Consider the following 56,215-nt stretch of genomic DNA (forward strand, 5'->3'; position numbering starts at 1 on the left):
TCTTCCGAAATATCGACAGCCGAGTCGTCCTGCACGAATCGCAGCTCTTCGATCTTGGCCTCGAGTTCGGCGATCGGCTGTTCGAAATCCAGAAACGTGGTCTTCATGTGTTCGAATCCTTGGGTCTTGCGGCAGCGCGTATTCTACCCGCGCGGGCGACGTGCAAAACCGGCTCTCAACTATTGATGTTTAAAACCCGATAGCCGTCAATCGACGTCGGCGTCCGGTGCGTCGAGGCTGCGCCACATGTACCAGGTCGCGACGGTACGCCACGGCTCCCAGTTGGCGGCCACTTCACGCGCCTCGCTGCGCGTAACGGGCTCCCCGCTGAAGTAATTGACGCTGATCGCGCGGATCAGGCCCGGATCGTCGAGCGGCAGCACGTCCGGCCGCGACAGGTTGAAGATCAGGAACATCTCGGCCGTCCAGCGGACGATGCCGCGGATCTGCGTGAGTTCCGCGATCACGTCCTCGTCGTCCATCGACGTCCATTTGTCGACGTGCAGCGCGCCCGACACGAAGTGTTGCGCGAGATCGAGAATATATTCCGTCTTGCGCTTCGACAGCCCGCACGCGATCAGCTTGTCCGCGCCGAGCCGGATGACCGGCTGCGGTGCGAGTTTCGGACACGCATCCTCGATGCGCGCCCACAGCGCCTGCGCGGACGGAACCGAGATCTGCTGGCCGACGACCGAACGCGCGAGCGTGACGAACGGGTCGCCGCGCTTCACGAGATGCGCGGGGCCGAACTTCGGGATCAGCTTCTTCAGGATGCGGTCGCGCTTGACGAGATCGGCGCTCGCTTTATCCCAGTACGCGGGACGCACGACGCCATCGGCGCCGTCGACTGCCGCATCGGCTGCCCGCACCTTGCGGGCCGCGTCGGCGGCCGCCATCGCGACCTCCGGCTGCGCCGCGTCCACGCCCTTCGCGCGCGCGGGCTTTGCATGACCGTTGAGCGCGCCGTTCGGCACGGCGCGCGTCGCGTCCGCCTTCGCCGCTGGCGCGCGCTTGGCTGCCGGACGCGCGGCGAGCGGAGTCGCACGCCTGACCGGCGCTTTTCTGGCCGTTGCCATCCTGCCTCCTACCTGACGGATCGGTCAGTGGAACGCATCGCGCTCATACGCGACGCCATTCGGTCGATCCGCCCGGTTTGTCTTCAAGTGCGATACCGGCGTCGAGCAGTTCCGCCCGAATCCGGTCCGCTTCGGCATAGTCCTTCGCTTGCTTCGCCGCGACACGCGCGGCGATCTTCGCTTCGATTTCGTCGGCTGCGAGCCCGCCCGCCTGCGCGGCACCGGTGCCCTGCTGCAGGAACGCGCGCGGTTCGCGGCCGAGCAGGCCCAGGAGGCCCGCCAGTTGTTTCAGTTGCCGCGCGAGCGATGCATCGCGCGTGCGATTGACTTCACCCGCCAGTTCGAACAGCGTCGCCACCGCGACCGGCGTGTTGATGTCGTCGTTCATCGCGGCCGCGAAACGCTGCGCGTGCGGCTCGTTCCAGTCGAGCGCGAGCGTGTCGGGCTCGACATCCTTCAGCGCCGTGTACAGGCGCGTGAGCGACGCGCGCGCGTCGTCGAGATGCACGTCGCTGTAGTTGAGCGGCGACCGGTAGTGCGTGCGCACGATGAAGAAGCGCATGACCTCGGCGTCGTACCGCTCGAGCACTTCGCGGATCGTGAAGAAGTTGCCGAGCGATTTCGACATCTTCTCGTTGTCGACCTGCACGAAGCCGTTGTGCATCCAGTAGTTGACGAACGTCTGGCCGGTCGCGCCTTCGCTCTGCGCGATCTCGTTCTCGTGGTGCGGGAATTGCAGATCCTGCCCGCCGCCGTGGATGTCGAAATGCTCGCCGAGCAGCGTGCAGCCCATCGCCGAGCACTCGATGTGCCAGCCCGGCCGGCCCATCCCGTACTTCGATGCCCACGACGCACCGTCGGGCTCGTCCTCCTTCGCGCGCTTCCACAGCACGAAGTCGAGCGGATCCTGCTTCGCATCGTTTGCGGCAACGCGCTCGCCCGCGCGCAGGTCGTCGAGCGACCTGCCCGACAGCTTCCCGTAGTTCGCGAACTTGCGCACCGAATAGTTGACGTCGCCGTCGCTCGCCTGGTACGCGTAGCCGTTCGCCTCGAGCTTCTCGATCATCCCGAGCATCTGCGGAATGAACTGCGTCGCGCGCGGCTCGATGTCCGGACGCTGGATGCCGAGCGCCGCCTCATCCTCGTGCATCGCGCCGATGAACCGGTCGGTCAGCGACTTGATCGTCTCGCCGTTCTCGACCGCGCGGCGGATGATCTTGTCCTCGATGTCGGTGATGTTGCGCACGTACGTGACCCGATAGCCGATCGCACGCAGCCAGCGCTGGACGAGGTCGAACACGACCAGCATGCGCGCGTGGCCCACGTGACAATAGTCGTAGACGGTAATCCCGCATACGTACATCCGCACTTCGCCTGACTGGCGCGGCACGAAAACTTGCTTGTCACGCGCGAGCGTGTTGTAGATGCGCAGTGATTCCATAGAGATGAACCGTGAGCCGAAGGAAACCGCCCTGGCGAAGCTCGCCCAGCATGCGAAACGCACGGACCACCTGCTGCGGCTCGCCGCCGCGCGTCCTCGTTATCACATGGGGCGGTCAGGCTGCAAGCACAGCGGTGACGGCCACGAGAGGCAAAGAAAGACTGTCTGCCGCTCGCCGGAACGCGCAGACGTTTTGTTAGAATGGCTCGGAGTATAACATTCCGATTTACGCCTATGAAACCTCATCGCGGCCGCGCGCCGAGCGCTGCGACCCTCGTTGCGACCGCCGTCATGGGCGTCGCACTGACGCTGTTCGCAGCCCCCGCGGCGCATGCGCAGAAGGCCCCGGCCACCGCCGACGGCACGCCCGAAATCGACGCGTCGATCTCCGGCAAGCAATGGAAACAGGCGCTCGCGCAACTCGACGCGCGCATCGCGGCGAATCCGCACGACGTGCAGGCGCAGTTCAAGCGCGGCACCGTGCTCGCCCGCCTGAACCGCGACGACGACGCGATCCAGCAGTTCATCGCGATCACGCAGGCCTACCCCGAACTGCCCGAACCGTACAACAACCTCGCGGCGCTCTACGCGAAGCACGGCCGCTACGACGAAGCGCGCAGCGCGCTCGTCACCGCGACGCAATCGAACCCGAGCTACTCGCTCGCATACGAGAACCTCGGCGACCTCTATCTGCGCCTCGCGGCCGAATCGTACAAGCGCGCGCAAGCGCTCGGCCGCACGAGCGGCGCGACCGCACAGCGCCTCGCCGACCTGCAGAAGATCGTGTCGCCGCCGAAGCCGGCCGCCAACGCGCGCGGCGTCACGCCGGCCACGCGCGCATACACCGATCGCGCCGCCGCAAACGTGAGCACCACCACGCTGCCGATATCGCCGACGTTCCAGTTCAACGGTCCGTCCGGTGCGCTGGCAGCGCCGTACGTCGCGCCGTCGCAGTAAGCGGCGCAACCTTCCCTCCCTCCCAACCTGAGGATCGCAATGAAACGTCTGTTGCTGGCGCTTGGCGGCGCCGCCCTTCTCGCGACCGCGCCCGCGTTCGCGCAATCGGCCACCGCGCACCCCGTCGTGCAGCTGAAGACCTCCCAGGGCGACATCCGTGTCGAGCTCTACCCGGAGAAGGCGCCGAAGACGGTCGCCAACTTCCTCGACTACGTGAAGGCCGGCCAGTACAACGGCACGATCTTCCATCGCGTGATCAAGGGCTTCATGATCCAGGGCGGCGGCTACAAGACCAACTTCGAGGAGAAGCCGACCCGCGCGCCGATCCCGCTGGAAAGCCGCAATGGTCTGAAGAACCTGACGGGCACGATCGCGATGGCGCGTACCAGCGATCCGAACTCGGCCACCGCGCAGTTCTTCATCAACACGGTCGACAACAGCGGCCTCGACTACCCGAACCCGGACGGCAACGGCTATGCGGTGTTCGGCAAGGTCGTGTCGGGCCTCGACGTCGTGAAGAAGATCGAAGGCGTGGCGACGACCTCGCGCGGCCCGATGCAGGACGTGCCGGCCCAGCCGGTCCTGATCGAATCGGCCAGCATCGTTTCGAAATAAGCACCTGCCGGCACGTCCGGCGCCACACGCGGCCGCGTCGCACGACCGGCCGCGTGCCATTTAAACCGCCTCACCGAAGGAATTCATCATGGTTGAACTGCACACGAACCACGGCGTGATCAAGCTCGAGCTGGACGCCGCGAAGGCACCGAAGACGGTCGAGAACTTCCTCAACTACGTGAAGAAGGGCCACTATGACGGCACGGTGTTCCACCGTGTGATCAACGGCTTCATGATTCAAGGCGGCGGCTTCGAGCCGGGCCTGAAGCAGAAGCCGACCGACGCGCCGATCGACAACGAAGCGAACAACGGCCTGAAGAACGACAACTACACGATCGCGATGGCGCGCACGAACGATCCGCACTCGGCGACCGCCCAGTTCTTCATCAACGTGAACGACAACGATTTCCTGAACCACTCGTCGCCGACGCCGCAGGGCTGGGGTTACGCTGTGTTCGGCAAGGTTGTCGAAGGCCAGGATGTGGTCGACAAGATCAAGGGCGTCAAGACGGGCAACGCGGGCTTCCACCAGGACGTCCCGACCGACGACGTCGTGATCGAAAAGGCCGTGGTGGTCTGACCCACAGCCGTTACGGAGGCACTTCGATGTTGCAGGAGAGTCCGCCGCGAAGCGTCTCCGCGGGCGTGCCGGGCGAGCGCGAATACGCGCAAGCCGCACGCCCGTTCCTGTTTCTCTCCGATCTGCACCTGAGCGAGGCGATTCCGAAGACGGTCGCCGCGTTCGAGCATTTCGTGAAATACACGGCCGACAGCGCCGACTCGGTGTTCATCCTCGGCGACCTGTTCGAATACTGGATCGGCGACGACGTGCTCGACCACGATCCGTTCGCGGCACGCATGGCCGCGCTGATGCATACGTTCTCGGAGCGCGGGATCGCGCTTTACGTGATGCACGGCAATCGCGATTTCCTGCTCGGCCGGCGCTTCATGAAGGCGGCCGGCGCGATGCTGCTGCGCGACCCGGCGCTGATCACGTCGTTCGGCCAGCGCATCGTGCTCACCCACGGCGACGCGCAATGCACGGCCGATCGCGGCTATCAGATATTTCGGCGGTTTGCCCGCAATGGCCTCGCGCAGGCGCTGTTTCTCGCGTGGCCGTTCCGCTGGCGCCGCGCGCTCGCGCAACGGATGCGCTCGAACAGCGAAGCGGGCCGGATGCGCCCCGCTTCGGCGATCTACGATGTCACGCGTGAAGGCATCGCCGCGCTGTTCCGGAAGAGCCGTGCGAGCGTGATCATTCACGGCCACACGCATCGCCCCGCGCGCCACCTCGAACCGGGCGGGATTCGCTGGGTACTGCCCGACTGGGATCTCGACCACGGCATGCCGCGCGGCGGCTATCTGCGCGTCGACGCCGAAGGCATCCACGCGATGCCGCTCGACTGACGCGAGCGACACGACCGCAGCTGCCGGCGGCCGCCGGCACGCGCCGCGTTACGCCTGGCGCTCGACCGCCTTGCCTTCCAGCACCGCCGACAGCCTGCGCAGATCGAGACGCGCCGCGTCCGCGCCCTGCAGCGTTTCCAGATGCGTGCCGAGCTGCTCGAGCGCCGCGACGATCTCGTCGACGCGCCGGCTTTCCTTCGCCGCGTGGTCGATCAGGCCGTGAATCGCGAGCGACATCGGGTCGTCCGCGTTCGGCGTGATCCCGTACGCGCAGAACGCGGCGCGCTCGGGCTGCGGCTTCGGTTGCGCCGGCATCACGATGCGCGCCGGATTGCCGACCGCGGTGCCGCCTGCCGGCACCGGCTTCACGACGACCGCGTTCGAACCGATCTTCGCGCCCGCGCCGACCGTGAAACCGCCGAGCACCTTCGCGCCCGCACCGACGATCACGCCGGCCTCGAGCGTCGGATGGCGCTTCGCGCCGCGCGTGAGCGACGTGCCGCCGAGCGTCACGCCCTGATAGATCGTGCAGTCGTCGCCGACGATCGCGGTTTCGCCGATCACGACACCCATCCCGTGATCGATGAACACGCGCCGGCCGATCGTCGCACCCGGGTGGATCTCGATACCCGTCAGGAAGCGCCCGGCCTGCGACGCGAAGCGTGCGAGCCAGTAGCGCTTCGCGCGCCAGCACGCATGCGCGAAGCGATGCAGCACGAGCGCGTGCAGCCCCGGATAACAGGTCAGCACTTCCCAGGCACTGCGAGCGGCGGGATCCCGCTCGCGAATCGTCGCAACGTCTTCGCGCAGTCTGGTGAACATGATCGGGTCTGGGCTGGGGAAAAGGCCGGCACGCCCGCCGGCAACGGCCGGTCGTTATCGCGCCGGGTAATTTGCTTATGATGTCCGGCGATTGTAGGGCCACTCGCCCGCGGCCGCACAGCGTCGCGCGTTCACCCCGTCGGCGGCGCGGGTATTCGCGCGGGACGCCCGTCGTGGCCGGGTAACGCGGTCATGCGCGTCATGCGGTCATCCGATGGCCGGGCACGGACCGGGCACCACCGTCGCGGCGACCGATGCGACACGCCGGCTGCAGGCCGGAGCGCATCCGTCGAACACCTGAGCGCCCGGCCGCGGCGTACTTCGGCCGCTTACGCGTCGCCTTCGGGCGTGCCGGACTTCAGCAGGATGTGCTTCGCGATGCCGCGCAGGATGTTGACCTCCTCGCGCTCGAGGCCGGTGCGCGCGAACAGGCGCCGCAGCCGCGGCATCAGCTTCTTCGGGTTGCGCGGGTCGAGAAAATCGAGCGCGACCAGCGCATTCTCGAGGTGCGCGTACATCCGCTCGATCTCGTCGCTCTGCGCGAGCGTGCCGACCTCGGGCTGCGCGTCGCGCGGCGACTCGCTCCCCTGCTCCAGGAACGCGACACGCAGTTCATACGCGAGCACCTGCACGGCCTGCGCGAGGTTCAGCGAACTGTAGGCCGGATTCGCCGGGATATGCGCGAGCGCGCTGCACTGCTCGACGTGCTCGTTCGCGAGGCCCGTGCGTTCGTTGCCGAACACGAGCGCGATGTCGCCGGTGCCGACCTGCGTGTGCGCCTGTTCGGCGGCCGCGCGCGGCGCAAGGCGCGGCGGTCCGTATTCGCGCGTGCGCGCGGTCAGCGCGATCGACCAGTGGACGCCGGACAGCGCGTCGCCGAGCGTGGGCACGACGTGCGCGGACGCGAGGACGTCGTCCGCACCGCTCGCCATCGCGATCGCCTCGGGGTCGCTCTGCACGTGCGGCACGCGCGGCGCGACCAGGACGAGCCTGGAGAAACCCATCGTTTTCAGCGCGCGGGCGGCCGCCCCGACATTGCCGGGATGGCTCGGCTCGACGAGCACGAAACGGGTGGAAGTGAAGCCGCCGGACAGCGGCGGGGACGAAGCCGCGCCCGATTCGGACGGCACGGCGGGGTTCTGCGGGGTTTCCACTACATACGACTCGGTTCGTCAGAATGGCAGTATGGTATCGCCATCGCCCCGGCAAACCCACTCGTCCGGACGGCCAGTGGGGGTTTCCCCGCATCCCGGTCACCTGAAACTCCCGAAAATCGGGTAAAATCATGCGTTTACGCGCCGCACCCCGTGCGACGCGGGTCGTACCCTGCTCTTTGTCAATTCGCGTCTCATCTCGCCCGGCACGTTTTGCGCCGTTCCGGGCGGTGTGTTCCACTTCGTGGCGGCCCGTGCCGCCGGCTACAGGATCCAGGCTCATGCATCCCATGCTCAACATCGCTGTCAAGGCTGCGCGCCGCGCCGGACAGATCATCAACCGTGCCTCCCTCGACCTCGACCTGATCGAGATCCGCAAGAAGCAGCAGAACGACTTCGTCACCGAAGTGGACAAGGCCGCCGAAGAGGCGATCATCGAGACGCTGAAGACCGCCTACCCCGACCACGCGATCCTCGCGGAAGAATCGGGCGAATCGGAGAACGAATCCGAATTCAAGTGGATCATCGATCCGCTCGACGGCACGACCAACTTCATCCACGGCTTCCCTTACTACTGCGTATCGATTGCGCTCGAGCACAAGGGCGTCGTCACGCAGGCCGTCGTCTACGATCCGAACAAGAACGACCTGTTCACGGCCACCCGCGGCCGCGGCGCGTACCTGAACGACCGCCGCATCCGCGTCGGCCGCCGCGACCGCCTGGCGGACGCGCTGGTCGGCACGGGCTTCCCGTTCCGCGAGAAGGACGGCCTCGACGCCTACGCGCGCCTGTTCACCGAAATGACGCAGGCCTGCACGGGGCTGCGCCGCCCGGGCGCGGCCGCACTCGATCTCGCGAACGTCGCGGCCGGCCGTCTCGACGCGTTCTTCGAGCAAGGCATCAACGTGTGGGACATGGCGGCGGGCAGCCTGCTGATCACCGAAGCCGGCGGCCTCGTCGGCAACTACACGGGCGACGCCGATTTCCTGCATCGTCATGAGATCGTCGCGGCGAATCCGAAGATCTACGCGCAGATGATCCCGATCCTGAACCGCTACAGCTACATGCATCCGGCAGCGGAGTAAATCCGCGCCGCGCCCGCGCCCGTCTCAACACCGCCACGACTTCGTGGCGACCGTATCCGAATATTCATGTTACGGCTAAGCGAACTTAAACTCCCGCTCGACCACCCCGAGAGCGCCCTCGAAGCCGCGATTCGCGCGCGCCTCGCGGAGCTTGGCGTGGCGGCAGACGGGCTCCTCCGTTACACGGTGTTCCGCCGTGCGCACGATGCGCGCAAGCGCTCCGACATCAAGCTCACGTACATCGTCGATGTCGAGGTCAAGGACGAAGCGGCCGTGCTTCCGCGACTCGCCGGCACGCCGCATTGCGGCGTGACGCCCGACATGGCGTACCACTTCGTCACGAAGGCGCCCGAGCACGGCAACTTCCTGCGCCCGGTCGTCATCGGCATGGGGCCGTGCGGCCTGTTTGCGGGGTTGATCCTCGCGCAGATGGGTTTCCGCCCCATCATCCTCGAACGCGGCAAGGCCGTGCGCGAGCGCACCAAGGACACTTTCGGCCTGTGGCGCAAGAGCGTCCTCAATCCCGAGTCCAACGTGCAGTTCGGCGAAGGCGGGGCCGGGACGTTTTCCGACGGCAAGCTGTACAGCCAGATCAAGGATCCCCATCACTACGGCCGCAAGGTGCTCGACGAATTCGTCAAGGCCGGCGCGCCGGAGGACATCCTCTATCTGAGCCGGCCGCACATCGGCACGTTCCGCCTCGTCAGCATGGTGGAAAAGATGCGCGCGACCATCCACGAACTGGGCGGTGAAGTGCGCTTCGAAACCCGGGTCGAGGACATCGAGATCGATCAGGGCAAGGTGCGCTCGCTGACGCTGTCGAACGGCGAAACGCTCCGGTGCGATCACGTGGTGCTGGCCGTGGGCCACAGCGCACGCGACACGTTCCAGATGCTGCACGATCGCGGTGTGTATGTCGAAGCGAAGCCGTTCTCGCTGGGTTTCCGGATCGAACATCCGCAGGGGCTGATCGATCGCAGCCGCTTCGGCAAGTTCGCGGGCCACAAGCAGCTCGGCGCGGCCGACTACAAGGTGGTTCATCACTGCAGCAACGGACGCGCGGTCTACAGCTTCTGCATGTGCCCCGGCGGCACGGTGGTCGCGGCGACCTCCGAGCCGGGCCGCGTGGTCACCAACGGCATGAGCCAGTATTCGCGCGCCGAGCGCAACGCGAACGCGGGCATCGTCGTCGGCATCACGCCGGAGGACTATCCGGGCGGCCCGCTCGCGGGCATCGCGTTCCAGCGCAAGTGGGAAGAACGCGCGTTCGAACTCGGCGGCGGCGATTACAGCGCGCCGGGCCAGCTGGTCGGCGATTTCATCGCAGGACGGCCGTCGACGTCGCTCGGTTCCGTGGTGCCGTCGTACAAGCCGGGCGTGCGCCCGACCGACCTCAGCACCGCGCTGCCTGACTACGTGATCGAAGCCATTCGTGAAGCGCTGCCGCAGATCGACAAGAAGATCGCCGGCTTCGCGATGCACGACGCGGTGCTCACCGGCGTGGAAACGCGCACGTCGTCGCCGATCCGGATCCGGCGCAAGGACAATTACCAGAGCGTGAACGTCGAAGGGTTGTATCCGGCCGGTGAAGGCGCCGGGTATGCCGGCGGCATCTATTCAGCAGCCATCGACGGTATCGAGGTCGCGCAGGCGGTGGCGCTCGATCTGATGTCGGCGCACGCGTCCTGATATTGCCCGTCAGGCCCGGCGCACGAAGGTCCGTGCGCCGGGTGATCCAGCAGTATCTGCGCCCTGCCTGACAAGGTTCGCCACGCGAAGCTAGCCCCTCTTTGCGATGCGCCGCGGCCATTAGTGGTCAATGTGCCGAACACGGCCGGTGCCAGGCCAAATTTCGCTTTGGTATACTCCGCGGCCGAATTCTCCACGTTTCCACGAATCCATGACCGCCGCACAGTCGGACAACGCGTCATCTGATTTCATGCCGGCCGACCTCAGGCAAAGCGTGGTCACGCAGACGCTGCCGCACGCCCAGGTCGGCATCAGCCGACTGCAGACATCTCGTAGAAATATTGGCCGAACCGCGCCATACGAACTTGAAGACGCCGATCTCATCGTGTTGCAATTGCGCGCGTTCGGCGAACAGGAATTGTGGCTTGACGGACGTATTGCTCGTTTCGTCCCCTATGACGCAGGGACCGTCACGATTCACGACCTCGATCGCAGCTGGGTTTCCGACCTGAAGGGGGCGTTCGACTGCATCCATTTTCACCTCCCGCGCCGAACGCTGGAGGAGACAGTCGATGAAATCGGTGGCAGGCAGCGGCCCCAGCTTTACTTGCCGCCGCATTTGAGTGCGACGGATCCGGTCATCCATCGCCTGGGCCAAGCCCTGCTCCCCGCCCTGGCGCGGCCCGAGCACGCATCCCAGCTGTTTATCGACCACGTCGCGCTCGCCTTCCAGACGCATGTCGCGCGTCTGTACGGCGGCATCGGCGAGCGGCGGGAGAAGTCGACCGGCAAACTCACGGGGTGGCAGGAGCGCGTGGCGAAAGGCTTTCTGCTCGAACACCTTACCGGCAACATCTCGATCGCCGATGTGGCGAAAGCGTGCGGCCTGTCTCGTGGCCACTTCGTCAAGGCCTTTCATCGGACCACCGGGTTACCGCCCCATCGCTGGCTGATCAATCAGCGCATCGAACGCGCAATGATGTACATGCGCACATCGTCGGTGCCGCTGCAAATGATCTCGGATGCATGCGGCTTCGCCGACCAGAGCCACTTCACGAGAACATTCACGCGCGTGACCGGTGTTACGCCGCGTCGTTGGCGCATGGACAACGTTTGAGGAGCGTGGCCGACGCGGCTCTTGCGAGTCACATGAGCATCCGACCGACGGCCGCACCTGCAAAGTGACGGCAGTCAGCTGCACCGCACGAGATCGAATGACCGATATCGGCCATCAATCCGGTCGGTGCATGGGCGATCGGCGTCCCGCTTTCGCAAGCCGGTATCTCGTTGTCGTTCCGCTTACGGTCAACGAAATCCGTATTGAGATGATCCTCAATCTCGATACCGACGCCGAGAAGCGGAAATTGCCTGTGCAGAACTGCCACCCCTGACCGCCGGCAACTGGCCAAACGGCGAACTTCGCGCGTGCACATGGAAGCGACTGGTAAACTCGGGCAACCAAAGCAACAACTTCCTGCCTGACCTATGACCACGCTGTCGCCCGAAGCCTTCGCCGGCCATACTCCGATGATGCAGCAGTACCTGCGCATCAAGGCCGATCACCCCGACACGCTCGTCTTCTACCGGATGGGCGACTTCTACGAGCTGTTCTTCGAGGATGCGGAGAAAGCCGCACGCCTGCTCGACCTGACCCTCACGCAACGCGGCGCCTCGGCCGGGACGCCGATCAAGATGGCCGGCGTCCCGCATCATGCGGTCGAACAGTATCTGGCGAAGCTCGTGAAGATGGGCGAATCGGTCGCGATCTGCGAGCAGATCGGCGACCCCGCCACGTCGAAGGGGCCGGTCGAGCGCAAGGTCGTGCGCGTCGTCACGCCCGGCACGCTGACCGACGCGGCACTGCTGTCCGACAAGAACGACGTCTACCTGCTCGCGATGTGCACGGGCCACAACAAGCGCGGCGTCGCGGTCAACATCGGCCTCGCGTGGCTGAACCTCGCGAGCGGCGCACTGCGGCTCGCCGAGATCGAACCCGACCAGCTCGGCGCCGCGCTCGAACGCATCCGGCCAGCCGAAATCCTGACGGCGGACGGCGCGACCGACGCCGTGCCCGCGGGCGCCGGCGCGATCAAACGCGTGCCGGCATGGCACTTCGATATCGCATCGGGCACGCAGCGCCTGTGCGACCAGCTCGACGTCGCGGGCCTCGACGGCTTCGGCGCGCATTCGCTGACGAGCGCATGCGGAGCCGCCGGCGCACTGCTGCTGTACGCGGCCGCCACACAGGGTCAGCAATTGCGTCACGTGCGCAGCCTGAAGGTCGAGAACGAAACCGAATACATCGGGCTCGATCCGGCGACGCGCCGCAACCTCGAGTTGACCGAAACGCTGCGCGGCACCGAATCGCCGACGCTGTACTCGCTGCTGGACACCTGCTGCACGACGATGGGCAGCCGCCTGCTGCGTCACTGGCTGCATCATCCGCCGCGCGCGTCGGTCGCCGCGCAATCGCGCCAGCAAGCGATCGGCGCACTGCTCGACGCACCGGCGAACGCGAGCCTCGACGCACTGCGCAGCGCGCTGCGCCAGATCGCCGACGTCGAACGGATCACCGGGCGGCTCGCGCTGCTGTCCGCGCGGCCGCGCGACCTGTCGAGCCTGCGCGACACGTTCGCCGCGCTGCCCGCGCTGCGCGAGCGCATCAGCGCGATCGTCGCGAACGCGGATGCGCTTGCCCGCGTCGACGCGGCGCTCGCGCCGCCCGCCGAATGCCTCGACCTGCTGACCAGCGCGATCGCCCCCGAGCCGGCCGCGATGGTGCGCGACGGCGGCGTGATCGCGCGCGGCTACGACGCGGAGCTCGACGAACTGCGCGACATCTCCGAGAACTGCGGGCAGTTCCTGATCGATCTCGAGGCGCGCGAGCGCACCCGCACGGGCATCGCGAACCTTCGCGTCGAATACAACAAGGTGCACGGCTTCTACATCGAGGTCACGCGCGGCCAGACTGACAAGGTGCCCGACGACTATCGCCGCCGCCAGACGCTGAAGAACGCCGAGCGCTACATCACACCCGAACTGAAGACCTTCGAGGACAAGGCGCTGTCCGCGCAGGAACGCGCGCTGGCCCGCGAGCGCGCGCTGTACGACGGCGTGCTGCAGGCGCTGCTGCCGTTCATTCCCGAGTGCCAGCGCGTCGCGTCGGCGCTCGCGGAGCTCGACGTGCTCGCCGCGTTCGCCGAGCGCGCCCGCACGCTCGACTGGGTCGCGCCTGCCTTCACCGACGAAATCGGCATCGAGATCGAACAGGGTCGCCACCCGGTCGTGGAAGCGCAGGTCGAGCAGTTCATCGCGAACGACTGCCGGTTCGGCGCCGAGCGCAAGCTGCTGCTGATCACCGGCCCGAACATGGGCGGTAAGTCGACCTTCATGCGGCAGACGGCGCTGATTGCGCTGATGGCGTACGTCGGCAGCTACGTGCCCGCGAAATCGGCCTGCTTCGGCCCGATCGACCGGATCTTCACACGGATCGGCGCGGCCGACGACCTCGCCGGCGGGCGCTCCACCTTCATGGTCGAGATGACCGAAGCCGCCGCGATCCTGAACGACGCGACACCGCAAAGCCTCGTGCTGATGGACGAAATCGGCCGCGGCACGTCGACGTTCGACGGCCTCGCACTCGCATGGGCCATCGCGCGTCACCTGCTCGCGCAAAACGGCTGCTACACGCTGTTCGCGACGCACTACTTCGAACTGACGCAGCTGCCGGCCGAATTCCCGCAAGCGGCCAACGTCCATCTGTCGGCCGTCGAGCACGGCCACGGCATCGTGTTCCTGCACGCGGTCAACGAAGGCCCGGCGAACCAGAGCTACGGGCTGCAGGTCGCGCAACTCGCGGGCGTACCGGCGCCGGTGATCCGCGCCGCGCGCAAGCATCTCGCGTATCTCGAACAGCAGTCGGCCGCCCAGCACACGCCGCAGCTCGACCTGTTCAGCGCGCCGCCCGCCGCGGCCGACGAACTCGCGTGCGCAGATGCGCCGGCGCCGGCCAACGTCCCGCATCCGGCACTCGAAAAGCTGCGCGACATCGATCCCGACGACCTCAAGCCGCGCGAGGCGCTCGACCTGCTGTACGAACTGCGCACGCTCGTCCGCTCGCACGATGTCGACGGGCACGCGTAAACGCCTCCCGTCGGGCCGGCCGGCCCGCGCCGCCGCAGCCGCACTGGTCGCGGCGACGCTCGCGCTCGTGCAGGTGAGCACGCTCGCGGCACCGCCCAAGCGTGCCGCCGCCCCCTACTCGTTCGCGATCGTGTCGGGCGTCATCAACGCGCCGGCCGACGAGCCGGCCGCGCAGCGGCTGTTCGAATCGATCGCGCGCGAGCGCAATCTGGCCTTCGTCGTCTATGCGGGCGACCTCAAGGGTGCGAAGGAAGCGTGCCGCGACTCGCTGTACACGCAGCGCGGCGCGATCCTGGACGCATCGCGCGTGCCGCTCGTGTTCATTCCCGGCCACGACGACTGGGCAACGTGCAACACGGCGGCCGGCGGCAGCTACGATCCGGTCGAACGCCTGGACTTCCTGCGCCAGACGCTGCTGGCGGACGCCGCGCTGCCCGACGCCGGCGCGCTGCAGATCACCCGCGAAAGTGAAGTCGCGCGGTTCCGGCCGTATCGCGAAAACGCGCGCTGGATGCACGACGACGTCGTCTACGTCGCGCTGAACGCACCGGCGCCGAACAATCACTATCTGACGGCCGGCGGCCGCAACGGCGAATTCGAGGACCGCATCGTCGCGAACGGCTTCTGGATCGACCACGCCGCCGAATACGCGAAGCGGCGCGAAGCGCGCGCCATGGTGGTGATGTTCGAAGGCGATCCGCAGTTCGATCGCTACGAGCGGACCGAACGCTTTGCGTGGTTGCGTTTCAACCGGCCGCGCGTGCGCGACGGCTTCCGTGAACTGAAACGAACGCTGGTGAAGGCGGCGGCGACATTCCGCGGCCCGATTCTGGTGATGCACGCGAGCAGCGAGCCGCTTGCGAATGGTTTCCTGATCGATCGCCCGCTGCATGCGGACGACGGTGTGCTGGTGGGAAATGTGACGCGTGTCGCGATCGGACCGCGTCAGCCGGCGAATCAGTGGGTGAAGGTCAACGTGTCGCCAGCACGGCAGACGATCTTCAACGTGAGCCTGCAGGACGTGCCGAAGAATCTGCCAACCCCGCCCGCGCTGCCGGTCGTGCCGCGCGACGAGGTCCCGCTGCCGCAGATGCCGGAGATCCCGGCCTTGCCGGCCCTGCCCGACTCGTCGTCGGTCGCGCCGCCGCTGCAGGGCGACGGCACGACGCCGGGCGGCGCCTCGTGGCCCGCGCCGCCCCCTGCCTCGGGGCCGGCGCCCGGCCTGCCCGCCAGTTCAGTGCAGGGTGCGCCCTGACGGTGCGTCGCCGTCCTCGTCTTCGTCCTCGTCGACGATTTCGAGGCCTTCCGCGCCGTGCGCGTGCTCATGCTCGATCTCGTCCTCGGTCGCTTCGCGAACGTCCTTGACCGTGAGCGCGAAACGCAGCGCCATGCCCGCGAGCGGGTGGTTGCCGTCGAGCACGACCTTGTCTTCGGCGATGTCGGTGACCGTGTAGATCAGCGAATCCACTTCCTCGTCGCCGTCTTCCGGCGTGCCTTCGAACTGCATGCCCACTTCGATCGGCTCGGGAAAACGATCGCGCGGCTCGATCTTCACGAGTTCGGGATCGTAGTCGCCGAACGCGTCCTGCGGCTCGAGCTGAACCTGCGCCTGGTAACCGGGCTCCTGGCCGTCGAGCTGTTCCTCGATCTTGGGGAACGTGCCATCATAGCCGCCGTGCAGATAAACCATCGGCTCGTCGCTTTCCTCGATCAGATTGCCTTGCGCATCCGACAGCTTGTAAGCGACCGACACGACGGTGTTTTTTGCGATTTTCATCCAATTCTCCCAAATACAAGTCTCATTATACGATGCGCAACCGGTCTCAAGCCGAACCGCGGGATGCCGCTGACGCCCCGCTCGGCGCGCCGCCTTCCGATCTTCCCACGCCGCTGCTCGGCGGCCTCTCGCCGGCGCAATTCATGCGCCGCTACTGGCAGAAAAAGCCGCTGCTGATCCGCCAGGCGATCCCCGGCGTGAAGCCGCCGGTCACGCGCGACGCATTGTTCGAGCTGGCAGCCGACTATGACGCCGAATCGCGGCTGATCACCCATTTTCGTAACAAGTGGCAACTTGCGCACGGCCCGTTCGAGCCGGGCGCGCTGCCGGCCATCTCGCGCAAATCCTGGTCCCTGCTCGTGCAGGGGCTCGACCTGCACGTCGACGCGGCGCGCGCGCTGCTCGACCGCTTCCGCTTCATCCCGGACGCGCGTCTCGACGACCTGATGATTTCGTACGCGACGGACGGCGGCGGCGTCGGCCCGCACTTCGACTCGTACGACGTATTCCTGCTGCAGGTCGAAGGCCGGCGCCGCTGGCGCATCGGTGCGCAGAAGGACCTGTCGTTGCAGCCGGACGTGCCGCTGAAGATCCTCGAGCATTTCGAGCCGAGCGACGAATGGGTGCTCGAGCCGGGCGACATGCTGTACCTGCCGCCGCACATCGCGCACGACGGCGTAGCGGAGGGCGAATGCATGACCTGCTCGATCGGCTTTCGGGCGCCGTCCGCGGGGGAGCTGGGCGCGCAATTCCTGTACTACCTCGCGGAACGCGGCGGCCTGCGCGACGAGCGCGGCGACGCGCTCTACCGCGACCCCAAGCAGCCGGCCGTCGACACCCCCGCGCAACTGCCGCCGGCGATGGTCGAGCGCGTCGCCGAGATCGTCGAGGCGATCCGCTGGCGCAAGCGCGACGTCGCCGAATTCCTCGGCTGCTACCTGAGCGAGCCCAAATCGAACGTCGTATTCGAGCCGCCGGCGCGGCCGCTGTCCGAGGCCGCGTTCGTCGCGCAGGCATCGCGCCGGGGCGTGCATCTCGACAGACGCGCCGCATTGATGTATAACGCGCGATCGTACTTCATTAATGGCGAGGAACAACCGCTCGAGCAAGCCGGCGAATGGCTGCCCGAACTGGCCAATCTCCGCCACATGGAGGCGAAACGGTTTGTAACACTATCCCGGGCTCCCTCGATGACAGCCTTGCTGCACGAATGGTATTGTGCGGGCTGGCTGCGGGTCGGATACCGGATTTAGTGGGCCGCCCCGTATGCCCGTGCAGATCAAATTCTGTATGGGAAAGACAACGTATTGACCCCGCATTTGTCGACGGTCGATAGGAAAGTGCATATAATTTCCGCCCAAGCCGTAGGGAAGATTCACGCTCTAGAAGTGCGTCTCCACCAGCGGCCCAGGTCGGTGTTGGAGCACATTACCGGTATTGTTTCGCGCTGTTGCTTACCTTTAACCATAAAAGGACGTGATCATGAAGAAATCCCTCCTCGTAGCTTCCCTGTTGGCTGCTGTTGCACTGGCTGCTTGCAACAAGAGCGCTGATCAAGCTGCTTCGTCGGCTGCTAGCGACGCATCGGCTGCTGCTTCGTCGGCTGCTTCGGCAGTTGCTGGTGCTGCGAGCGACGCTTCGGCTGCTGCTTCGTCGGCAACGGCTGCTGCGAGCGACGCAGCTGCTGCTGTGGCGTCGGCTGCTTCGGCAGCGACGGCTGCTCCGGCTTCGGGCGCAAGCCAGTAAGCCTCAGCATCAGCTGAAAAAAAACCGGCCCTTCGGGCCGGTTTTTTTACGTCTGTCGGTTCCGCGCATCGCACCCGGCAGGCAAGCAGGCCAAGCCGTCGCCCGCCCCTTCCCGCGTCGCTCTGCGCCCGCTCAACCGAGCGTCAGCCAGTCGAAGCCCGCGTCCTGCGTGGCCACGACCACGTCCTCCCCGTCCGTTCCCAGCACGCCGGCAAACGCCTGGCGGGCCAGCTCGGGCCGGTTGTTCTGCTGGCTCAGGTGCGCCGCGACCAGATGCTGGAGGCGACTGCGTTCGAGCGATGCGAGGATGCCGGCGGCGGCATCGTTGCTCAGGTGACCATGATTGCCGCCGATCCGCGCCTTCAGCGACTGCGGATAGCGGCTCCCGGCGAGCATCGCGGTATCGTGGTTGGATTCGAGCACCAGCGCGTCACAGCCGCTCAGGACGGTCGTGATATGCGGCGTGGCCATGCCGACGTCGGTCAGCACGCCGAGCCGGCGACAGCCATCCATGAAAACGAACTGGAGCGGTTCCCGCGCGTCGTGGGGCACCGTATAGGGCATCACGGCCAGATCGCGTATCGCGGCCGTCTCGTCGCCCCACAACACGTGGAGATCGACATCGGCCTCGTCCGCGCCCACTGCGCGCGCCGTGCCCCAGCTCATGTAGAGCGGCAGCGACCCGCGCCGCGCGAGCGTCAGCGCGCTGCCGACGTGGTCGCTGTGTTCGTGGGTGATGAGGATCGCATCGAGATCGTCGATGCCGAGATTCAGGCGGCCGAGGCGGCGCTCGACCTCCTTCGCAGAAAAACCGCAGTCGAGCAGCACGCGGGTGGTCGTCGTGCCACTCGACACCTCGACGACCAGCGCGTTGCCTTCGCTGCCGCTACCAAGGCTGGCGAAGCGCACGCGGTCAGTTCAGCTGGGCCTGCAGCAGCGAAATGAGCCGCTGCGCGTCCGACGAGTTGTCGACCTGGCCGTTCGCGTCGACCACCGCGACCTGCGTGCCGCCATTGCCCTGCGCGCGCACGTTGACCAGGTATTCCTTGCCCGGCTTGGCCGCCGACGGGCCGCCGTAGAACAGCTTGCCGAACAGCCCGTCGCGCTTCAGCTCTTCCATCGTGTTCGCGTAGCGGACGGTGTACAGGCCCTTCTCGCGGTCGCGATTGTCGACCGCGAAGTTGGTACGGTCGAGCGCGAGACCGACGCGCAGCCACGCGCGGTCGAACGATTCCGCCAGCTGCAGCGTCGCGGCGCCGCCGCTCGTGTCAGCGACCTTCGCCGGCGCCGTCGCGGGACGTGCATCGGTCAGCAGCTGCTTCGCCTGCGCGTCGCTCAGGCCGAACTTCTGCATCAGCTTCGACAGGAACACGGCCTCGAGCACCGGGTTGCGCGGACGCTCTTCCCAGCGCGACGACGTGCCGCCCTGCGGACCGACCATCATTTCTTCCATCGCGCTGTGCGTGATCGAGATGTCGGTGTTGCCGTCCGGCGTGCGGTTCACGAGCGTGCGGAAACGGTCGCGCGTGCCCGACGAGTATGCGAAGTCGATGACCTTGCCGATCGTGCGGCGGAACCAGTCGTCAGGAATGTTCGCGCGGTTCTCGGCCCAGTCGGTGGCCATGATGCCGGTCGACGGTGCGTCGGTCTTCAGCGAGAAGCCGTTTTCCTGCCAGAACTCCTTCAGGATCGGCCACAGCTGCTCGGGCGTGCGCCCGTCCACGACGAGCCAGCGGCGATCGCCGTCGCGCTCGATATGCATGCCGAGCGGATCCTGCGCGCTCGGGACGCCGTCGGTCGCGTTGCCGGAGGCCGTCGTCGCCCGCGGCGGCAGCGTGCCGAGACCGGCGTTGCTCGGCGGCGCGACGAACTGCTGGGTCGTCGGCACCGGCTTCAGGTCGCTCGGCACCGCGAGCGGCGGCGCCGAACCCGTGTTCTTGTAGTTGACCCGGTCAGGAGCCAGATAATCGTTCAGCGTATCGCAGCCGGCGAGCGCGCCCAGCGCCAGCGCCACCACCGAAACCTGGATGGCGCGAGAGGAAAAGGCGAAACGTTTCATGAAATCCTTCGTCTTGCTAGAACGCTCGTCAGGAGCGGCGCCGGACGGAGCCGGCCGGTGCGGGTTGATGAGGGGTCGAGCCGGCGGCCGCAGGACGCGGCCGCCTGAGCCTCAGGCGAGGACGCCGGCCTCGACGAGGGCCGAACGTACGACATCGTGGCAGCGCTCGTCGAGCGGCGTAAGCGGCAGGCGGATGCCGCCCTGCATCTTGCCCATCGCCTGCAGCGCCCACTTCACCGGAATCGGGTTTGCCTCGATGAACAGGTTCTTGTGCAGCGACAGCAGCTTCATGTGCAGCTCGCGCGCCGTTGCGACGTCGCCGGCCAGCGCCGCACGGCACAGGTCGCTCATCGCGCGCGGCGCGACGTTCGCCGTCACCGAGATATTGCCGTGGCCGCCGAGCAGCATCAGCGCGATCGCGGTCGGATCGTCGCCGCTGTAAATCGCGAAATGCTTCGGCGCGGCCTTGATCAGGTGCGCGGCGCGATCGATGTTGCCGGTCGCTTCCTTCACGCCGATGATGCCCGGCACCTGCGCGAGGCGCAGCGTCGTCTCGTGCGCCATGTCCGCGACGGTGCGGCCCGGCACGTTGTACAGGATCACCGGCAGGTCGACCGCTTCGGCGATCGCCTTGAAGTGCCGGTACATCCCTTCCTGCGTGGGCTTGTTGTAGTACGGCACGACCTGCAGCGTCGCGTCGGCGCCGACGGCCTTCGCGTGCTTCGTCAGTTCGATCGCCTCGGCGGTCGAATTGCCGCCTGCGCCCGCGATGATCGGGATGCGCTTCGCCGCATGCTCGACCGCCGTGCGGATCATCAGGATGTGCTCTTCGACGTTGAGCGTTGCCGACTCGCCGCTCGTGCCGACCACGACGAGTGCGTCGGTGCCTTCCGCGATGTGCCAGTCGATCAGTTTGCGAAACGCCGGCAGGTCGAGACTGCCGTCTTCGAGCATCGGAGTGACGATCGCGGGGATGCTGCCGCGGATTTGAATGCCGTCTTGGGTGCCGTTAGCCATGAAACGCGATTGATTGATGTACCGGTAAACGTTGAGATTGTAGCGGATTAGCCGGGCAGTTCGTAACGTGGAATTCCCGCCCCCGCCGTCGGGGTCGCGCCCTCGCGTACCGCGCAGATGCGCTGCACGAACGCCTCGCGCGGCGCGGCGACGAATCCGTCCTCGTACGCGACCACCCGCAGGCGGCCGCGCACCGCGTCCAGCAGCTCGCCCGGGGCGAGCAGGAACGCTGGATTGGACGGTTTGCCGACCGTTTCGTTTCCTTGCGCGAAGGTTTCGTAGATCAGCACGCCGCCCGGCGCCACCGCATCAAGCAGATGGGGCCAGAGCGGACGATGCAAATAATGGGTGACGATCACCGCCGCGAACGACGCGCCGGCCGGCAGCGGCCAGGGCGCGCCCTCGAGATCGGCGTCGCGCGCGTCGACGCCGGGAATCGCGCGCAATGCGGCCAGCGCGGCCGGATCGCGGTCGAGCGCGACGACCGGATGCCCGTGCGACGCAAACCAGCGCGCATGGCGGCCGCCGCCCGCGGCGACATCGAGCACCGCGCCGCCCGCCGGGACGAGCCGCGACCACCGGCTGACCCAGCGCGACGGCTCGGTCTGGGCGACGTGGCCGCCCGCGGCGGCAATGACGGGTTCGCGCATGCCGTCAGGTCAGGTGTACGACAGGCCCATCGCCTCGCGCACGTCGCGCATCGTCTCGACCGCGTGCTTGCGCGCCTTGTCGCAGCCGTCCGCGACGATCGCGCGCAGCAGCGACGGATCGTCCATGTACTTCTGTGCGCGCTCGAGCATCGGCTGCTGTTCGCGCAGGATCCCTTCGACGACCGGCTGCTTGCAGTCGAGGCAGCCGATACCCGCCGAGCGGCAGCCGCTCTGCACCCACTGGTGCGTCGCTTCGTCCGTATAGACCTGATGCAGCTGCCACACCGGGCACTTGTCGGGATCGCCCGGATCGGTGCGGCGCACGCGCGCCGGATCGGTCGGCATCGTGCGGACCTTCTTCGTGATCGTCTCCGCGTCCTCGCGCAGGCCGATCGTGTTGCCGTACGACTTCGACATCTTCTGGCCGTCGAGGCCCGGCATCCGCGACGCTTCGGTCAAAAGCGCCTGCGGCTCGACCAGGATGATCTTGCGCGCGCCTTCGAGATAGCCGAACAGGCGCTCGCGGTCGCTCATCGACAGGCTTTGCGACTCCTGCAGCATCGCGCGCGCCTGTTCGAGCGCCTCGTCGTCGCCCTCCTGCTGGTACGCGTTGCGCAGTTCGTGATAGAGCTTCGCGCGCTTGCCGCCGAGCTTCTTCGCGGCCTCGAGCGCCTTCTCCTCGAAGCCCGGCTCGCGGCCGTACAGGTAGTTGAAGCGGCGCGCGATCTCGCGCGTCATCTCGACGTGCGGCACCTGGTCTTCACCGACCGGCACGAGCGAGCCGCGATACAGCAGGATATCGGCCGCCATCAGCACCGGGTAGCCGAGGAAGCCGTAGGTCGACAGGTCCTTGTCCTTCAGCTTCTCCATCTGCTCCTTGTAGGTCGGCACGCGTTCGAGCCAGCCGAGCGGCGTGCTCATGCCGAGCAGCAGCGCGAGCTCCGCATGCTCGGGCACCTTGCTCTGGATGAACAGCGTCGCCTGCGCCGGATCGATGCCGGACGCGAGCCAGTCGATCAGCACGTCCCACACGTTCTTCTCGATGACCTCGGGCGTTTCGTAGTGCGTCGTCAGCGCATGCCAGTCGACCACGCAGAAGAAGCACGGGTACTCGGACTGCAGCTTCACCCAGTTTTTCAGCACGCCGTGATAGTGGCCGAGGTGCAGCGACCCGGTGGGTCGCATGCCGGAGAAAATACGATCTGGGAACATGATTGTCGTTAGAAAAGCGAGGCGAAGGGAGACAGGATGGCGCTCAGCACGCCGGCCGCGGCGTTCACGAGCGGGCGCAGCCAGAAATTCGTCAGCACGCCCGTCGTGACCAGCACGAGGACGATGATGAAACCGTACGGCTCGATGCGCGACAGCGCGATCGATTGCTTCGGCGGCAGCAGTGCCGCGAGGATACGGCCGCCGTCGAGCGGCGGCAGCGGAAACAGGTTCAGCACGCCGAGCACCAGGTTCGCGCTGACGCCCGCATAGGCCATCCGCGTGAAGAACGGCTCGTCGATGCCGGCCGCGGGCAGCACGATGGTCAGCACGCCCCAGACCAGCGCCTGCACGAAGTTGCAGGCCGGACCGGCGAGCGCCACCCACAGGCTGCCCCAGCGCGGATCGCGCAGGTTGCCGAACGATACCGGCACCGGCTTCGCATAGCCGAACAGGAAAGCGCCGCCGGTCAGGAAATACATCACGAGCGGAATCGCGATCGTGCCGAGCGGATCGATGTGGCGCATCGGGTTGAACGACACGCGCCCCATCATGTAGGCGGTGTTGTCGCCGAGCAGGCGCGCGGCATAGCCGTGCGCAGCCTCGTGCAGCGTGATCGCGAAGATCACGGGCAGCGCGTAGACGGCGATGGTCTGAATCAGGGAAGCGTCCATATCGCGTTATTGTAACAAGCGCACTCGCGCAAAAATGAATGGCGCTTACGCGGCCGACAGCCCGAACGGTTCGAGCGCGCCGCGCCCCGCGCGCACGAGCTGCGGCGCGTCGCCCGTCAGGTCGATCACCGTCGACGGCTCGCGCGGACACGCGCCGCCGTCGATCACGAGATCGACCTGCTTCTCGAGCCGCGCGCGGATGTCGTCGGGATCGTTCAGCGGCTCGTCGTCCGGCGGCAGGATCAGCGTCGTGCCGAGCAGCGGCTGGCCCAGCGACTCGAGCAGCGCGAGCGTGATCGCGTGATCGGGCACGCGCAGCCCGATCGTCTTGCGCGACGGATGCGACAGCCGGCGCGGCACTTCCTTGGTTGCCTGCAGGATGAACACGTACGGGCCCGGCGTCACCGACTTGATCTGCCGGTACTGACGGTTGTCCACCATCGCGAAGTTGGCCAGTTCCGACAGGTCGCGCACGAGCAGCGACAGGTGCTGCTTCTCGTCGAGGCCGCGGATGCGGCGCACGCGCTCGACCGCGTCCTTGTCGTCGAGGTGGCACGCGAGCGCGTAGCTCGAATCGGTCGGCATTGCGATCACGCCGCCCTTGCTGACGATGTCCGCGGCCTGCTTGATCAGGCGCGGCTGCGGATTATCCGGATGAATCCTGAAGAACTGGGACATGGGGACACGTAAAGAGGGAGAAGTCGGATGCGCGCCTCGCCGGCAGCGCGAACGGCGAACGGCAAGCGGCCGCGACGCGTCAGAGCCAGCGCTCCCAGACCGGTTTCAGGTCGGGCGGCAACGGCGGCAGGCTGCCGAGTTCGACGCGGCCCTCGCCCGGCGCATGGAAATCCGAACCGCGCGACACCTCGAAGCCGAAGCGGCGCGCGACGTCCGCGTATTCGCGGTATTGGTCGGGCGTGTGGCTGCCCGTGATGACCTCGATCGCCCGGCCGCCGAGATCGATGAATTCGCCGAAGAATGCGTCGAATTCGACCGGCGTATAGCGGTAGCGGCCCGGGTGTGCGACCACGGCCTCCCCGCCCGCCGCGCGAATCCATGCGACGGCGTCGGACAGCGTCGCCCAGCGGTGCGGAACGAACCCCGGCTTGCCGTCGCCGAGCAGGCGGTCGAACACGTCGGACGTCGATGCGGCATGGCCGTTCTCGACCAGGAAACGCGCGAAGTGGGTGCGCGAGATCAGGTCGGGATTCGACACGTACTTCAGCGCGCCTTCGTACGCGCCGGGGATGCCGAGCGTCTCGAGCTGCGCGGCGATCGCCCGCGCACGGGCCGCACGGCCGTGGCGCGTGCGGTACAGGCCGTCGACGAGCGCCGGGTTCGACGGATCGATGTGCAGCCCGACGATGTGCACGGTGCGCGACGCCCACGTGACCGAAATCTCGACGCCGCTCAGGTAGCGCATGCCGAGCGCTTCCGCCTCGCTGCGCGCCGCCGCCTGGCCGCCGATCTCGTCGTGGTCGGTCAGCGCCCACAGGGTCACGCCGCCGGCATGGGCGCGGCGCGCGACGTCGGCAGGCGACAGCAACCCGTCGGAAACATTCGAATGGCAGTGGAGATCAGCGTTCATTGTCGGTATGGCAGGTGAAGCTTCATTCTACTGCAATGCGGCAAATGCGCCGCCCGCCTGCCCCGCCGCTGCCGCCGCCGGCCTATGCGCAGAACGCCTCGATCAGCGCCGCGACCTGCTCCGGCTGGTCGTGATGGACCATGTGGCCGGCATCCTCGACGAGCTTTTCGCGCCAGTCGGGGAACGCGCCGAAGCGCGCCTTGAACTCGGCCAGCGGGATGTCGCCCGCGATGTAGGCGAGCGTCGGCGAATTGACGGCCTCGACGTGCAGCACCTTCGCGCGCACCTGCTTCCAGACGGCCATCACTTCGTCGAGCCGGTACAGCTGCGGGCCCGCCATCTTGTGCGCGGGGTCCGCCAGCAGGTGATACAGGCCGTCGTCGCCGCGCTTCGACCAGTGCGCGGCGAGGAACGCCGCGCGGCGCGGATCGAGCCGCGGATTGGTCTTGGTCAGCCGGGCCGCCACGTCGTCGAGCGACGCGTACGGGCGCAGCACCGGCGGCGCGCGCAGCTCGTCGAGCCAGCCGCGCAGCCGGCGCGGCGCCTGCTCGGCCCGCGCGGGGGCGAGCCCGAACCCTTCGAGGTCGACCACGCGCCGCACGCGCTCCGGCCGCGCGCCCGCGTACAGGCACACGACGTTCGCCCCCATGCTGTGCCCGACCAGGTTGACTTCGCCGGTCGGCGCATAGTGATCGACCAGCGCGTCGAGATCGCCCAGGTACTCGTGGAACCAGTAATGACCGCCGCCCTGCCGCGCGACCGGCCAGTCGGACAGGCCGAAGCCGCGCGCATCCGGCGCGATCACCTGCCAGTCGCCCGCGAGCGCGTCGACGACGAACTGGAACGATGCCGCGACGTCCATCCAGCCGTGCAGCATGAACAGCGTCGGCGCATCGGGCCGGCCCCAGCGCCGCACATGCAGCTTGACGCCGCGGACGGTGACGAAATCGGAAACAGAACTCGAGGCATTCATTGCAGCCGCCAAAAAAAAAGAATGGTCGTTCGATTATAGCGATGGCACTTCCGTTCCGGCGCCCGGCAGTCGAGGCTGCGCTCTAGCGACGGTGAGCCGACGGTACGTGTCCGGCGCATCGGCTGCCACGGAAATGCCGCCGAGCGGCCCGTGTGGCCAGCCGGCGGCAGCGTTCGCCCGCCCGTCTGGAGCCGGCGGCGCCCGCTCGCCCTAACCCGCCGCCGGGCCGTCCGGCACGTCCTGCGCGGCGAGTTCGTCCAGCTCCGCCTGCTCGAATCCCGCGGTGCGGCGCGCGTCGAAATTGAACGGGCCGCGCAGCCGCGGCGCATGGTACTGCTCGGCAAGCTCGCGGTAGGTGGGAACCGGATCGCGGCCGGCGGCGTCGCACAAGTGCCGGAACCAGCGGTTCCCGATCGCGACATGGCCGATCTCGTCGCGCAGGATCACGTCGAGGATCGCCGCGGACGCGTCGTCGCCCGCCTGCACGAGCCGCGCACGGATCGGCGGCGACGCGTCGAGCCCGCGCGCCTCGAGGGTGCGCGGCACGAGCGCCATCCGCGCGAGCACATCGGCCTTGGTCCGCTCGCACATCTCCCACAGCCCGTTGTGCGCGGGGAAATCGCCGTACGCATGCCCGAACCCGGCCAGCCGGTCGGACAGCAGCGTGAAGTGATAGGCCTCCTCGGCCGCGACCTTCAGCCAGTCCGCGTAGAACGCGTCGGGCATGCCGGCGAAGCGCCACACGGCGTCGAGCGCGAGGTTGATCGCGTTGAATTCGATATGCGCGAGCGCGTGCAGCAACACCGCGCGCCCCGCGGGCGAGCGCATGCTGCGGCGCTCGAGCTGGCGCGGCTCGACGAGCGGCGGGCGCGCCGGACGGCCGGGCAGGTCGGCCGGCTCGTCCAGGCCGAGCGCCGGCGCGATCGCGGCCCGTCCGGCCAGCAGCGCGTCATACAGCGCACGGACCTGCGCGGCCTTCGCGGCCGGCTCGGAGATCCGCAGCGCGTCGAGCGCGGCGCGGCGCACGCAACGCGGCGCCGCGGTAAGGGAAGAAGGCTGCATGCTCATCAAACGGGGGCACCATGCGCGCGCATCGCGGGAGCGCAGGCACGCGACGGTTTACAATAAGCGTTTGTGCCGTCACGCAACGCGCCCGGCACGCCAGACGCGCCATTCTACCGGCGCCCATCATCGAAGAGATCAGGAGACTCCGTGACGATCTACAAACTGGGCGAGACGGCCCCGACGATCCACGAAAGCGTATTCGTCGCCGATACGGCGGCCATCATCGGCAAGGTCGTGCTGGAGGAAAACGCGAGCGTCTGGTTCGGCGCGACGATTCGCGGCGACAACGAGACGATCACGGTCGGCACCGGAAGCAATGTCCAGGAAGGCGCGGTCCTGCATACGGACCCCGGCTTTCCGCTGACGATTGCCGAAAACGTGACGATCGGGCACCAGGCGATGCTGCACGGGTGCACGATCGGCGAGGGTTCGCTGATCGGGATTCAGGCGGTGGTCTTGAATGGAGCGGTGATCGGCCGCAACTGTCTGGTCGGTGCCGGCGCGGTCGTGACGGAAGGCAAGACGTTCCCGGACAATTCGCTGATTCTCGGCGCCCCGGCGAAAGTCGTGCGCGAGCTGTCGGCAGACGACATCGCGCGGCTGCGCGCAAATGCGAAGACGTACGTCGAGCGGCGTGCGCATTTCAAGGAGCAACTCGTGCGGATCGGCTGATTCGCGCGGATTTCAAGGAAGAAGAGTGAGCGACCAGTTACAGAAATTCATGTTCAATTCGGCACCCGTGCGCGGCGAGATCGTGTCGCTGCGCAACACGTGGCAAGAGGTGCTTTCCCGCCGTGACTACCCTGCCCCGGTGCGCACGGTGCTCGGCGAGATGATGGCCGCGTGTGCGCTGCTGTCGGCGAACCTGAAATTTCACGGCACCCTGATCATGCAGATCTTCGGCGACGGGCCGGTCCAGATGCTGGTCGTCCAGTGCGGCTCGGACCTGTCGATGCGCGCCACGGCCAAGTTCGCCGGCGACGCGGCGCAGACGATCGGCGACGACATGCACTTCGCGTCGCTCGTCAACGCGAGCGGTCACGGCCGCTGCGTGATCACGCTCGACCCGGCCGAGAAGCTGCCGGGCCAGCAGCCGTACCAGGGCATCGTGCCGCTGAACGGCGTCGACGGCCCGCTCGAATCGGTGTCGCAGGTGCTCGAGCACTACATGCACCACTCGGAGCAGCTCGACACGCGGCTGTGGCTCGCGGCCGATCGCGACCGCGCGGTCGGCATGCTGCTGCAGAAGCTGCCGGGCGACGGCGGCATCGTGCCGCGCAACGCCGAGACCGACGCCGACACCTGGGAGCGCGTCTGCACGCTCGGCGGCACGCTGTCCGCCAAGGAGTTGCTCGAGGTCGAACCGGAAGTCGTGTTCCGCCGGCTGTTCTGGCAGGAAAACGTGCAGCACTTCGACCCGGCCGGGACGCGTTTCCAGTGCTCGTGCTCGCGCGAGAAGGTCGGCGCGATGCTGCGCATGCTCGGCCGCGACGAAGTCGACAGCGTGATCGTCGAGCGCGGTCACGTCGAGATCCACTGCGAGTTCTGCAACCAGCGCTACGAATTCGATCCCGTCGACGTCGCGCAGTTGTTCGCCGCGCCGGAACTCGCGACCGGCATCACGCCCGCGACCGACCAGCGTCACTGAGCGAGCCACGCGTCCGTGCCCGCGATGCGGGCGCGGGCGCATAATGACGCACGAGCGTCGCCCGTACGGCTCACGCGCCGCAGGTCCCGCCTTCGGCGCAAACCGCTTTCCACTGCGGCGCGCTGCTGGAGAAACACATGAATCGCCCGTTCCGCACCCTCGTCCTGGCCGGCGTCGCAGCCGGCACGCTGGCCCTCGCCGGCTGCGCGATGCAGCCGCCTTCGTCGACGATCCTGAGCCGCCTGCCCGAGCCGGGCGCGTCGGGCGGCCGGCCGCCCGCCCTGTCGAGCGCGGAGCGCAAACGCTACGACGAGATCGACCGGCAGGTGCTGCGCGAGCAGAACGACGCGATGGCGGCCGAGGCCGCCGCGCGCGCGTGGTCGTATTACTCGCCGCCGCCCGTGACCGTCTACGGCGGCTATTACGGCGGCGGTTGGGGCAACCGGTGGGGCACCGGCATCGGCTATGGCTACGGTTACCCGGGCTGGTGGTGGTGACGCGACATCGCGTCGACCGACCCGATTGACGACTGCCAGGAAATAAAAAAGCGCGGCATTTCCCGCGCTTTTTCAATGGTTCGGACTCCCGCGCTCAGTGATGCGCGGCCTTGCCCTTCTCGCCGCCGTGATGCCGCGACGGTTTCGCGATCGACTGCGGGTTCGGCACGACACGCACGGGTGCCGCGGACACGGTACCGCGCGTCGACGTGCTCGACGGCGTGTTGTTCAGCGGGCTGGCCGGCGCGTTCGGCGATACGAACTGCACGAACACTTCGCCATCCTTCACCATGCCCATCTCGTAGCGCGCGCGCTCCTCGATGGCCGCAGTACCGCCCTGCAGATCCTGCACTTCGCCCGCGATCCGTTCATTGCGCAGCTTCTCGTCCGCATTCTTCTGCAGCTGATCGCCGAGCTGCTGGCGCAATTCGTGCACCCGCAACCAGCCGCCGTGTCCCCACCATAGGGGGTACTGAATGAGCGCCAGCAAGGCAATCAGGACGACAGTGACAAGCCGCATGTAAGAGACGCAGATATAAGAAGCGCCGCTCCGCGCGACATGCACAGAGCGGCGTCGAGATGACGAACCCGATAGTAGCGCGTTAGCGCAGGTTATAGAAAGCCGATTTGCCCGGGTAGCTCGCGATGTCGCCGAGATCTTCCTCGATGCGCAGCAGCTGGTTGTACTTCGAGATGCGGTCGCTGCGCGACAGCGAACCCGTCTTGATCTGACCGGCGTTCAGGCCGACCGCAATGTCCGCGATCGTCGAATCTTCCGTTTCGCCCGAGCGGTGCGAGATCACGGCCGTGTAGCCCGCGCGCTTCGCCATTTCGATTGCCGCGAACGTTTCGGTCAGCGTACCGATCTGGTTGATCTTGATGAGGATCGAGTTCGCGATGCCCTTCTCGATGCCTTCCTTCAGGATGCGCGTGTTCGTGACGAACAGGTCGTCGCCGACGAGTTGCACCTTCTTGCCGAGGCGCTCGGTCAGCAGCTTCCAGCCGTCCCAGTCGCCTTCGTGCATGCCGTCTTCGATCGACACGATCGGGAACTTGTCGGCGAGCGTCGCGAGGTAGTCGGTGAATTCGGCCGACGACAGTTGCAGGCCTTCGCCCGCGAGCTGGTACTTGCCGTCGTGGTAGAACTCGGAGGCCGCGCAGTCGAGCGCGAGCAGCACGTCTTCGCCCGCACGGTAGCCGGCCTTCTCGATCGCCTGCAGGATCGTCGACAGGCACTCGTCGTTGCTGCCGAAGTTCGGCGCGAAGCCGCCTTCGTCGCCGACTGCCGTGCTCATTCCGCGGTCGCTCAGGATCTTCTTCAGTGCGTGGAACACTTCCGCGCCGCAACGCAGGGCTTCACGGAACGTCGGCTGGCTCACCGGGACGATCATGAATTCCTGGATGTCGAGGCTGTTGTTCGCGTGCGCGCCGCCGTTGACGATGTTCATCATCGGGACCGGGAGCTGCATCGCGCCCGAGCCGCCGAAGTAGCGGTACAGCGGCAGGCCGGCTTCTTCAGCCGCTGCCTTCGCGACGGCCATCGACACGGCCAGCATCGCGTTCGCGCCGAGGCGCGACTTGTTGTCGGTGCCGTCCAGCTCGAGCAGCGTCTTGTCGAGGAACGCCTGTTCCGACGCGTCGAGGCCCATGATGGCTTCGGAGATTTCGGTGTTGATGTGCTCGACCGCTTTCAGCACGCCCTTGCCGTTGTAGCGGCCGGCTTCGCCGTCGCGCAGTTCGATCGCTTCACGCGAGCCGGTGGACGCGCCCGACGGCACCGCCGCGCGGCCCATCGTGCCCGATTCGAGCAGCACGTCGCATTCGACGGTGGGGTTGCCGCGCGAATCCAGAATCTCGCGGCCGATGATATCTACGATTGCACTCATGGGTTTCCTCTGAGAATGACGATGGATTCTTCAAACTGCGACGGCATGCGCGCCGACATTGCTTACGCTACTGACGCGCGAAGCCGTCGCATGGTTCATTCGATCTTTAGTTGAAATCGTTTTCCAGGAACGGATTGCGCTTCACCGCCTGGTCGAGCGTGACGAGGGTCTCCAGCAGCGCGCCCATCCGGTTCAGCGGCACCGCGTTCGGGCCGTCCGACTTCGCTTCGGCCGGATTCGGATGCGTTTCCATGAAGAGGCCAGCGACACCCGTCGCGACCGCCGCACGCGCGAGCACCGGCACGAATTCGCGCTGGCCGCCCGAGCTCGTGCCCTGCCCGCCCGGCAGCTGCACCGAGTGGGTCGCATCGAACACGACCGGCGCGTGCGTCTCGCGCATGATCGCGAGCGAGCGCATGTCGGACACGAGGTTGTTGTAGCCGAACGAGACGCCGCGCTCGCACGCCATGAAGCGGTCTTCCGACAGCCCCGCGTCACGCGCCGCGTCGCGCGCCTTGTCGATTACGTTCTTCATGTCGTGCGGCGCGAGGAACTGGCCCTTCTTGATGTTGACGGGCTTGCCCGAGCGTGCGCACGCGTGGATGAAGTCGGTCTGGCGGCACAGGAACGCGGGCGTCTGCAGCACGTCGACGACCGACGCGACCTGCTCGATCTCCTCGATCGAATGCACGTCGGTCAGCACCGGCAGGCCGAGCTGGCGCTTCACCTCGCCGAGGATCCGCAGGCCCTCGTCCATTCCGAGGCCGCGAAACGACTTGCCCGAACTGCGATTCGCCTTGTCGTAGGACGACTTGTAGATGAACGGGACGTTCAGCTTCTCGCAGATCTCCTTCAGGCGGCCCGCCGTGTCGATCGTCATCTGCTCCGATTCGACGACGCAGGTACCCGCGATCAGGAAGAAAGGCTGGTCGAGACCGACCTCGAAATCGCACAGCTTCATGCTTTACACTCCGCGCGCTTGCTTGTTGGCGAGCGCGGCTTCGACGAACGACTTGAAGAGGGGATGACCGTCACGCGGCGTGGACGTGAATTCCGGGTGGAACTGGACGCCGACGAACCACGGGTGCATCGAGCGCGGCAGCTCCATCATTTCCGGCAGATCCTCGCTCGGGGTACGGGCGCTGATGATAAGGCCGCCGGCTTCGAGCTGGGGCACGAAGCGGTTATTGACTTCATAACGGTGGCGATGGCGCTCGTTCACGTCCTTGCCATAGATCTCTTCGGCCATCGTGCCGGGCTTGATCGGGCAGCGTTGCGAGCCGAGGCGCATCGTGCCGCCGAGATCGGATTCCTCGGTGCGCGTCTCGACCTTGCCTTCGCGGTCGTGCCACTCGGTGATCAGCGCGACCACGCGTTCCGGCGTTTCCGGATCGAATTCCGTGCTGTTCGCCTGCTTCAGGCCGACGACGTCGCGCGCGAATTCGATCACCGCGAGCTGCATGCCGAGACAGATGCCGAGGTACGGCACCTTTGCCTCGCGCGCATAGCGGATCGCCGCGATCTTGCCTTCCGTGCCGCGACGGCCGAAACCGCCCGGCACCAGCACGGCGTCGAGATGCTTCAGGCTGTCGACACCGTTCGTCTCGATCTCTTCCGAGTCGATGTACTCGATGTTGACCTTGGTCGACGTGTGCAGCGATGCGTGGCGCAGCGCCTCGATCAGCGACTTGTACGACTCGGTCAGATCGACGTACTTGCCGACCATGCCGATCGTCACTTCGTGTTTCGGGTTTTCCAGCTTCTCGACGAGCTCCGACCACATGCTCAGGTCGGCGTCCTTCGGCGACAGCTTCAGCTCTTCGCAGATGATCCGGTCGAGGCCCTGGTCGTGCAGCATCTGCGGAATCTTGTAGATGCTGTCGGCGTCCCACACCGAGATCACGGCGTCTTCCGGCACGTTCGAGAACATCGAGATCTTCTTCGATTCGTCGTCCGGGATGCGGCGGTCCGCACGGCACAGCAGCACGTGCGGCAGGATGCCGATCTCGCGCAGCTTCTGCACGCTGTGCTGGGTCGGCTTCGTCTTCAGCTCGCCGGCCGTCGCGACGTACGGCACGAGCGTCAGGTGCACGAAGCACGCGCTGTTGCGGCCGAGGCGCAGGCTCATCTGGCGCGCGGCCTCGAGGAACGGCAGCGACTCGATGTCGCCGACCGTGCCGCCGATCTCGACGATCGCGACGTCCGGTTCGCCGCAGGTGGCCGATGCCGCCCCGCGCTCGATGAACGCCTGGATTTCGTTCGTGATGTGCGGAATCACCTGCACGGTCTTGCCGAGATAGTCGCCGCGGCGTTCCTTGCGGATCACCGATTCGTAGATCTGGCCGGTCGTGAAGTTGTTGGCCTTGCGCATCTTCGTGCTGATGAAGCGCTCGTAGTGGCCGAGGTCGAGGTCGGTCTCCGCTCCGTCTTCCGTCACGAACACTTCGCCGTGCTGGAACGGGCTCATCGTGCCGGGGTCGACGTTGATGTAGGGATCGAGTTTGAGGAGGGTGACTTTCAGACCGCGCGATTCGAGGATCGCGGCGAGAGAGGCGGCGGCAATACCCTTGCCGAGGGAAGAAACTACGCCGCCGGTGACGAAAACATATTTGGTCATCGCTGGATGCTCGCGGGAAAAACGGATTATACCGTAAAGCCCGCCCTTCTCTCAGCAATTGACGCGATGATCCCGCCCTTTCGCGCTGTGCCGCGCCAGCCGTGCGCGCCGGGGCGAACCGGCCGGCCGGACGGTGCAACCGCGCACGCCGGACGCGGAGCACCGGACCAAGGCGTCAGGCGCTGTTCGCGAGCGCTGCGCTGTCTCGCGGCACGCCGCCCTCCGCCGTTTTCAGCGAATTCAGCATCCGCTGCAATGCGCGGGCCGTCTCGATCGGCCGCTCCATCGGGAACAGGTGGCTGCCCTCGATCCATTCGATGCGCCCGCGCGCGGCGCGGCGCGTCGCCTCGAGCCCGACCTGCCGCACCTCGCGCGAGCGCGTGCCGGCGAGAAAGCCGAGCGGCACCGGCGCGCCGTGCGCGAGCCGCGGGCCGAGCGTGTGCGGCAGCGTCCGGTAGATCAGGTATTCGACCTGCCGGTCGAATGCGAGCGCGCGTTCGCCGTCGGCGCCCGCCTGCGGGATGCCGTGGTCGATGTAGTCCGACAGCATCCGCTCGTCCCAGCGCGCGAACGCGGGTTTCTCGTGAAAGTGCCGCCAGGCTTCGTCGCGGCTCGCCCAGCGCGTGCGCCGGTTGCGCGTCGCGGCCGCCGGCGACAGCCGCTCGTCGAGCCCGGCCCACTGGCTCGCGCGCAGCGCGCCGGCGCGCCATCCCGCGATGATCGGTGAATCGATCATCACCACGCCGCGCACCCAGTGCGGTTTTTTCAGCGCTGCCATCAGCGACAGGTAGCCGCCGAGCGAATGACCGACGAGCCAGACCGGGCGCTCGTAGCGGCTGCCGATGTCGTCGAGCAGCTGCTCGACGAGATGCGGCCAGTCGCGCGTCACCGGGTAGCGGCGGTCGTGACCGATGCGCTCGATGTAACGCAGGTCGTAGTCGTCTGCCAGCTCGGCGAAGATCGTCCGGTACGTCGAGGCCGGAAAACCGTTCGCATGCGAGAAGTGGAGGATGTCCTTCAAACGCCAATGTCTCCTTTGTCGACGGGAGTTGGCGCTTCAGCGCTTACTCCCGTCCCATGCTTCGCGGTCGACCGGAGTTGGTGCTTTAGCACTTACTCCCGCCCCATGCTTCGCGATCGGCGGGCTCCGCTGCTCCAGCACGTGTCCGGTCTCTTCGTTCCTGCTGCGCGCCATCACACCAACTCACCGGTCCATCCAGTACCGTCGCTGCGCATCGCGATAACGCTCGAACGCAAAACCGCCGTCCGCCGGCGCGACGTCGAACCGCACGGCCCCGTCGCGATCGGTGCGTGGCAGCGGAATCCCGCGCGCCTCGTAGCGCGCGAGGACCGTCCGGTGCGGATGCCCGAAGCGATTGCGATAGCCTACAGGAAATACCGCGACGCGCGGCCCGACCGAATCGAGGAAAGGCTCGACCGACGACGTGCGGCTGCCATGGTGCGGCACGACGAGGATCTGCGCGGCCAGCGCGTCGCGCGCATCGGCCACCAGGCGGCGCTCGGCGCGCGCATCGATGTCGCCCGTCAACAGGGCCGACGTGCCCACCGCGTCGATGCGCAGCACGCACGATTGTTCGTTCGACGGACCGGCCCCCGCCATGCGCGGCGGCCACAGCATCGTGAACACGACACCGTCCCAGCTCCACCGCTGCCCGGCCGCGCAAGGCAACCGATCGGTCACGCCGGCCGCCTGCGCGTCGCGCCACAGCCGGTGCCGCGGCGCGATGCCGGCAAGCAGCTGACGCACCTCGACCGCCGCATAGACGGCCGCCGCGCCGCCCGCGTGATCGGCGTCCGCATGACTGAGCACGAGCGTATCGACGGTCCGGATTCCGCGCGAGCGCAACGACGGCGCAACGATCCGCTGGCCGGCATGGGTCGACTCCGGCCCCGGCCCCGCATCGAACAGCAAGGTCCGGCGCGCGGTCTCGACCAGCACCGATGCGCCCTGCCCGACGTCGAGCACGGTCAGCCGGAAGCCGCCCGGCGGCGGTTTATCCGGCGCCGGCACAAGCAGCGGCAGCCACGTGATCGGCGCGGCCCAGCGCAGCGGCCAGCCGCGCGGCATCAACACCCATGCGACGCCGATGCACGCCAGCATCAACACCGGCCAGTCGGGCATGCGCAGCCAGAATACGCCGGCCGGCCAGTCGGCGAGATGCCCCAGCAGCGCCATCATCGGTTCGAGCGCCGCATGCGCGAGCCGGAACGCATAGCCGTCCAACGGCGCGGGCAACCCGATACCGGCGAGCACGACCGGCGTCACGACGGCGCTGACCCACGGGATCGCGAACGCATTGCCGAACGGGCCGGATACCGAGATCTGCGCGAACCACGCTGCCGTCAGCGGCGCGAGGCCGATCGTCACCGCGTACTGCACGCGCGTGGCCTCCGCGATTCGGCGCCCGGCACGCGCGCACCCTGCTCGCAGCCACCTCCAGCGGTCGACCGCGATGGTGCCATCCCCCGCACCGTCGCCGCTGTCGTGCCTGTCGCCCCCGTCGAATTCGCGCACCGCACGCCAGCCCGCGACCGCCATCAGGATCACTGCAACCGCGCCGAACGACAGCCAGAACCCGGCGGACAACACGGCCCACGGATCGGCGAGCAGCACGCCGCCGAGCGCCGCGCACAGCACCGTGGACGTCGGCACGCTGCGTCCGGCCAGATAGGCGGCCGCACCGGCCGCGATCATCCACCATGCGCGCTGCGCCGGCACGTTGAAGCCGGCGAGCGCTGCATAGCCGGCGGCTGCCGTCAGCGCGGCAACCGAAGCCACGTAAGGCGCGGGAATCATCAGCGCCGCCGCACGTCCTCGCCAGCGCAGACGCCGCCAGACGATCGATGCGATCCCGCCGGCGAGCGCGCCGACGAGCCCGACGTGCAGCCCGGAGATCGCGACCAGATGACTCGTGCCCGTATTGCGCAGCACGCGCCACGCGTCGTCGCCGATGCCGGATTGATCGCCGACCGCGAGCGCGGTCACGATGCCGTGATGGCGCGCGCCGCTGCCGAGCGCATCGCCGATACCGGCACGCAGCGCGTCGCGCAGCCGATCGATCGACGCGCGCCATCCCGACGCGCGCGCGTCGAGCAGTTCCGCCCGCTCGGGCGCGACCACATAGCCGATCGCGCGAATGCCCGCGGCGAGCCATGCCGCCTCGCTGTCTCGCACGCCGGGATTCGCCTCGGCATGCGGACGCTTCAGGCGCACGACGAGGCGCCAGCGCTGCGCGGCGCGCAAATCGGGCATCGCGTCGCGTGCTCCGGGCGCGCCGTACGTGCGCCATGACAACCGGATCACGGGAGGAAACCGGGCCAGCGCCGCATCGTTCGATTCGACGGCAAACAGCAGTCGCGCACCGGTGTCGTCGATCACCGGCAACCCGCGGATCACGCCCGTGACGACGATGTTGCGCCCTTCCCGCTCGACGGGCAGGCTGTCACGCAGCCGCCATTCGGCGCGCGCGGCCGCATAGCCGAATCCGATCGCACCGGCGGCGCACGCGCACAGCACCCACCGGAGCGCGACGATCGCGCGGGTTCGACGGCGCCGCGCACACCATGCGAGCAGCGCGCCGCAACCGGCCAGCACCGCCGCCCCGCCTGCCCAGCCGCCCGCGCCCGGCAACGCCGCCTGCCGCTGCAGCACGACGACGCCGAGCGCGAACGCGATCCACCACACGCGCATCGCGCCTCCTCGTCGACCTGGCGCCGCCGCTGTCGAGACGGCGCCTTCCGGCAACGATTATGCGGACGAAAGGGCGAGTCGCGGCAGCGCGGCGAGCGCGTTAGCCGTTGTGGATAGGGACAGCGCGTGCGCGTCGATCCCGCGTAGCTCGGCGAGCACGGCACCGATGCGCGGCACCTGGTCGGGCGCATTGCGGGACTTGTACGCCCATTCGGGCGCGATGTCGGGCGCGTCGGTCTCGACGACGATCGCGTCGAGCGGCAACTGCGCGGCGAGCCGGCGGATCTGCAACGCGCGTCCGAACGTCACGTTGCCGCCGAAACCGAGATGCAGCCCCTGTGCGAGATACGCGTCGGCCTGCTGGAAACTGCCGTTGAACGCATGCGCGATGCCGCGCCGCACGCCGAAGCGGCGCAGCCCGGCGAGCACGCGGTCCTGCGACTTGCGCACGTGGCACAGCACCGGCAGGTCGAATTCCCGCGCGAGCTTGAGCTGCCCTTGATAGAAGAATTGCTGCCGCGCTTCGTCGAGCCCCGGCACGAAGTAGTCGAGCCCGATCTCGCCGATCGCGACGAAGCGCGGATCGTCGAGGCTCGCCTCGATCTCCATGCGCAGCCGGTCGAGATCCTCGTCGCGTGCGTGCGGCGTATACATCGGGTGGATGCCGAGCGCATAGACCGCGCCCGGTGTGCGCTGCGCCAGTTCGCGCACGGTCGTGAAGTTGTCGCGCCCGATGCTCGGAATCACGATGCGAGACACGCCGGCCGCACGCGCCGCCTGCGTGACCGCGTCGCGGTCGGCGTCGAATTCGGCGGCATCGAGATGGCAATGCGTATCGATCCACATGGCGGCTTTCCTGCGCCCCGCCGCAACGCCGGGACTCGTCCGGCGGCACGGCGGAGGCGTTCGTTCACACCGGCAGCGCCGGCTCCTCATGCAGCACGCCGTCGCGCAGGCGCATGATGCGGTCGCAGCGCGCGGCGAGCTCGGGATCGTGCGTGACGATCACGAAGCTCGTTTCGAGCGTCTCGGACAATTCGAGCATCAGGTTGAACACGGTATCGGCCGTCGTGCCGTCGAGGTTGCCGGTCGGCTCGTCGGCGAGCACGCAGGCCGGCTTCGTCACCAGCGCGCGCGCGATCGCGACGCGCTGCCGCTCGCCGCCCGACAGCTCGCCCGGCCGGTGCTTCGCACGCGGGCCGAGACCGACACGTTCGAGCATCGCCTGTGCCTGCGCGCGCGCGTCCTCGGTCGTCATCCGGCGGATGCGCAGCGGCATCGCGACGTTGTCGAGCGCGGTGAATTCCGGCAGCAGGTGATGGAACTGGTAGACGAAGCCGAGCGCGCGGTTGCGCAGCTCGTTGCGCTCGCGCTCGGCGAGCTGCGTAAACGGCTTGCCGAGCAGCGACACTTCGCCCGCGCTCGGCTCGTCGAGGCCGCCCAACACGTGCAGCAGCGTGCTCTTGCCGGAGCCCGACGCGCCGACGACCGCCAGCTTCTCGCCGCGCCGCACCGTCAGCTCGGTGTTGTTGAGCACCTGCACGTTGAAGCCGCCCTGCACGAACGCCTTCGTGATCCCGCGCGCCTGAAGCACGTATTCCTGCATACCTGCCGAATCCTGTCTGATGGGTTGTCGTGAATCCGCGAATGCGGTCGCGCGATCATTCATAGCGCAGCGCCTCCGCCGGCTTCACCTTCGCGCCGCGCCAGCTCGGATAGAGCGTCGCGACGGCCGACAGCACGAACGCGATCAGGCCGATCTTGATGACGTCGCCCGCGACGAGCTCGGACGGCAGCTCGCTGATGAAGTACACCGACGGCGGCAGGAACTGCACGCCGAACAGATGCTCGATCATCGGGATCAGCCACGGAATGCTCCACGCGATCAGGCAGCCGAGCGCGACGCCCGATGCGGTGCCGACGAAGCCGATCGTCACGCCCTGCACGACGAAGATCTTCATGATCGAGCCCGGCTGCGCGCCGAGCGTGCGCAGGATCGCGATGTCGGCCTGCTTGTTGGTCACCGTCATCACGAGCGACGACACGAGGTTGAACGCGGCCACCGCGATGATCAGCGTGAGGATGATGAACATCATCCGCTTCTCGATCTGCACGGCCGAGAACCAGGTCTTGTTCTGCTGGGTCCAGTCGCGGATGTACAGGCTGCCCGACAGCGTATGCGACAGCTCGACCGCGACCTGCGGCGCCTTCTGCATGTCGGTGAGCCGCAGCCGCACGCCGGTCGGCGCGGCCATCCGGAACAGCGCCTCCGCGTCGCGGATGTTGATCATCGCGAGCGTGCTGTCGTATTCGTAGTGGCCCGACTCGAACACGCCGACGACCGTGAACTGCTTGAGCCGCGGCATCATCCCGGCCGGCGTGATCGTGCCTTCGGGGGCGACGAGCGTGACCTTGTCGCCGACCGTCACGCCGAGGTTGCCGGCGAGCGCGTCGCCGAGCACGATGCCGAACTGGCCGGGCACGAGCGCGGTGAGCTGGCCCGCCTTCATGTCCTTGCCGATGTCCGACACCTGCGGTTCGAGCGACGGCTCGACGCCGCGCAGCATCACGCCGCTCACCGCGTCCTGGCGCGTGAGCAGCGCCTGCGCGTCGACGTACGGCGCCGCGCCCGTCACCGACGGATTGCGGCGCGCTTCCTGCGCGGTCAGTTGCCAGTCGGGCATCGAGCCGGTCGGCGAGAACACCTCGACGTGCGCGAGCACCGACAGCATGCGGTCGCGCACTTCCTTCTGGAAGCCGTTCATCACGGACAGCACGACGATCAGCGCCGCGACGCCGAGCGCGATCCCGAGCATCGACACGAGCGCGATGAAGGAAATGAAGCCGTTGCCGGTCGTGCGTTTGCCGGCGCGCGTGTAGCGCCAGCCGATCTGCCATTCGTACGGAAGTTTCAAGCGAATCCTTTCTGCTGGTTACGGCGGGGATGGCGGCCCGAGGCCGGAGCGCCGCCCGGGGCGCGGTCGAAAAAAGCGGTCGCCGGACGCAATCGGGCCCAATCGGACCGTCAGCCGGCCCGATCACGCGCGCAGTTTGCCATACAATGCGCACCATCATGCACGACCGACGCCTCCATTTTCTCGTTCCGTTCGCGCTGCCGTCGGCGGCCGATGCGGCCTCGTCCCTGCACACGCTGGACAGCCCCGCGCTCGAAAAGTTGCTCGCCCGCGCGAGCCTCGTCGAGCGCGTGGCCGGCGAGGACTTCCAGCGCACGCTGCCGCACGAGCGCTGGCTGGCCCGCCGGTTCGGCGCGACCCAGGGCAACGCCGCCGACGAGGCGCCGCTCGCGCCCTACATGCTGCTGGCGGACGGCGGCGACCCGGGCACCCAGGCCTGGGCATGCGTCGAGCCGGTTCACGTCGAAATCGCACACGATCACCTCGTGCTCGTCGACCCGGCGAGCCTCGCGCTCGACGACGGCGACGCCGCCGCGTTGCTGGCGGTCGCGCGCCCGCTGATCGAGGAGCTCGGCGTGCGACTGGAAGCACCGCATCCGGCGCGCTGGTACCTGTCAAGCGAGCAGCTCGCCCGCCTCGCCGGCGCCGCGCCGCTGCGCGCCAGCGGCCGCAACATCGAGATCTGGTTGCCGCACGAGGCGCACACCGGCGAACGCTCGCGGATGTGGATGAAGCTGCAGAACGAAGTGCAGATGGCGTGGTTCCAGCATCCGGTCAACGAAGCGCGCGAAGCGCGCGGGTTGCCCGCCGTCAATTCGATCTGGTTCCACGCGCAGGGCACGCTGAAGCCGGTCGGCAAGCCGTTCGCGCGCGTGCTGTCCGTGTCGCCCGCCGCGCTCGGCCTCGCGCGCGCGGCGCAGGCCGAGGCCGGCGCCGTGCCGGCCGCATTCGGCGCACTATCCGCCGCCGCCGGCGCGACGCTCGTCGAGCTGCCCACGCTGTCCGCCCCGTTCATCGAACAGGACTGGGCACGCTGGCACGACGCGCTCGCCGCGCTCGAGCGCGACTGGTTCGCGCCCGCCCTCGCCGCGCTGCAGAACGGCGAGCTGGCCGGCGTCGACTTCACGCTGTGCGGCGACACCAGCTCCGTGACGCTGCACGCGACGCGCGGCGACCTGCGCAAGTTCTGGCGCCGCCGCGCGCTGGCATCCCTGTTCGAATAACCCGACCTGTATGACCCGGATCGTTACCCGCCCCGTCGCGCCCGCCGACGCCGAAGCGCTCGCGCGCCACGGCCTGCATCCCGTCCTCGCGCGCCTGTACGCGTCGCGCGGCGTGCAGTCCCCGACCGACATCGAGACGGCGCTCGCGCGCCTCGTGCCGCCCACCGAACTGAAAGGCTGCGCGGACGCCGCGGCGCTGCTCGCCGACGCGATCGCCGACCAGCGGCGCCTGCTGGTCGTCGCCGACTACGACTGCGACGGCGCGACCGCCTGCGCGGTCGCGGTGCGCGGCCTGCGGATGTTCGGCGCGCAAATCGACTACCTGGTGCCGAACCGCTTCGAATACGGCTACGGGCTCACGCCAGAGATCGTCGAACTCGCGGCCGCGCGCAAGCCCGACCTGCTGATCACCGTCGACAACGGGATCGCGAGCGTCGCGGGCGTCGAGGCCGCGAACGCACGCGGCATCGACGTGCTCGTGACCGACCACCACCTGCCCGGCGACGCGCTGCCCGCCGCGCGCGCGATCGTCAACCCGAACCAGCCCGGCTGCGCGTTCCCGAGCAAGCACATCGCCGGCGTCGGCGTGATGTTCTACGTGCTGCTCGCGCTGCGCGCCGAGCTGCGCCGCCGCGGCGCATTCGCGAGCAAGGAAGCCGAACCGCGCCTCGACGGGCTGCTCGACCTCGTCGCGCTCGGCACCGTCGCCGACGTCGTGCGGCTCGACGGCAACAATCGCGTGCTCGTCGCACAGGGGCTGCAGCGCATCCGCAACGGCCGCATGCAGCCGGGTATCGCCGCGCTGTTCCGCGCCGCCGGCCGCGAGGCGCGCACCGCATCGGGCTTCGACCTCGGCTTCGGCCTCGGCCCGCGCCTGAACGCCGCCGGGCGGCTCTCGGACATGTCGCTCGGCATCGAGTGCCTGATCACCGACGACATCGGCCGCGCGTGGGACCTCGCGCAGCAGCTCGATGTGATGAACCGCGAGCGCCGCGAGATCGAGGCCGGCATGCAGCAGCAGGCGCTCGCCGATCTCGCCGACGTCGATCCGGCCGACGCGTGCACGATCACGCTGTTCAATCCCGAGTGGCACCAGGGCGTGATCGGCATCGTCGCCGGACGGCTCAAGGAGAAATTCCACCGCCCGTCGTTCACGTTCGCGCATGCGGACGAGGCCGGCACGCGGGTCAAGGGTTCCGGCCGCTCGATTCCCGGCTTCCACCTGCGCGATGCGCTCGACCTCGTGTCGAAGCGCGAGCCCGACCTGATCGTCGCGTTCGGCGGCCACGCGATGGCGGCCGGTCTCACGCTCGACACCGACAACGTGCCGCGCTTCGCGGCCGCGTTCGAGGCCGTCGCGCGCGAATGGTTGTCCGACGACGCGCTGGCGCGCGTGATCGAGACCGACGGCGAACTCGAGGAAGCGTATTTCACGCCGCAGTTCGTCGGGTTGCTCGACGAAGCCGTCTGGGGCCAGGGCTTTCCGGCCCCGCTTTTCTCCGGCGAATTCGACGTCGTGTCGCAGTCGCTCGTGAAGGAAAAGCACCTGAAGCTGCAACTGGCGCGCGGCCGCCAGCGCTTCAACGCGATCTGGTTCAACCACACCGAGCCGCTGCCGGCGAGCGCGCTGATCGCGTACCGCCTCGTGGCCGACACGTGGAACGGCGTGACGCGCGTCCAGCTGATCGTCGAACACGCGGCCGGCTGAGCGCCGACCGGCCGGCCACCCGGCCCGCGGCGCCCGCGGGCCATGTGCGAACCATGCGGACCACATGCGCGCCGCGCCGGACGGGGCCGCGGCGCGCGCGCAAGCACACTCCGCGTCACCGGGAAACCCTGCCGATCGGCTATAATTCCGCTTTTTTACGAAGCAAGAACAGCGAACGATCATGGAAGCGGAACGTCTCAACGCGATCGAAAGCTCCCTGCTCGACCTGCGCAACCGCGCGGGCGAGCTTCGGGGGTATCTTTGACTACGACGCCAAAGCTGCGCGTCTGACCGAAGTCAACAAGGAACTCGAGGACCCGAACGTCTGGAACGATTCGAAGAACGCCCAGGCACTCGGCCGCGAGAAAAAGCTGCTCGAAGGCGTCGTCACGACGCTGACGGCGCTCGATAGCGACCTGCGCGATGCGCTCGACCTGTTCGAGCTCGCACGCGAGGAAGGCGACGAAGACACCCTCGTCGCATCGGAAGACGACGCGAAGAAGCTCGAAGCACGCGTCGGCGACATCGAGTTCCGCCGGATGTTCTCGAACCCGGCCGACCCGAACAACTGCTTCATCGACATCCAGGCCGGCGCCGGCGGCACCGAGGCGTGCGACTGGGCATCGATGCTGCTGCGCCAGTACCTGCGCTACTGCGAACGCAAGGGCTTCAAGGCCGAGGTGCTCGAAGAGTCCGACGGCGACGTCGCCGGCATCAAGAACGCGACGGTCAAGGTCACGGGCGAATACGCATACGGCTTCCTGCGCACCGAAACGGGCATCCATCGCCTCGTGCGCAAGTCGCCGTTCGACTCGTCGGGCGGCCGTCACACGTCGTTCTCGTCGGTGTTCGTCTATCCGGAAATCGACGATTCGATCGAAGTCGAGATCAACCCGGCCGACCTGCGCATCGACACGTACCGCGCCTCGGGCGCGGGCGGCCAGCACATCAACAAGACCGACTCCGCGGTGCGGATCACGCACATGCCGACCGGTATCGTCGTGCAGTGCCAGAACGACCGCTCGCAGCACCGCAACCGCGCCGAAGCAATGGCGATGCTGAAATCGCGCCTGTACGAAGTCGAAATGCGCAAGCGCCAGGCCGAACAGGACAAGCTCGAATCGAGCAAGACCGATGTGGGCTGGGGCCACCAGATCCGTTCGTACGTGCTCGACCAGAGCCGCGTGAAGGACCTGCGCACGAACGTCGAAATGAGCAACACGAGAGCCGTCCTCGACGGCGATCTCGACGACTTCATCAGCGCGAGCCTCAAACAGGGCGTGTAAGCGCCGCGGCGCGGCCCCTCCGGTCGCGCCGCCCTTCCCGTTGCGTTGCCGCACCCACTCCGAATTCCGACCATCATGACCGAACCGACCCAAACGCAGCCCGCCGTCGCGGCGGACGAAAACCAGATCATCGCCGAGCGCCGCGAGAAGCTGCGCGCACTGCGCGAGCAAGGCGTCGCCTATCCGAACGATTTCCGGCCGACGCATCACGCCGCCGATCTCCAGGTGAAATTCGCCGACTCGGACAAGGCCGCGCTCGAAGCGAACCCGGTCGAGGTGTCGGTCGCCGGCCGCATGATGCTCAAGCGCGTGATGGGCAAGGCGAGCTTCGCGACGGTGCAGGACGGTTCGGGCCAGATCCAGTTCTTCGTGACGCCGAACGACGTCGGCGCGGAAACCTACGACGCATTCAAGAAGTGGGACCTGGGCGACATCGTCGCCGCACGCGGCGTGCTGTTCCGCACCAACAAGGGCGAGCTGTCGGTCCAGTGCAAGGAACTGCGCCTGCTGTCGAAGGCGCTGCGTCCGCTGCCGGACAAGTTCCACGGCCTCGCCGACCAGGAAATGCGCTATCGCCAGCGCTATGTCGACCTGATCGTCACGCCGGAAACGCGCGACACGTTCCGCGCGCGCACCAAGACCATCGCGTCGATCCGCAAGTTCATGGACAACGCCGACTTCATGGAAGTCGAGACGCCGATGCTGCACCCGATCCCGGGCGGCGCCGCGGCCAAGCCGTTCGTCACGCACCACAACGCGCTCGACATGCAGATGTTCTTGCGCATCGCGCCGGAGCTGTACCTGAAGCGCCTGATCGTCGGCGGTTTCGAACGCGTGTTCGAGATCAACCGCAACTTCCGGAATGAAGGCGTGTCGCCGCGCCACAACCCGGAATTCACGATGATGGAGTTCTACGCCGCGTACACCGACTACCGCTGGCTGATGGACTTCACCGAGCAGCTGATCCGCCAGGCGGCGATCGATGCGCTCGGCACCGCGACGATCCAGTACCAGGGCCGCGAGCTCGATCTCGCGAAGCCGTTCCACCGCCTGACGATCACGCAGGCGATCCAGAAGTACGCGCCGCAGTACACCGACGGCCAGCTGTCGGACGACGCGTTCCTGCGTTCCGAACTGAAGCGCCTCGGCGTCGACGTGTCGCAGCCGGCCTTCCTGAACGCCGGCATCGGCGCGCTGCAGCTCGCGCTGTTCGAGGAAACCGCCGAATCGCAGCTGTGGGAGCCGACCTACATCATCGACTACCCGGTCGAAGTGTCGCCGCTCGCACGCGCGTCGGACACGGTGCCGGGCATCACCGAGCGTTTCGAGCTGTTCATGACCGGCCGCGAGATCGCGAACGGCTTCTCGGAGCTGAACGATCCGGAAGACCAGGCCGCGCGCTTCAAGAAGCAGGTCGAGCAGAAGGATGCCGGCGACGAGGAAGCGATGTTCTTCGACGCCGACTACATCCGCGCGCTCGAACACGGGATGCCGCCGACGGGCGGTTGCGGGATCGGCATCGACCGTCTCGTGATGCTGCTGACCGACAGCCCGACGATCCGCGACGTGCTGCTGTTCCCGCACCTGCGCCGCGAAGACTGACGGCGTGCCAGCGTGTGCGCCGCGCCCTGCGGCGCGCACGCGTCAGCTTTGTAACCACGCGTAAATCCCGCCTGCCGGCGTTCACCGGTTTTCGATCCTCCCCCGTTTTATTCCCTCGTCGCGACGGCCTTCTCCGGGTTTTCCCTGTAGCAAACGCCGATCCCGCGCTGCAATTCGTTACACCTTGATACGGTGCGCCGCTCGCTCGTGGACGACACTCCTGTTGCGTCACCACGCATGACCACGGGACCAGAACGAGGCGCCGGAACGCCAAGTCTGCTCGCTCCCGAGCGTGGGATCCGGCCAGCGCCAACGTGCAAAACCGGGTCGACACCGGAGAAGAAAATGGACAACCAGAATCAAACCACGCCGCAAAAGCAACGCCTGCACCCGCTCATCGCGACCGCCGCAGGCGCCGTCATCGTCGCCAGCCTCGCCGCCACTGCCGCGATCACGGGCATCTTCCCGAAGGCCAGCAGCAACAACGCGCAGAACGGCCAGACCCAGGCCGCGCTGATCGCGTCGCAGCCGGCCGTCGATACGGCCGCGGCAGCCAGCGCCGCGCTCGCCGCGCAAGCGCAGCAGCAGGCAGCCGAACAGGCCGCGCAGAAGGCTGCGGCCGAGAAAGCCGCTGCTGAGAAAGCAGCTGCGGCACAAGCCGAGCCGCGGCCCGCGCCGCGCCCGGCAGCCACGCACCACCGCCATACGCCGGCACCGCAACCGCCGCAATACGCGCAACAGCCGTCCGCACCCGCGCAGCCGGCCTATTGCCAGACCTGCGGCACGGTCGTCGCGATCACGCAGACGCGCACGCCGGGCCAGAGCTCGGGGATCGGCGCGGTCGGCGGCGCAGCGGCCGGCGGCCTGCTCGGCAACCAGTTCGGTCACGGCAACGGCCGCACCGCGATGACGATCATCGGCGCGCTCGGCGGCGGTCTCGCCGGCAACCAGGTCGAGAAGCAGGTGCGCGCGGAAACCGACTACCAGGTGCAGGTCCAGATGGAAAGCGGCGCGACGCGCACGTTCACGTACCACAACCCGCCGCCGTTCGGCCAGGGCCAGCGCGTGCGGATCGAGAACGGCACGCTGGTCGGCTCGTAATGCATGACGAATCGCCGCGCGGCTCTTGCGCCGCGCGGAAATGAAAAAGGCTCGTGACGCGTCACGAGCCTTTTTCTTTTGCGGGAGCGTTGCCGGCGCCACGCGGTGCGGGCGTCGGCGCGAACCTCAGTCTTCGTCGTCGAAGTCCGATTCGTCGATCCAGTGGGCCTGGATCGCTTCGAGGATCTTCTCGCCCGAGTGCGCCGGGTCGTCGGTGAAGCCGTCCAGCTCGATGACCCATTGGCGCAGGTCGACGAAATTGACCCGCTGCGGATCGACGTCCGGATGCTTCTCTGCCAGCGCGATGGCGATTTCGCGCGAATCGGTCCATTTCATGGCCTGCTCTCCCGTATACGTGGCGAGTCCGCCCCGCCGATCCGTCAGTGATTTTCCTTCGCGTGGTTGATCGAGTACTTCGGGATCTCGACCACCAGGTCCGAATCTTCCTTCACGATCGCCTGGCACGACAGGCGTGATGTCGGCTCGAGGCCCCATGCCTTGTCGAGCAGGTCGTCTTCGTCCTCCTCGGACGGCTCGAGATCGTTGAAGCCCTCGCGGATCACCACGTGGCAGGTCGTGCACGCGCACGACTTCTCGCACGCATGCTCGATCTCGATCCCGTGGTCGAGCAGGTTGTCGCAAATACTCTTGCCGGGCGTCGCGTCGATCACTGCGCCGTCCGGGCACAGTTCGACGTGAGGCAGCACCACCAGTTGAGGCATGTCCGTTCCGTCAGTCAGGGTGCGGCGGCTGGCGCCGCACGGTTCAATATCGTGCGGGCCGTCGCCGGCCCGCATGCAGTTCGTTCGTTCAGATCTCGTCGAGGCGGCGGCCCGACAGTGCGCGCTTGATGCTCTTGTCCATCCGGCGCGCCGCGAATTCGTCGGTGCCGTCGGCCAGCGTCTTGGTCGCGGTCTCGATCGCGTCCGTGTCGTCGCCCTGCGCGATCATGCGCAGCGCCGCGACGAGCGCGTCGACCTGCGTGCGTTCGGCGTCGTCGAGCAATTCGCCGTCGGCCGCCAGCGCCGCCTGCGTCGCCTCGATCATCCGCTCGGCCTCGACCTGCGCTTCGCGCAGCGCGCGTGCCCGCATGTCGATCTCGGCGGTCTTGAAGCTGTCCTCGAGCATCTTCGCGATGTCGTCGTCGGCGAGGCCGTACGACGGCTTCACGACGACCGACGCCTCGACGCCCGAATGCTGCTCGCGCGCGAACACCGACAGCAGCCCGTCCGCATCGACCTGGTAGGTCACGCGGATGCGCGCCGCACCGGCCGTCATCGGCGGGATGCCGCGCAGCTCGAAGCGCGCGAGCGAGCGGCAGTCGGCGACGAGCTCGCGCTCGCCCTGCACGACGTGGATTGCCATCGCGGTCTGGCCGTCCTTGAAGGTCGTGAATTCCTGCGCACGCGCGATCGGAATCGTCGAATTGCGCGGAATGATCTTCTCGACGAGACCGCCCATCGTCTCGACGCCGAGCGACAGCGGGATCACGTCGAGCAGCAGCCAGTCGTCGCCGCTGCCGCGATTGCCGGCGAGCAGGTCGGCCTGGATCGCCGCGCCGAGCGCGACGACCTGGTCCGGATCGAGGTTGACGAGCGGCGGCTGGCCGAAATACTTCGCGACCGCCTCGCGGATCACCGGCATGCGCGTCGCGCCGCCGACCAGCACGACGCCCTTGATGTCGGCCGGGCTCACCTGCGCATCGCGCAGGGCCTTGCGGGTCGGCGTCAGCGTACGCTGCACGAGCGGCTCGACGAGCGCGGCGAACGTGTCGTGCGAGATCGTCTGCACGAGGTGTGCACCGGTCGACAGCGTCACGTCGAGCGACGCCTGCGGCGCGGACGACAGCGCTTCCTTCAGCACGCGCACGCGATCGAGCAGCAGGCGCACGTCCTCGGGCGCGAGCGCCTTCGGGTCGATGCCGGCCTGCGCAAGTACGTGACCGAACAGCGCGTGGTCGAAATCGTCGCCGCCGAGTGCGGAATCGCCGCCCGCGGCCAGCACTTCGAATACGCCCTTCGTCAGCTTCAGGATCGACAGGTCGAACGTGCCGCCGCCGAGGTCGTACACCGCGTAGAGGCCTTCGGCCGCGTTGTCGAGACCATAGGCGATCGCGGCCGCAGTCGGTTCGTTCAACAGGCGCAGCACGTTGAGGCCCGCGAGGCGCGCGGCGTCCTTCGTCGCCTGGCGCTGCGCGTCGTCGAAGTACGCGGGCACCGTGATCACCGCGCCGACCAGGTCGTCGCCGAGCGTGTCTTCCGCACGGTAACGCAGCGTCGCGAGAATCTCGGCCGACACTTCGACCGGGCTCTTCACGCCGTCGATCGTGCGGATCTGCACCATGCCGGGTGCATCGACGAATTCGTACGGCGCGTTCGCCGCGCCTTCGACCTCGGCCTTGCCGCGGCCCATGAAGCGCTTGACCGACACGATCGTGTTGCGCGGATCGGTCGCGGCCTGCTCCTTCGCTTCGTGACCGATGCGGCGGCCGCCCTTCTCCAGATAACGGACCACCGACGGCAGCAGCGCGCGGCCCGCTTCGTCCGGCAGCACTTCGGGCACGCTGTTGCGCACGGCCGCGACGAGCGAGTTCGTCGTGCCGAGATCGATCCCGACAGCGAGTCGCCGCTGGTGCGGCGCCGGCGCCATGCCCGGTTCGGAAATTTGCAGTAAAGCCATCTTGGTTCGTTCGGGCGCTCGGCCCGTTTGCTGCGCGTGCCGCGAGGCACGCGGTTAAGTTTCGAGGCGCTCGATCTGCGCGCCCACTTCCGACGCGACCCGTTCGATGAACATCAGCTGGCGCACGGCCTCGGCGGCGGCCTGGTCGGCCGCGCTGTCGAGCAGCGTGCCGAGGCGCTCGAGGCGCACGCGCTTTTCGTCGCGCAGCTCGGCGAGCAGCGCATCGAGCGCGTCGACGTTGCGGGCAGCCGCGGCATCCTCGATGCCTTCGCGCCACTCCATCTGCTGCATCAGGAACGCGGGCTCCATCGCGGTGTTGTTTTCGGCACCGATGTCGACGCCGCGCAGCGACAGCAGATAGGTCGCGCGCTTCAGCGGATCGCGCAGCGTGCGGTAGGCTTCGTTCGCACGGGTCGCCCATTGCATCGCGATGCGCTTTTGCGCGTCGCCGGCCGCCGCGAAGCGGTCCGGGTGCACCTGCGTCTGCACCGTGCGATAGGCGCTGTCGAGCGCCGTCTCGTCGAGCGCGAATTGCGCCGGCAGGTGAAACAGATCGAAGTGGCTGTCTTTCAGCGAAACCATCGTCGCGTTCAATTCCGGTTCGTCGCGCGGCAAACGCCGCACATTAAAAAGGCGGCCCGTGCCGCCTCTTGCCCGCATCGCGCGGAAACCCGCGTCACACGCGGAACGATTCGCCGCAGCCGCACTCGTCCTTCACGTTCGGGTTGTTGAACTTGAACCCCTCGTTCAGGCCTTCGCGTGCGAAGTCGAGCTCGGTGCCGTCGATGTACGCGAGGCTCTTCGGGTCGACGACGACCTTCACGCCATGGCTCTCGAACACCTGATCCTCGGGAGCCAGCTCGTCGACATACTCGAGCTTGTACGCGAGCCCCGAGCACCCGGTCGTGCGAACGCCAAGCCGCAGGCCCACACCCTTGCCGCGACGGACGAGGTATTTCTGGACGTGCTGTGCTGCTTTTTCGGTCAGTGTAATTGCCATGATGTCCTTGCCGCGGCGCGCCACCCGGGCCCGCCGCGATCCTTCACAAGCCGCTCGATGCCGCTCAGGCTGCTGCCTGATCGCCTTCCTTGGTGTCGTGGCGCTTCTTGTAGTCGGCCACGGCTGCCTTGATCGCGTCTTCCGCGAGAATCGAGCAGTGAATCTTCACCGGCGGCAGGGCCAGCTCTTCGGCGATCTGCGTGTTCTTGATCGACAGTGCCTCGTCGAGGGTCTTGCCCTTCACCCACTCGGTCACGAGCGAGCTCGACGCGATGGCCGAGCCGCAACCGTACGTCTTGAACTTCGCGTCTTCGATCACGCCGTCCGCGCCGACGCGGATCTGCAGCTTCATCACGTCGCCGCAGGCCGGCGCGCCGACCATGCCCGTGCCGACCGCGTCGTCGTCTTTCGCGAACGAACCGACGTTACGCGGGTTTTCGTAGTGATCCAGAACCTTGTTGCTGTATGACATGACTCAAACTCCTTGACTCGTTACGTCTGCGTGCGCAAATCCGCCCGCGAATGTATTCAATGCGGTGTTCAGTGTGCGGCCCATTCGATCGTCGACAGATCGATGCCTTCCTGGTGCATTTCCCAGAGCGGCGACAGTTCGCGCAGCTTCGCGATCTTGCTGTTCAGCAGGTTGATCACGAAGTCGACGTCCTGCTCCGTCGTGAAGCGGCCGACCGTGAAGCGGATCGAGCTGTGCGCGAGTTCGTCGTTGCGGCCGAGTGCACGCAGCACGTACGACGGCTCCAGCGACGCCGACGTGCAAGCGGAGCCCGACGACACCGCGACGTCCTTGATCGCCATGATCAGCGACTCGCCTTCGACGAAGTTGAAGCTGATGTTCAGGTTGTGCGGGACACGGTGCTCCATGTCGCCGTTCACGTACGTTTCCTCGATCTGCGACAGGCCGCGCAGCAGCTTGTCGCGCAGCATGCGGATGCGCTCGTTCTCGGTCGCCATTTCTTCACGCGCGATGCGGAACGCTTCGCCCATGCCGACGATCTGGTGTGTCGCCAGCGTGCCAGAACGCATGCCGCGCTCGTGGCCGCCGCCGTGCATCTGCGCTTCGATGCGCACGCGCGGCTTGCGACGCACGTACAGCGCGCCGATGCCCTTCGGGCCGTAGGTCTTGTGCGCCGAGAACGACATCAGGTCGACCTTCAGCTTCGCGAGGTCGATCTCGACCTTGCCGGTCGACTGTGCGGCGTCCACGTGGAACACGATGCCCTTCTCGCGGCAGATCTCGCCGATCGTCTCGATGTCCTGGATCACGCCGATCTCGTTGTTCACGTGCATCACGGATACGAGGATCGTGTCCGGGCGCAGCGCGGCCTTGAACACGTCGAGGTCGATCAGGCCGTCTTCCTTCACGTCGAGATAGGTGACTTCGAAGCCGTCGCGCTCGAGCTCGCGGCAGGTGTCGAGCACGGCCTTGTGCTCGGTCTTCACCGTGACGATGTGCTTGCCCTTGCCCTTGTAGAAGTTCGCGGCACCCTTGATCGCAAGGTTGTCCGATTCCGTTGCGCCGGACGTCCAGATGATCTCGCGCGGATCCGCGTTCACGAGCGCAGCCACCTGTTCGCGCGCTTCCTCGACCGCGCGCTCGGCATCCCAGCCGTACGCGTGGCTACGCGATGCCGGGTTGCCGAACTGCTCGCGCAGGTACGGCACCATCTTGTCGACCACGCGCGGGTCGACCGGCGTCGTCGCGCTGTAATCCATGTAGATGGGTAGGTGGAGAGTCTCTTGGGTCATCTGTCGCTCCGGGTATTCTGTGCAGGGACTATGTGCGTTATGGGGTGTGCGGCGCGTTCGCGCTCACGAACTCGCGATGTTGAACACCGAATTGGGACCGAGCGGCATCGTGCGCACCGGTTCGGCCGGCGCCGCGGCGGGCTCCGGTGCGCGCCGGTCGCGCAGCACCGCGGGCGCGCCCTCGCGTGCGCGCTGCTGATCGACGAGATCCTGCAGCGATACCGAATCGAGGTATTCGACCATTTTCTGGTTCAGGGTCGACCACAGCTCGTGCGTCATGCAATGGCCGTCGGGCTGCTTCGAGCCGTCGCACGTGCCTTTGCCGCCGCACTGCGTGGCGTCGAGCGGTTCATCGACCGCGATGATGATGTCGGCGACGGTGACGTCCTGCGCGCGACGCGCGAGGTTGTAGCCGCCGCCCGGGCCGCGCACGGATTCGACGATTTCATGCCTGCGCAGCTTGCCGAACAGCTGTTCGAGATACGAGAGCGAAATCCGCTGGCGCTGGCTGATGCCTGCAAGCGTCACCGGGCCCTGCTCCTGGCGCAGTGCCAAGTCAATCATCGCCGTGACGGCGAAACGGCCTTTGGTGGTGAGTCTCATGGTGTCTAGGGGACTGCAATCTTGACGATTTTGGTCAAGTATAAATATTTGACGTTTTTAGTCAAGTATCCATGTCTTCGACAGGGTATTCGCAGACCGCTGAATACCCCGCCACGATCAGCGTGCGGTACCGCTCCGGAGGGTGTCCAGCAGGCCCGCGCACGCGCGCTCGACCTGGTCGAGCACCTGTTCGAAGCCCTGCGCGCCGCCGAAATAAGGATCGGCCACTTCGGTCCCGGCCGCCCCCGGCGCGAATTCCATCAGGAGGCGCACCTTGTCGCGATGCCCGGGCGGGCAGCGCCGCCGCAATTCCGCGAGATTGGCTTCGTCCATCGCCAGCAGCAGGTCGAACCGCTCGAAATCCGCCGCGCTCACCTGCCGCGCCCGCAGCGCCGACAGGTCGTAGCCGCGGGTGCGGGCCGCCGCCTGCGCGCGCGTGTCGGGCGGCTCGCCGACGTGCCAGTCGCCGGTACCGGCCGAATCGACCTCGATCCGGTCGGCCAGCCCGGCCGCGTCCACCTGGTGGCGCATCACGCCTTCTGCAGTGGGCGAACGGCAGATATTGCCGAGACAGACGAAACAGATCGCAACGCGGGTCATCGCACTATCGGAAAGCCGCGGCGAGCCGCGCGGGAGAACAACGCGCCATTATACAAAGGCGCCCGGAATCGCGCCGCCGCGCAAAGCGACGGCGGCGTGCCTTACAGCGCCTTGGGTGCGGCGAGCACGACGTCGCCAGATGCGGCCGGCAACGGTGTCGCCGCGTCGTCGACCAGCCCGAACGACACCGCGCGCGCGAGTTCCGCCGATGCCTGATGAACGGCGATCGGTCCACTCGCCGGCGCGTCGGCCATCGCGTGCAGATAAGCGGCCGCGGCGAGCGGAACGACGATTGCCAGCGGCCAGTACATCGATATTGTCTTTTTCATGATGCGGCTCCTTGACCTCATGCCCCGAAACCCGATTCCGGGGACTACAGGCAGGATTCTATAGACCGCACCTATCAAGATAAATACATGAATAGCGAACGCACTGTTGCCACCCGATGAACAGTCGTCAGCCCAGGTGGCTTTGCGAGGCCGCGTACAGTTCGCGGAACGTCCGGCCGGTCGGCGTCGGCATGTCGCGCGTGTCCATCCAGCCACCCATCATCGGCAGGCGCCGCAGCGTGCCGCCGTTGCCGCCCAGCCGCTCGAGGATCCGTACCGCGAGCTTGGTCGTCAGCGCGTAAAGGAGCGGCCGGCGCGCGACAAAGCCCCACGCGGCGAGCGCGGCGCGCTCGCGCCACGGCCGCAGGTGCCGCTCGACCTGTTTCTCGCGCAGCGTGCGCAGCAGGTGCGACAGCGGGATTCCGGCCGGGCACACGCTGTCGCATTCGCCGCACAGCGTCGCGGCCTGCGGCAGGTCGAGCGCACGGTCGATCCCGACGTAGCTCGGCGTCAATACCGACCCCATCGGGCCCGGATAGACCCATCCGTACGCGTGCCCGCCGACCTTCTGGTACACCGGGCAATGGTTCATGCACGCGCCGCAGCGGATGCAGCGCAGCATCTCCTGGAATTCGCCGCCGATCAGGCCCGTGCGGCCGCCGTCGACGAGCACCACGTAGTTGTGTTCCGGGCCGTCCTCGTCGCCGGGGCCGCGCGGCCCGGTCAGCACCGAGAAGTAGTTCGAGGTCTTCTGGCCGGTCGCCGAGCGCGGCAGCAGACGCATCGCGGTCGCGAGATCCTCGAGCGTCGGCAGCACCTTCTCGATGCCCGTCACCGCGACATGCACGCGCGGCATCACCGTGCACATCCCTTCGTTGCCTTCGTTCGTGACGAGCGCAACCGACCCCGTCTCGGCGATCACGAAGTTGCCGCCCGTCACGCCCATGTCGGCCGACAGGAAATGCGGGCGCAGCACCTCGCGCGCCTCGCGCGTCATGTCCGGAATCTCGGTCAGCCGCTCGCGGTGGTGCGTGCGCGCGAACAGGTCGGCGATCTCGTCCTTGTCCTTGTGCACGACGGGCGCGATGATGTGGCTCGGCGGCTCGTTGTCGTTGATCTGCAGGATGTATTCACCGAGGTCCGTCTCGATCGACTGCACGCCCATCTCGGCAAGCACCGCGTTCAGGCGCATTTCCTCGGACACCATCGACTTCGTCTTGATGACCTTCTTCACGTCGTGGCGCCGCGCGATGTCGGCGACGAGCCGCGCGGCGTCCGCGGTCGTTTCCGCGAACAGCACCGTCGTGCCGCGCCGCGTCGCTTCGCGCTCGAACGCCTCGAGCCACACGTCGAGGTTCTCCAGCGCACGGTTGCGGCGCGCCTTCAGCGCGGCGCGCGTCGCCTGGAAGTCGATCGCGGTCATCGCATCGGCGCGCGCGGACACGAACTTCGTCGACAGCTTCTTCAGGTTCTGCTGCAGGCGCTGGTCGGCCAGCTTCTGGCCGGCGCGCGCCTTGAAATGCATCGATTGAACTTGCATCGCGGTATCGAGGAAAAGTAAGCGGGAACCGGGCGTCAGACGTCGCCCGCCAGCACCTGCGCGACGTGCAGCACGCGGGTGTCGCGGTCGCCCGTGCGGCGCAACCGCCCTTCGATGTTCAGCATGCAGCCGAGATCGCCGAGCACGACGGCGCCCGCACCGGACGCGCGCACGTTCGCGCACTTTTCGTCCGCGATGGCCGCCGAAATGTCGCCGTACTTGACCGCGAACGTGCCGCCGAAGCCGCAGCAGTGCTCGCAGTCCTTCATCTCGGTGACGGCCACGCCGCGCTGCGCGAGCAGCGCGCGCGGCTGCGCCTTCACGCCGAGCTCGCGCAGGCCCGAGCATGAGTCGTGAT

General features: G+C 67.4%; 58 protein-coding genes (2 of these 58 running past the window's edge). 20 read left to right on the top strand and 38 right to left on the bottom strand.

Annotated elements, in window-relative coordinates; all coding sequences use genetic code 11:
- The 3 genes from DID98_RS03710 to cysS all read right to left on the bottom strand — a co-directional run.
- Positions 1–107, bottom strand: partial view of an acetyl-CoA carboxylase carboxyltransferase subunit alpha gene (locus tag DID98_RS03710; protein ID WP_006478433.1) — the 5' portion only. It extends 865 nt beyond the left edge of the window; only the first 107 of its 972 coding nucleotides appear in the window; it begins with the start codon at positions 105–107; its stop codon lies off the left edge, out of view.
- Positions 108–206: 99 nt separating this feature from the next.
- On the bottom strand, positions 207–1,076 hold the full coding sequence (locus DID98_RS03715) for a DNA-3-methyladenine glycosylase (RefSeq protein WP_124570253.1): 870 nt from the start codon (positions 1,074–1,076) through the stop codon (positions 207–209).
- Between the two features lie 43 nt (positions 1,077–1,119).
- Positions 1,120–2,517, bottom strand: a complete 1,398-nt coding sequence (gene cysS, locus DID98_RS03720) for a cysteine--tRNA ligase (RefSeq protein WP_124570254.1) — start codon at positions 2,515–2,517, stop codon at positions 1,120–1,122.
- 234 nt (positions 2,518–2,751) lie between these two features.
- Here cysS and DID98_RS03730 point away from each other — a divergent pair, with 234 nt between their 5' ends.
- The 4 genes from DID98_RS03730 (at position 2,752) to DID98_RS03745 (ending at position 5,496) form a co-directional block, all read left to right on the top strand.
- Positions 2,752–3,474 carry a tetratricopeptide repeat protein gene (locus tag DID98_RS03730; RefSeq protein ID WP_185640822.1) on the top strand — a complete coding sequence of 241 codons (723 nt, stop codon included), beginning with the start codon at positions 2,752–2,754 and terminating at the stop codon, positions 3,472–3,474.
- 39 nt (positions 3,475–3,513) lie between these two features.
- Positions 3,514–4,089, top strand: coding sequence for a peptidylprolyl isomerase (locus DID98_RS03735; RefSeq protein WP_012364186.1), 576 nt, complete (start codon positions 3,514–3,516; stop codon positions 4,087–4,089).
- Positions 4,090–4,177: 88 nt separating this feature from the next.
- Complete coding sequence (locus DID98_RS03740; RefSeq protein ID WP_006483987.1) at positions 4,178–4,669, top strand: peptidylprolyl isomerase; 492 nt, start codon at positions 4,178–4,180, stop codon at positions 4,667–4,669.
- A 26-nt stretch (positions 4,670–4,695) separates the two neighbouring features.
- Entirely contained in the window at positions 4,696–5,496 is an 801-nt protein-coding gene (locus tag DID98_RS03745; RefSeq protein ID WP_124570255.1) for a UDP-2,3-diacylglucosamine diphosphatase, read from the top strand.
- A gap of 48 nt (positions 5,497–5,544) precedes the next feature.
- On the opposite strand, the gene cysE is transcribed toward DID98_RS03745, so the two are convergent.
- Positions 5,545–6,318, bottom strand: a complete 774-nt coding sequence (gene cysE / locus DID98_RS03750) for a serine O-acetyltransferase (RefSeq protein ID WP_044847978.1) — start codon at positions 6,316–6,318, stop codon at positions 5,545–5,547.
- Positions 6,319–6,647: 329 nt separating this feature from the next.
- Positions 6,648–7,472 carry an RNA methyltransferase gene (locus DID98_RS03755; protein WP_124522115.1) on the bottom strand — a complete coding sequence of 275 codons (825 nt, stop codon included), beginning with the start codon at positions 7,470–7,472 and terminating at the stop codon, positions 6,648–6,650.
- A 281-nt stretch (positions 7,473–7,753) separates the two neighbouring features.
- Between DID98_RS03755 and DID98_RS03760 the strand changes: the two genes are divergently transcribed.
- The 6 genes from DID98_RS03760 to DID98_RS03780 all read left to right on the top strand — a co-directional run bounded on the left by DID98_RS03760 (position 7,754) and on the right by DID98_RS03780 (position 15,644).
- Entirely contained in the window at positions 7,754–8,557 is an 804-nt protein-coding gene (locus DID98_RS03760; RefSeq protein ID WP_044847980.1) for an inositol monophosphatase family protein, read from the top strand.
- Positions 8,558–8,623: 66 nt separating this feature from the next.
- Entirely contained in the window at positions 8,624–10,246 is a 1,623-nt protein-coding gene (locus DID98_RS03765; protein WP_124522119.1) for an NAD(P)/FAD-dependent oxidoreductase, read from the top strand.
- Positions 10,247–10,457: 211 nt separating this feature from the next.
- Positions 10,458–11,363, top strand: coding sequence for an AraC family transcriptional regulator (locus DID98_RS03770; RefSeq protein WP_124570256.1), 906 nt, complete (start codon positions 10,458–10,460; stop codon positions 11,361–11,363).
- Between the two features lie 97 nt (positions 11,364–11,460).
- The gene (locus DID98_RS35710; protein WP_185640823.1) at positions 11,461–11,637 is read left to right on the top strand and encodes a hypothetical protein; all 177 of its coding nucleotides are present in this window, start codon (positions 11,461–11,463) and stop codon (positions 11,635–11,637) included.
- Positions 11,638–11,731: 94 nt separating this feature from the next.
- On the top strand, positions 11,732–14,389 hold the full coding sequence (gene mutS, locus DID98_RS03775) for a DNA mismatch repair protein MutS (RefSeq protein ID WP_124570257.1): 2,658 nt from the start codon (positions 11,732–11,734) through the stop codon (positions 14,387–14,389).
- On the top strand, positions 14,370–15,644 hold the full coding sequence (locus tag DID98_RS03780; RefSeq protein WP_124570258.1) for a hypothetical protein: 1,275 nt from the start codon (positions 14,370–14,372) through the stop codon (positions 15,642–15,644). The genes mutS and DID98_RS03780 overlap by 20 nt, the downstream gene beginning before the upstream one ends.
- Here the strand turns inward: DID98_RS03780 and DID98_RS03785 are convergent.
- Positions 15,624–16,166, bottom strand: coding sequence for a peptidylprolyl isomerase (locus DID98_RS03785; RefSeq protein WP_044847987.1), 543 nt, complete (start codon positions 16,164–16,166; stop codon positions 15,624–15,626). The two genes, DID98_RS03780 and DID98_RS03785, sit on opposite strands and share 21 nt — an antisense overlap.
- Before the next feature lie 32 nt (positions 16,167–16,198).
- On the opposite strand from DID98_RS03785, the gene DID98_RS03790 reads away from it, so the two are divergent.
- Together DID98_RS03790 and DID98_RS36575 are read left to right on the top strand one after the other, a co-directional pair.
- A complete protein-coding gene (locus DID98_RS03790; RefSeq protein ID WP_124488292.1) occupies positions 16,199–17,419 on the top strand; it encodes a cupin domain-containing protein in 1,221 nt (406 codons plus the stop codon).
- 54 nt (positions 17,420–17,473) lie between these two features.
- Entirely contained in the window at positions 17,474–17,719 is a 246-nt protein-coding gene (locus tag DID98_RS36575; RefSeq protein ID WP_011657350.1) for a hypothetical protein, read from the top strand.
- A gap of 20 nt (positions 17,720–17,739) precedes the next feature.
- Here DID98_RS36575 and DID98_RS35715 read toward each other — a convergent pair whose 3' ends face one another.
- From DID98_RS35715 to DID98_RS03850, 11 genes are all read right to left on the bottom strand, one after another.
- Positions 17,740–17,922: a hypothetical protein gene (locus DID98_RS35715; protein WP_185500420.1), complete on the bottom strand. Its 183-nt coding sequence runs from the start codon at positions 17,920–17,922 to the stop codon at positions 17,740–17,742.
- A gap of 122 nt (positions 17,923–18,044) precedes the next feature.
- A complete protein-coding gene (locus tag DID98_RS03805; RefSeq protein WP_124488293.1) occupies positions 18,045–18,821 on the bottom strand; it encodes an MBL fold metallo-hydrolase in 777 nt (258 codons plus the stop codon).
- A 4-nt stretch (positions 18,822–18,825) separates the two neighbouring features.
- Positions 18,826–19,971 (bottom strand): outer membrane protein assembly factor BamC, encoded by a 1,146-nt coding sequence (bamC, locus tag DID98_RS03810; RefSeq protein WP_044847990.1) that lies wholly within the window; start codon positions 19,969–19,971, stop codon positions 18,826–18,828.
- A gap of 111 nt (positions 19,972–20,082) precedes the next feature.
- Positions 20,083–20,988, bottom strand: coding sequence for a 4-hydroxy-tetrahydrodipicolinate synthase (gene dapA / locus DID98_RS03815; protein ID WP_044847991.1), 906 nt, complete (start codon positions 20,986–20,988; stop codon positions 20,083–20,085).
- Positions 20,989–21,035: 47 nt separating this feature from the next.
- Positions 21,036–21,638, bottom strand: coding sequence for a bifunctional 2-polyprenyl-6-hydroxyphenol methylase/3-demethylubiquinol 3-O-methyltransferase UbiG (locus DID98_RS03820; RefSeq protein WP_124522129.1), 603 nt, complete (start codon positions 21,636–21,638; stop codon positions 21,036–21,038).
- 9 nt (positions 21,639–21,647) lie between these two features.
- Entirely contained in the window at positions 21,648–22,850 is a 1,203-nt protein-coding gene (locus DID98_RS03825; protein ID WP_044847993.1) for a tryptophan--tRNA ligase, read from the bottom strand.
- 8 nt (positions 22,851–22,858) lie between these two features.
- Positions 22,859–23,521 (bottom strand): site-2 protease family protein, encoded by a 663-nt coding sequence (locus DID98_RS03830; protein WP_044847994.1) that lies wholly within the window; start codon positions 23,519–23,521, stop codon positions 22,859–22,861.
- 45 nt (positions 23,522–23,566) lie between these two features.
- The gene (locus tag DID98_RS03835; RefSeq protein WP_124522131.1) at positions 23,567–24,199 is read right to left on the bottom strand and encodes an L-threonylcarbamoyladenylate synthase; all 633 of its coding nucleotides are present in this window, start codon (positions 24,197–24,199) and stop codon (positions 23,567–23,569) included.
- A 79-nt stretch (positions 24,200–24,278) separates the two neighbouring features.
- Entirely contained in the window at positions 24,279–25,109 is an 831-nt protein-coding gene (locus DID98_RS03840; RefSeq protein WP_124488296.1) for a 3',5'-nucleoside bisphosphate phosphatase, read from the bottom strand.
- Between the two features lie 82 nt (positions 25,110–25,191).
- Positions 25,192–26,082, bottom strand: a complete 891-nt coding sequence (locus DID98_RS03845; protein WP_124488297.1) for an alpha/beta fold hydrolase — start codon at positions 26,080–26,082, stop codon at positions 25,192–25,194.
- A 210-nt stretch (positions 26,083–26,292) separates the two neighbouring features.
- Entirely contained in the window at positions 26,293–27,150 is an 858-nt protein-coding gene (locus DID98_RS03850; protein ID WP_124570259.1) for a ferritin-like domain-containing protein, read from the bottom strand.
- A 144-nt stretch (positions 27,151–27,294) separates the two neighbouring features.
- On the opposite strand from DID98_RS03850, the gene DID98_RS03855 reads away from it, so the two are divergent.
- From DID98_RS03855 to DID98_RS03865, 3 genes are all read left to right on the top strand, one after another.
- A complete protein-coding gene (locus DID98_RS03855) occupies positions 27,295–27,819 on the top strand; it encodes a gamma carbonic anhydrase family protein (RefSeq protein WP_057925213.1) in 525 nt (174 codons plus the stop codon).
- A gap of 25 nt (positions 27,820–27,844) precedes the next feature.
- Positions 27,845–28,795, top strand: a complete 951-nt coding sequence (hslO, locus tag DID98_RS03860) for an Hsp33 family molecular chaperone HslO (protein WP_124488299.1) — start codon at positions 27,845–27,847, stop codon at positions 28,793–28,795.
- A 137-nt stretch (positions 28,796–28,932) separates the two neighbouring features.
- Positions 28,933–29,292: a hypothetical protein gene (locus DID98_RS03865; RefSeq protein ID WP_124570260.1), complete on the top strand. Its 360-nt coding sequence runs from the start codon at positions 28,933–28,935 to the stop codon at positions 29,290–29,292.
- Between the two features lie 94 nt (positions 29,293–29,386).
- On the opposite strand, the gene ftsB is transcribed toward DID98_RS03865, so the two are convergent.
- The 9 genes from ftsB to DID98_RS03910 all read right to left on the bottom strand — a co-directional run bounded on the left by ftsB (position 29,387) and on the right by DID98_RS03910 (position 40,422).
- Complete coding sequence (ftsB, locus tag DID98_RS03870; protein WP_044848176.1) at positions 29,387–29,812, bottom strand: cell division protein FtsB; 426 nt, start codon at positions 29,810–29,812, stop codon at positions 29,387–29,389.
- 82 nt (positions 29,813–29,894) lie between these two features.
- Complete coding sequence (eno, locus tag DID98_RS03875; RefSeq protein ID WP_011885396.1) at positions 29,895–31,178, bottom strand: phosphopyruvate hydratase; 1,284 nt, start codon at positions 31,176–31,178, stop codon at positions 29,895–29,897.
- A 106-nt stretch (positions 31,179–31,284) separates the two neighbouring features.
- Complete coding sequence (gene kdsA / locus DID98_RS03880) at positions 31,285–32,139, bottom strand: 3-deoxy-8-phosphooctulonate synthase (RefSeq protein ID WP_124488301.1); 855 nt, start codon at positions 32,137–32,139, stop codon at positions 31,285–31,287.
- A gap of 3 nt (positions 32,140–32,142) precedes the next feature.
- The gene (locus tag DID98_RS03885; RefSeq protein WP_124488302.1) at positions 32,143–33,795 is read right to left on the bottom strand and encodes a CTP synthase; all 1,653 of its coding nucleotides are present in this window, start codon (positions 33,793–33,795) and stop codon (positions 32,143–32,145) included.
- 175 nt (positions 33,796–33,970) lie between these two features.
- The gene (locus tag DID98_RS03890; protein WP_044848179.1) at positions 33,971–34,816 is read right to left on the bottom strand and encodes an alpha/beta fold hydrolase; all 846 of its coding nucleotides are present in this window, start codon (positions 34,814–34,816) and stop codon (positions 33,971–33,973) included.
- A 183-nt stretch (positions 34,817–34,999) separates the two neighbouring features.
- On the bottom strand, positions 35,000–37,507 hold the full coding sequence (locus tag DID98_RS03895; RefSeq protein ID WP_124570261.1) for a DNA internalization-related competence protein ComEC/Rec2: 2,508 nt from the start codon (positions 37,505–37,507) through the stop codon (positions 35,000–35,002).
- A 57-nt stretch (positions 37,508–37,564) separates the two neighbouring features.
- The gene (locus DID98_RS03900) at positions 37,565–38,353 is read right to left on the bottom strand and encodes a TatD family hydrolase (protein WP_044848181.1); all 789 of its coding nucleotides are present in this window, start codon (positions 38,351–38,353) and stop codon (positions 37,565–37,567) included.
- A 64-nt stretch (positions 38,354–38,417) separates the two neighbouring features.
- A complete protein-coding gene (gene lolD / locus DID98_RS03905) occupies positions 38,418–39,176 on the bottom strand; it encodes a lipoprotein-releasing ABC transporter ATP-binding protein LolD (protein ID WP_081051465.1) in 759 nt (252 codons plus the stop codon).
- Entirely contained in the window at positions 39,169–40,422 is a 1,254-nt protein-coding gene (locus DID98_RS03910) for a lipoprotein-releasing ABC transporter permease subunit (protein ID WP_124570262.1), read from the bottom strand. Before DID98_RS03910 ends, lolD begins: the two co-directional genes overlap by 8 nt.
- A 146-nt stretch (positions 40,423–40,568) precedes the next feature.
- Here DID98_RS03910 and DID98_RS03915 point away from each other — a divergent pair, with 146 nt between their 5' ends.
- The 5 genes from DID98_RS03915 (at position 40,569) to DID98_RS03935 (ending at position 47,342) form a co-directional block, all read left to right on the top strand.
- Entirely contained in the window at positions 40,569–41,645 is a 1,077-nt protein-coding gene (locus DID98_RS03915; RefSeq protein ID WP_044848184.1) for a hypothetical protein, read from the top strand.
- A gap of 10 nt (positions 41,646–41,655) precedes the next feature.
- Entirely contained in the window at positions 41,656–43,353 is a 1,698-nt protein-coding gene (gene recJ / locus DID98_RS03920) for a single-stranded-DNA-specific exonuclease RecJ (protein ID WP_124488305.1), read from the top strand.
- Between the two features lie 181 nt (positions 43,354–43,534).
- Positions 43,535–44,639, top strand: a protein-coding gene (prfB, locus tag DID98_RS03925) for a peptide chain release factor 2 (RefSeq protein ID WP_124488306.1) whose coding sequence is annotated in 2 segments (ribosomal slippage) — positions 43,535–43,615 and positions 43,617–44,639 — 1,104 coding nt in all. Because the reading frame shifts where the segments join, the coding sequence is not laid out codon by codon here.
- Positions 44,640–44,714: 75 nt separating this feature from the next.
- The gene (gene lysS, locus DID98_RS03930; RefSeq protein WP_124488307.1) at positions 44,715–46,241 is read left to right on the top strand and encodes a lysine--tRNA ligase; all 1,527 of its coding nucleotides are present in this window, start codon (positions 44,715–44,717) and stop codon (positions 46,239–46,241) included.
- 345 nt (positions 46,242–46,586) lie between these two features.
- On the top strand, positions 46,587–47,342 hold the full coding sequence (locus DID98_RS03935; RefSeq protein ID WP_124522148.1) for a glycine zipper 2TM domain-containing protein: 756 nt from the start codon (positions 46,587–46,589) through the stop codon (positions 47,340–47,342).
- Between the two features lie 126 nt (positions 47,343–47,468).
- Here the strand turns inward: DID98_RS03935 and iscX are convergent, their stop codons facing one another.
- The 12 genes from iscX to DID98_RS03995 all read right to left on the bottom strand — a co-directional run.
- Entirely contained in the window at positions 47,469–47,678 is a 210-nt protein-coding gene (gene iscX / locus DID98_RS03940) for a Fe-S cluster assembly protein IscX (RefSeq protein ID WP_124522150.1), read from the bottom strand.
- A 44-nt stretch (positions 47,679–47,722) separates the two neighbouring features.
- Positions 47,723–48,064, bottom strand: a complete 342-nt coding sequence (gene fdx / locus DID98_RS03945; RefSeq protein ID WP_044848189.1) for an ISC system 2Fe-2S type ferredoxin — start codon at positions 48,062–48,064, stop codon at positions 47,723–47,725.
- 88 nt (positions 48,065–48,152) lie between these two features.
- A complete protein-coding gene (hscA, locus tag DID98_RS03950) occupies positions 48,153–50,021 on the bottom strand; it encodes a Fe-S protein assembly chaperone HscA (protein ID WP_124570264.1) in 1,869 nt (622 codons plus the stop codon).
- A gap of 54 nt (positions 50,022–50,075) precedes the next feature.
- Positions 50,076–50,603, bottom strand: coding sequence for a Fe-S protein assembly co-chaperone HscB (gene hscB / locus DID98_RS03955; protein ID WP_044848201.1), 528 nt, complete (start codon positions 50,601–50,603; stop codon positions 50,076–50,078).
- 94 nt (positions 50,604–50,697) lie between these two features.
- Positions 50,698–51,021: an iron-sulfur cluster assembly protein IscA gene (gene iscA / locus DID98_RS03960; protein WP_011885413.1), complete on the bottom strand. Its 324-nt coding sequence runs from the start codon at positions 51,019–51,021 to the stop codon at positions 50,698–50,700.
- Between the two features lie 64 nt (positions 51,022–51,085).
- Complete coding sequence (gene iscU, locus DID98_RS03965; RefSeq protein ID WP_009691729.1) at positions 51,086–51,493, bottom strand: Fe-S cluster assembly scaffold IscU; 408 nt, start codon at positions 51,491–51,493, stop codon at positions 51,086–51,088.
- A 68-nt stretch (positions 51,494–51,561) separates the two neighbouring features.
- On the bottom strand, positions 51,562–52,785 hold the full coding sequence (locus tag DID98_RS03970) for an IscS subfamily cysteine desulfurase (protein WP_044848191.1): 1,224 nt from the start codon (positions 52,783–52,785) through the stop codon (positions 51,562–51,564).
- 63 nt (positions 52,786–52,848) lie between these two features.
- A complete protein-coding gene (gene iscR / locus DID98_RS03975) occupies positions 52,849–53,388 on the bottom strand; it encodes a Fe-S cluster assembly transcriptional regulator IscR (protein WP_006760276.1) in 540 nt (179 codons plus the stop codon).
- Positions 53,389–53,505: 117 nt separating this feature from the next.
- Positions 53,506–53,988 (bottom strand): low molecular weight protein-tyrosine-phosphatase, encoded by a 483-nt coding sequence (locus DID98_RS03980; RefSeq protein ID WP_124488311.1) that lies wholly within the window; start codon positions 53,986–53,988, stop codon positions 53,506–53,508.
- Positions 53,989–54,089: 101 nt separating this feature from the next.
- Positions 54,090–54,317 carry a hypothetical protein gene (locus DID98_RS03985; RefSeq protein WP_124488312.1) on the bottom strand — a complete coding sequence of 76 codons (228 nt, stop codon included), beginning with the start codon at positions 54,315–54,317 and terminating at the stop codon, positions 54,090–54,092.
- Positions 54,318–54,444: 127 nt separating this feature from the next.
- Positions 54,445–55,857 carry a lactate utilization protein B gene (locus DID98_RS03990; protein ID WP_044848194.1) on the bottom strand — a complete coding sequence of 471 codons (1,413 nt, stop codon included), beginning with the start codon at positions 55,855–55,857 and terminating at the stop codon, positions 54,445–54,447.
- 35 nt (positions 55,858–55,892) lie between these two features.
- Positions 55,893–56,215, bottom strand: partial view of a (Fe-S)-binding protein gene (locus DID98_RS03995; RefSeq protein WP_124570265.1) — the 3' portion only. Its footprint extends 400 nt past the window's final position; only the last 323 of its 723 coding nucleotides appear in the window; its start codon lies beyond the right edge, outside the window; it ends in the stop codon at positions 55,893–55,895.

Source organism: Burkholderia sp. Bp8984 (assembly GCF_003853755.1).
Lineage (GTDB): Bacteria > Pseudomonadota > Gammaproteobacteria > Burkholderiales > Burkholderiaceae > Burkholderia.

Excerpts from the sequence above, each read along its gene's own strand:
- DID98_RS03715 (WP_124570253.1), bottom strand. The coding sequence starts at position 1,076 with ATGGCAACGGCCAGAAAAGCGCCGGTCAGGCGTGCGACTCCGCTCGCC.
- cysS (WP_124570254.1), bottom strand. The coding sequence starts at position 2,517 with ATGGAATCACTGCGCATCTACAACACGCTCGCGCGTGACAAGCAAGTT.
- DID98_RS03730 (WP_185640822.1), top strand. The coding sequence starts at position 2,752 with ATGAAACCTCATCGCGGCCGCGCGCCGAGCGCTGCGACCCTCGTTGCG.
- DID98_RS03735 (WP_012364186.1), top strand. The coding sequence starts at position 3,514 with ATGAAACGTCTGTTGCTGGCGCTTGGCGGCGCCGCCCTTCTCGCGACC.
- DID98_RS03740 (WP_006483987.1), top strand. The coding sequence starts at position 4,178 with ATGGTTGAACTGCACACGAACCACGGCGTGATCAAGCTCGAGCTGGAC.
- DID98_RS03745 (WP_124570255.1), top strand. The coding sequence starts at position 4,696 with ATGTTGCAGGAGAGTCCGCCGCGAAGCGTCTCCGCGGGCGTGCCGGGC.
- cysE (WP_044847978.1), bottom strand. The coding sequence starts at position 6,318 with ATGTTCACCAGACTGCGCGAAGACGTTGCGACGATTCGCGAGCGGGAT.
- DID98_RS03760 (WP_044847980.1), top strand. The coding sequence starts at position 7,754 with ATGCATCCCATGCTCAACATCGCTGTCAAGGCTGCGCGCCGCGCCGGA.
- DID98_RS03765 (WP_124522119.1), top strand. The coding sequence starts at position 8,624 with ATGTTACGGCTAAGCGAACTTAAACTCCCGCTCGACCACCCCGAGAGC.
- DID98_RS03770 (WP_124570256.1), top strand. The coding sequence starts at position 10,458 with ATGACCGCCGCACAGTCGGACAACGCGTCATCTGATTTCATGCCGGCC.
- DID98_RS35710 (WP_185640823.1), top strand. The coding sequence starts at position 11,461 with ATGACCGATATCGGCCATCAATCCGGTCGGTGCATGGGCGATCGGCGT.
- mutS (WP_124570257.1), top strand. The coding sequence starts at position 11,732 with ATGACCACGCTGTCGCCCGAAGCCTTCGCCGGCCATACTCCGATGATG.
- DID98_RS03780 (WP_124570258.1), top strand. The coding sequence starts at position 14,370 with ATGTCGACGGGCACGCGTAAACGCCTCCCGTCGGGCCGGCCGGCCCGC.
- DID98_RS03785 (WP_044847987.1), bottom strand. The coding sequence starts at position 16,166 with ATGAAAATCGCAAAAAACACCGTCGTGTCGGTCGCTTACAAGCTGTCG.
- DID98_RS03790 (WP_124488292.1), top strand. The coding sequence starts at position 16,199 with ATGCGCAACCGGTCTCAAGCCGAACCGCGGGATGCCGCTGACGCCCCG.
- DID98_RS35715 (WP_185500420.1), bottom strand. The coding sequence starts at position 17,922 with ATGCTGAGGCTTACTGGCTTGCGCCCGAAGCCGGAGCAGCCGTCGCTG.
- bamC (WP_044847990.1), bottom strand. The coding sequence starts at position 19,971 with ATGAAACGTTTCGCCTTTTCCTCTCGCGCCATCCAGGTTTCGGTGGTG.
- dapA (WP_044847991.1), bottom strand. The coding sequence starts at position 20,988 with ATGGCTAACGGCACCCAAGACGGCATTCAAATCCGCGGCAGCATCCCC.
- DID98_RS03820 (WP_124522129.1), bottom strand. The coding sequence starts at position 21,638 with ATGCGCGAACCCGTCATTGCCGCCGCGGGCGGCCACGTCGCCCAGACC.
- DID98_RS03825 (WP_044847993.1), bottom strand. The coding sequence starts at position 22,850 with ATGTTCCCAGATCGTATTTTCTCCGGCATGCGACCCACCGGGTCGCTG.
- DID98_RS03830 (WP_044847994.1), bottom strand. The coding sequence starts at position 23,521 with ATGGACGCTTCCCTGATTCAGACCATCGCCGTCTACGCGCTGCCCGTG.
- DID98_RS03835 (WP_124522131.1), bottom strand. The coding sequence starts at position 24,199 with ATGTCCCAGTTCTTCAGGATTCATCCGGATAATCCGCAGCCGCGCCTG.
- DID98_RS03840 (WP_124488296.1), bottom strand. The coding sequence starts at position 25,109 with ATGAACGCTGATCTCCACTGCCATTCGAATGTTTCCGACGGGTTGCTG.
- DID98_RS03845 (WP_124488297.1), bottom strand. The coding sequence starts at position 26,082 with ATGAATGCCTCGAGTTCTGTTTCCGATTTCGTCACCGTCCGCGGCGTC.
- DID98_RS03850 (WP_124570259.1), bottom strand. The coding sequence starts at position 27,150 with ATGAGCATGCAGCCTTCTTCCCTTACCGCGGCGCCGCGTTGCGTGCGC.
- DID98_RS03865 (WP_124570260.1), top strand. The coding sequence starts at position 28,933 with ATGAATCGCCCGTTCCGCACCCTCGTCCTGGCCGGCGTCGCAGCCGGC.
- ftsB (WP_044848176.1), bottom strand. The coding sequence starts at position 29,812 with ATGCGGCTTGTCACTGTCGTCCTGATTGCCTTGCTGGCGCTCATTCAG.
- eno (WP_011885396.1), bottom strand. The coding sequence starts at position 31,178 with ATGAGTGCAATCGTAGATATCATCGGCCGCGAGATTCTGGATTCGCGC.
- kdsA (WP_124488301.1), bottom strand. The coding sequence starts at position 32,139 with ATGAAGCTGTGCGATTTCGAGGTCGGTCTCGACCAGCCTTTCTTCCTG.
- DID98_RS03885 (WP_124488302.1), bottom strand. The coding sequence starts at position 33,795 with ATGACCAAATATGTTTTCGTCACCGGCGGCGTAGTTTCTTCCCTCGGC.
- DID98_RS03895 (WP_124570261.1), bottom strand. The coding sequence starts at position 37,507 with ATGCGCGTGTGGTGGATCGCGTTCGCGCTCGGCGTCGTCGTGCTGCAG.
- DID98_RS03900 (WP_044848181.1), bottom strand. The coding sequence starts at position 38,353 with ATGTGGATCGATACGCATTGCCATCTCGATGCCGCCGAATTCGACGCC.
- lolD (WP_081051465.1), bottom strand. The coding sequence starts at position 39,176 with ATGAATGATCGCGCGACCGCATTCGCGGATTCACGACAACCCATCAGA.
- DID98_RS03915 (WP_044848184.1), top strand. The coding sequence starts at position 40,569 with ATGCGCACCATCATGCACGACCGACGCCTCCATTTTCTCGTTCCGTTC.
- recJ (WP_124488305.1), top strand. The coding sequence starts at position 41,656 with ATGACCCGGATCGTTACCCGCCCCGTCGCGCCCGCCGACGCCGAAGCG.
- lysS (WP_124488307.1), top strand. The coding sequence starts at position 44,715 with ATGACCGAACCGACCCAAACGCAGCCCGCCGTCGCGGCGGACGAAAAC.
- DID98_RS03935 (WP_124522148.1), top strand. The coding sequence starts at position 46,587 with ATGGACAACCAGAATCAAACCACGCCGCAAAAGCAACGCCTGCACCCG.
- iscX (WP_124522150.1), bottom strand. The coding sequence starts at position 47,678 with ATGAAATGGACCGATTCGCGCGAAATCGCCATCGCGCTGGCAGAGAAG.
- fdx (WP_044848189.1), bottom strand. The coding sequence starts at position 48,064 with ATGCCTCAACTGGTGGTGCTGCCTCACGTCGAACTGTGCCCGGACGGC.
- hscA (WP_124570264.1), bottom strand. The coding sequence starts at position 50,021 with ATGGCTTTACTGCAAATTTCCGAACCGGGCATGGCGCCGGCGCCGCAC.
- hscB (WP_044848201.1), bottom strand. The coding sequence starts at position 50,603 with ATGGTTTCGCTGAAAGACAGCCACTTCGATCTGTTTCACCTGCCGGCG.
- iscA (WP_011885413.1), bottom strand. The coding sequence starts at position 51,021 with ATGGCAATTACACTGACCGAAAAAGCAGCACAGCACGTCCAGAAATAC.
- iscU (WP_009691729.1), bottom strand. The coding sequence starts at position 51,493 with ATGTCATACAGCAACAAGGTTCTGGATCACTACGAAAACCCGCGTAAC.
- DID98_RS03970 (WP_044848191.1), bottom strand. The coding sequence starts at position 52,785 with ATGACCCAAGAGACTCTCCACCTACCCATCTACATGGATTACAGCGCG.
- iscR (WP_006760276.1), bottom strand. The coding sequence starts at position 53,388 with ATGAGACTCACCACCAAAGGCCGTTTCGCCGTCACGGCGATGATTGAC.
- DID98_RS03980 (WP_124488311.1), bottom strand. The coding sequence starts at position 53,988 with ATGACCCGCGTTGCGATCTGTTTCGTCTGTCTCGGCAATATCTGCCGT.
- DID98_RS03985 (WP_124488312.1), bottom strand. The coding sequence starts at position 54,317 with ATGAAAAAGACAATATCGATGTACTGGCCGCTGGCAATCGTCGTTCCG.
- DID98_RS03990 (WP_044848194.1), bottom strand. The coding sequence starts at position 55,857 with ATGCAAGTTCAATCGATGCATTTCAAGGCGCGCGCCGGCCAGAAGCTG.